The sequence below is a fragment of the Variovorax sp. efr-133-TYG-130 genome (assembly GCF_030208835.1).
Lineage (GTDB): Bacteria > Pseudomonadota > Gammaproteobacteria > Burkholderiales > Burkholderiaceae_C > Variovorax.
This window is the reverse complement of record NZ_JARVTD010000011.1, coordinates 168,899-214,268: the sequence shown is the minus strand read 5'-3', so window position 1 is coordinate 214,268 and position 45,370 is coordinate 168,899. Positions and strand designations below refer to the sequence as shown.

35 protein-coding genes and 3 pseudogenes (1 of these 38 only partly in view) are annotated in these 45,370 nt (G+C 65.6%); 18 read left to right on the top strand and 20 right to left on the bottom strand.

What is annotated here, in order from left to right; translation table 11 throughout:
- Nucleotides 1-109: 109 nt before the first annotated feature.
- Entirely contained in the window at nt 110-1,582 is a 1,473-nt protein-coding gene (locus tag QRN67_RS15445; RefSeq protein ID WP_285412464.1) for an amidase, read from the top strand.
- Nucleotides 1,583-1,591: 9 nt separating this feature from the next.
- Here the strand turns inward: QRN67_RS15445 and QRN67_RS15440 are convergent, their stop codons facing one another.
- The 4 genes from QRN67_RS15440 to QRN67_RS15425 form a co-directional block, all read right to left on the bottom strand.
- Entirely contained in the window at nt 1,592-2,392 is an 801-nt protein-coding gene (locus QRN67_RS15440) for an alpha/beta fold hydrolase (protein WP_285412469.1), read from the bottom strand.
- 20 nt (nt 2,393-2,412) lie between these two features.
- Complete coding sequence (locus QRN67_RS15435; RefSeq protein WP_106937498.1) at nt 2,413-3,252, bottom strand: proteasome-type protease; 840 nt, start codon at nt 3,250-3,252, stop codon at nt 2,413-2,415.
- Between the two features lie 28 nt (nt 3,253-3,280).
- The gene (gene mutS / locus QRN67_RS15430) at nt 3,281-5,911 is read right to left on the bottom strand and encodes a DNA mismatch repair protein MutS (protein WP_285412463.1); all 2,631 of its coding nucleotides are present in this window, start codon (nt 5,909-5,911) and stop codon (nt 3,281-3,283) included.
- Between the two features lie 204 nt (nt 5,912-6,115).
- Nucleotides 6,116-7,645: a diguanylate cyclase gene (locus QRN67_RS15425; protein ID WP_172839787.1), complete on the bottom strand. Its 1,530-nt coding sequence runs from the start codon at nt 7,643-7,645 to the stop codon at nt 6,116-6,118.
- Between the two features lie 193 nt (nt 7,646-7,838).
- Here QRN67_RS15425 and QRN67_RS15420 point away from each other — a divergent pair, with 193 nt between their 5' ends.
- The 3 genes from QRN67_RS15420 to QRN67_RS15410 are packed head-to-tail and all read left to right on the top strand — an operon-like array spanning nt 7,839 to nt 10,870.
- On the top strand, nt 7,839-8,816 hold the full coding sequence (locus QRN67_RS15420; protein ID WP_285412462.1) for a magnesium and cobalt transport protein CorA: 978 nt from the start codon (nt 7,839-7,841) through the stop codon (nt 8,814-8,816).
- Between the two features lie 57 nt (nt 8,817-8,873).
- Complete coding sequence (locus tag QRN67_RS15415; protein ID WP_106935040.1) at nt 8,874-9,341, top strand: MarR family winged helix-turn-helix transcriptional regulator; 468 nt, start codon at nt 8,874-8,876, stop codon at nt 9,339-9,341.
- The gene (locus QRN67_RS15410; protein ID WP_106935039.1) at nt 9,338-10,870 is read left to right on the top strand and encodes a DHA2 family efflux MFS transporter permease subunit; all 1,533 of its coding nucleotides are present in this window, start codon (nt 9,338-9,340) and stop codon (nt 10,868-10,870) included. Before QRN67_RS15415 ends, QRN67_RS15410 begins: the two co-directional genes overlap by 4 nt.
- Before the next feature lie 129 nt (nt 10,871-10,999).
- Here QRN67_RS15410 and QRN67_RS15405 read toward each other — a convergent pair whose 3' ends face one another.
- The 3 genes from QRN67_RS15405 to QRN67_RS15395 all read right to left on the bottom strand — a co-directional run bounded on the left by QRN67_RS15405 (nt 11,000) and on the right by QRN67_RS15395 (nt 13,710).
- Nucleotides 11,000-11,839: a siderophore-interacting protein gene (locus tag QRN67_RS15405; RefSeq protein ID WP_285412460.1), complete on the bottom strand. Its 840-nt coding sequence runs from the start codon at nt 11,837-11,839 to the stop codon at nt 11,000-11,002.
- A gap of 49 nt (nt 11,840-11,888) precedes the next feature.
- Nucleotides 11,889-12,467: a PadR family transcriptional regulator gene (locus QRN67_RS15400; protein WP_285412458.1), complete on the bottom strand. Its 579-nt coding sequence runs from the start codon at nt 12,465-12,467 to the stop codon at nt 11,889-11,891.
- A gap of 94 nt (nt 12,468-12,561) precedes the next feature.
- Complete coding sequence (locus tag QRN67_RS15395) at nt 12,562-13,710, bottom strand: FAD-dependent oxidoreductase (RefSeq protein ID WP_285412456.1); 1,149 nt, start codon at nt 13,708-13,710, stop codon at nt 12,562-12,564.
- 71 nt (nt 13,711-13,781) lie between these two features.
- On the opposite strand from QRN67_RS15395, the gene QRN67_RS15390 reads away from it, so the two are divergent.
- On the top strand, nt 13,782-14,225 hold the full coding sequence (locus QRN67_RS15390; protein WP_081266514.1) for a MarR family winged helix-turn-helix transcriptional regulator: 444 nt from the start codon (nt 13,782-13,784) through the stop codon (nt 14,223-14,225).
- Between the two features lie 128 nt (nt 14,226-14,353).
- Here the strand turns inward: QRN67_RS15390 and QRN67_RS15385 are convergent, their stop codons facing one another.
- The 3 genes from QRN67_RS15385 to QRN67_RS15375 all read right to left on the bottom strand — a co-directional run bounded on the left by QRN67_RS15385 (nt 14,354) and on the right by QRN67_RS15375 (nt 18,488).
- Nucleotides 14,354-16,891: a TonB-dependent siderophore receptor gene (locus tag QRN67_RS15385; RefSeq protein ID WP_285412455.1), complete on the bottom strand. Its 2,538-nt coding sequence runs from the start codon at nt 16,889-16,891 to the stop codon at nt 14,354-14,356.
- Nucleotides 16,892-16,975: 84 nt separating this feature from the next.
- Entirely contained in the window at nt 16,976-17,974 is a 999-nt protein-coding gene (locus tag QRN67_RS15380; RefSeq protein ID WP_285412454.1) for a FecR family protein, read from the bottom strand.
- Between the two features lies 1 nt (nt 17,975).
- Complete coding sequence (locus QRN67_RS15375) at nt 17,976-18,488, bottom strand: sigma-70 family RNA polymerase sigma factor (RefSeq protein ID WP_081266517.1); 513 nt, start codon at nt 18,486-18,488, stop codon at nt 17,976-17,978.
- Nucleotides 18,489-18,647: 159 nt separating this feature from the next.
- On the opposite strand from QRN67_RS15375, the gene QRN67_RS15370 reads away from it, so the two are divergent.
- The 8 genes from QRN67_RS15370 to QRN67_RS15335 all read left to right on the top strand — a co-directional run bounded on the left by QRN67_RS15370 (nt 18,648) and on the right by QRN67_RS15335 (nt 28,479).
- Nucleotides 18,648-19,442, top strand: coding sequence for a DUF1266 domain-containing protein (locus QRN67_RS15370; protein WP_172839788.1), 795 nt, complete (start codon nt 18,648-18,650; stop codon nt 19,440-19,442).
- A 97-nt stretch (nt 19,443-19,539) separates the two neighbouring features.
- Complete coding sequence (locus QRN67_RS15365) at nt 19,540-20,466, top strand: protein NO VEIN domain-containing protein (protein ID WP_285412453.1); 927 nt, start codon at nt 19,540-19,542, stop codon at nt 20,464-20,466.
- A gap of 609 nt (nt 20,467-21,075) precedes the next feature.
- Nucleotides 21,076-22,218, top strand: a complete 1,143-nt coding sequence (locus tag QRN67_RS15360) for a glycosyltransferase family 4 protein (protein ID WP_285412452.1) — start codon at nt 21,076-21,078, stop codon at nt 22,216-22,218.
- A gap of 16 nt (nt 22,219-22,234) precedes the next feature.
- The gene (locus QRN67_RS15355; RefSeq protein ID WP_285412468.1) at nt 22,235-23,458 is read left to right on the top strand and encodes a glycosyltransferase family 4 protein; all 1,224 of its coding nucleotides are present in this window, start codon (nt 22,235-22,237) and stop codon (nt 23,456-23,458) included.
- 23 nt (nt 23,459-23,481) lie between these two features.
- Nucleotides 23,482-24,744, top strand: coding sequence for an FkbM family methyltransferase (locus tag QRN67_RS15350; RefSeq protein ID WP_285412451.1), 1,263 nt, complete (start codon nt 23,482-23,484; stop codon nt 24,742-24,744).
- A gap of 6 nt (nt 24,745-24,750) precedes the next feature.
- Nucleotides 24,751-25,950, top strand: a complete 1,200-nt coding sequence (locus QRN67_RS15345) for a glycosyltransferase family 4 protein (RefSeq protein ID WP_285412450.1) — start codon at nt 24,751-24,753, stop codon at nt 25,948-25,950.
- 181 nt (nt 25,951-26,131) lie between these two features.
- Nucleotides 26,132-27,115 (top strand): UDP-glucuronic acid decarboxylase family protein, encoded by a 984-nt coding sequence (locus QRN67_RS15340; RefSeq protein ID WP_285412449.1) that lies wholly within the window; start codon nt 26,132-26,134, stop codon nt 27,113-27,115.
- Nucleotides 27,112-28,479, top strand: a complete 1,368-nt coding sequence (locus QRN67_RS15335) for a UDP-glucose dehydrogenase family protein (RefSeq protein WP_285412448.1) — start codon at nt 27,112-27,114, stop codon at nt 28,477-28,479. Before QRN67_RS15340 ends, QRN67_RS15335 begins: the two co-directional genes overlap by 4 nt.
- A gap of 79 nt (nt 28,480-28,558) precedes the next feature.
- Here the strand turns inward: QRN67_RS15335 and QRN67_RS15330 are convergent.
- From QRN67_RS15330 to QRN67_RS15305, 6 genes and pseudogenes are all read right to left on the bottom strand, one after another.
- Nucleotides 28,559-29,184, bottom strand: a pseudogene (locus QRN67_RS15330) (IS3 family transposase); the annotation flags it as partial.
- 33 nt (nt 29,185-29,217) lie between these two features.
- Nucleotides 29,218-30,320, bottom strand: a pseudogene (locus tag QRN67_RS15325) (IS3 family transposase).
- Between the two features lie 65 nt (nt 30,321-30,385).
- Nucleotides 30,386-30,884: pseudogene (locus QRN67_RS15320) on the bottom strand (transposase); the annotation flags it as partial.
- Nucleotides 30,885-31,016: 132 nt separating this feature from the next.
- Complete coding sequence (locus tag QRN67_RS15315; RefSeq protein WP_285412447.1) at nt 31,017-32,348, bottom strand: sulfatase family protein; 1,332 nt, start codon at nt 32,346-32,348, stop codon at nt 31,017-31,019.
- Between the two features lie 26 nt (nt 32,349-32,374).
- Nucleotides 32,375-33,373: a Bug family tripartite tricarboxylate transporter substrate binding protein gene (locus QRN67_RS15310; RefSeq protein ID WP_285412446.1), complete on the bottom strand. Its 999-nt coding sequence runs from the start codon at nt 33,371-33,373 to the stop codon at nt 32,375-32,377.
- A 152-nt stretch (nt 33,374-33,525) separates the two neighbouring features.
- Nucleotides 33,526-34,539, bottom strand: a complete 1,014-nt coding sequence (locus tag QRN67_RS15305) for a Bug family tripartite tricarboxylate transporter substrate binding protein (RefSeq protein ID WP_285412445.1) — start codon at nt 34,537-34,539, stop codon at nt 33,526-33,528.
- A 125-nt stretch (nt 34,540-34,664) separates the two neighbouring features.
- Between QRN67_RS15305 and pcaQ the strand changes: the two genes are divergently transcribed.
- A complete protein-coding gene (pcaQ, locus tag QRN67_RS15300; RefSeq protein ID WP_285412444.1) occupies nt 34,665-35,624 on the top strand; it encodes a pca operon transcription factor PcaQ in 960 nt (319 codons plus the stop codon).
- The gene (locus tag QRN67_RS15295) at nt 35,621-36,808 is read left to right on the top strand and encodes a DUF418 domain-containing protein (RefSeq protein ID WP_285412443.1); all 1,188 of its coding nucleotides are present in this window, start codon (nt 35,621-35,623) and stop codon (nt 36,806-36,808) included. Before pcaQ ends, QRN67_RS15295 begins: the two co-directional genes overlap by 4 nt.
- 82 nt (nt 36,809-36,890) lie before the next feature.
- Here the strand turns inward: QRN67_RS15295 and QRN67_RS15290 are convergent, their stop codons facing one another.
- Genes QRN67_RS15290 through QRN67_RS15280 form a run of 3 tightly spaced genes read right to left on the bottom strand, consistent with a single transcriptional unit; the run spans nt 36,891 to nt 41,274 of the window.
- Nucleotides 36,891-37,961 carry a mechanosensitive ion channel family protein gene (locus tag QRN67_RS15290; RefSeq protein ID WP_285412442.1) on the bottom strand — a complete coding sequence of 357 codons (1,071 nt, stop codon included), beginning with the start codon at nt 37,959-37,961 and terminating at the stop codon, nt 36,891-36,893.
- A complete protein-coding gene (locus QRN67_RS15285; RefSeq protein ID WP_081266528.1) occupies nt 37,961-40,213 on the bottom strand; it encodes an FUSC family protein in 2,253 nt (750 codons plus the stop codon). The genes QRN67_RS15290 and QRN67_RS15285 overlap by 1 nt, the downstream gene beginning before the upstream one ends.
- Before the next feature lie 2 nt (nt 40,214-40,215).
- The gene (locus tag QRN67_RS15280) at nt 40,216-41,274 is read right to left on the bottom strand and encodes an inositol monophosphatase family protein (protein ID WP_081266529.1); all 1,059 of its coding nucleotides are present in this window, start codon (nt 41,272-41,274) and stop codon (nt 40,216-40,218) included.
- A 110-nt stretch (nt 41,275-41,384) separates the two neighbouring features.
- Between QRN67_RS15280 and QRN67_RS15275 the strand changes: the two genes are divergently transcribed.
- Together QRN67_RS15275 and cysE are read left to right on the top strand one after the other, a co-directional pair.
- Nucleotides 41,385-42,125, top strand: coding sequence for an RNA methyltransferase (locus QRN67_RS15275; protein ID WP_081266530.1), 741 nt, complete (start codon nt 41,385-41,387; stop codon nt 42,123-42,125).
- 76 nt (nt 42,126-42,201) lie between these two features.
- Nucleotides 42,202-42,975: a serine O-acetyltransferase gene (gene cysE / locus QRN67_RS15270; protein ID WP_285412441.1), complete on the top strand. Its 774-nt coding sequence runs from the start codon at nt 42,202-42,204 to the stop codon at nt 42,973-42,975.
- Nucleotides 42,976-42,984: 9 nt separating this feature from the next.
- Here cysE and cadR read toward each other — a convergent pair whose 3' ends face one another.
- A complete protein-coding gene (gene cadR / locus QRN67_RS15265; protein WP_285412440.1) occupies nt 42,985-43,455 on the bottom strand; it encodes a Cd(II)/Pb(II)-responsive transcriptional regulator in 471 nt (156 codons plus the stop codon).
- A 70-nt stretch (nt 43,456-43,525) separates the two neighbouring features.
- On the opposite strand from cadR, the gene QRN67_RS15260 reads away from it, so the two are divergent.
- On the top strand, nt 43,526-45,370 hold the 5' portion of the coding sequence (locus tag QRN67_RS15260; protein WP_285412438.1) for a heavy metal translocating P-type ATPase. It continues 483 nt past the right edge of the window; the window shows 1,845 of its 2,328 coding nt (coding positions 1-1,845); the start codon lies at nt 43,526-43,528; the stop codon falls past the right edge of the window.

Sequence of the window (45,370 nt, the reverse complement as noted above, 5' to 3'; positions counted from 1 at the left end):
AAGGAGGAGGCCGCAGGCCGGGGGACATTCGCGGAGGGGAGTACCCGGTGGCCTGCGCACGCGCCCTGAACCAACAACCTCATCTTGAACACAAACGGAGAACGAAGAAATGACTTTGGCAATGAGCTGGGACGAATGGGCCTCGCATGACGGCATCGGCCTGGCCGAACGGGTACGCAAAGGCGAGGTGACCGCAGCGGAACTTGCAGCGCAGGCCGCCGCCGGCATCGCGAAGGTCAACCCGCAACTGGATGCCGTCGTCGAAGTGTTCGACGACGTGGTGGCCGATCCGCTCAAGGACGGCATGAACCCCGAAGGCGTGTTCGCGGGCCTGCCGTACCTCATGAAAGACCTGGGCCCCACCCTCAAGGGCCGGCTGCAGGAATTCGGCTCCATGATGATGCAGGGCCACCGCCCCGCGGCCGACAGCTTCCTCACCCAGCAACTGCGCAAGGCCGGCCTCAACATCGTCGGCCGCAGCACCACGCCCGAGTTCGGCGTGTGCAGCTCGGCAGAAAACTCCATCAGCGTCACCCGTAATCCGTGGGACCTCGAATACACCACCTGCGGCTCGTCCGCCGGCACCGCAGCGGTGGTCGCGGCGGGCGTGCTGCCTCTGTCGCACGCCACCGACGGCGGCGGCTCCATCCGCATTCCGGCGGGCGTGAACGGCAACATCGGCCTGAAGGTGTCGCGCGGCGTGTTCTCGCTGGCACCTGGGCTGTCGGACCTGTCGGGCCTGGTGTCGATCCAGGGCTGCCACAGCCGCACCGTGCGCGACACCGCCGCCTTCGTGGACAACGCGCGCGGCGGCGCACCGGGCGAGTTCATGCCCTTCTGGTCGCCGGCCGAGCCGTACAGCGAACTCATCAAGAAAGACCCGGGCCGCCTGCGCATCGCGCTGTCGCACGAGTGGGGCGACTTCCGCGCCACGCCGCATTTCGTGGCCGAGCTGGAGCGCGTGGGCAAGTTCCTCGAAGGGCTGGGCCACCATGTCGAATGGGCGCTGCCCGAGGTCGACTTCCAGACCGCCTTCGCGGCCCAGACCACCTGCTACATCAGCAACTTCGCGCAGGTCATCGACGGCCACCTGCACCGCCTGGGGCTGGAGCGCCCGCCGGCGGAGCTGCTGGAGCCGATCAACATCAAGATCTGGGAAGCGGGGCTGCACACCTCGTACACCGAGCGATCGAAGATGCAGGCGGTGTTCAACACCACCTCGCGCGCCTTCGGCAACTTCTTCCAGCAGTGGGACATCATCCTGACGCCCGTGACCGCGCTGCCCACGCCCAAGGTCGGCACCAGCGAGTACCTCACGACGAGCACCAACCCTTCCGTCTACGATTGGTTCGCCAACCTGTGGAAGAACTTCGCGTACACGCCGCTGGCCAATCTCTGCGGCATGCCGGGCATTTCGCTGCCGATGGCCTCGCAGGAAAACGGCCTGCCGCTGGGGATCCAGGCGCAGGCCGCGCAGGCGAATGACGGGCTGCTGCTTCAGCTGGCCGCGCAGATCGAGCGGGCGCTCGGCGGCAAGTGGAATGCGGGCCAGCGGCCCGGGGTGCACGTCACCAAGGGCTGACGACGCGGGTCACAGCAGGTTGCGCAGCGCGGCTTCCACGGCCGCGGCTGTGGCCAGCGGCTTTTCCATGGGGAACAGGTGGGAGCCGTCCAGCATGGTGATGCGGCCCTTGGTGACCTGCAGGGTCATCGCCATGCCCACGCGCTTCATCTCGGCCGACTGGCGACCGCCGATGAAGGCGGCCTTGCACTTGAGCGGGTGCGCGCGCAGCAGTGCGCCCAGGGTGTGGGGCAGGGTGTTGTAGATGGCGGTCTCGACGTCGCGGTCGAAGCTCAGGGCGCGGGTGTCGTCGCTGTCGAAGGTGCCGTGGTCGATGTAGTCGTGCAGCACCTGCTCGTCCCATTTCGCGAAGGCCTTCTTGCTGCGGAAGTGCTCGAACACCGCCTCGCGGTGCTCCCAGCTGTTGCGGCGCTTGCGGCTGACCGCGCCGGGCGAAATGCTCTTCATGAGCGGCGTGCGCTTGACCATGTTGAGCGTGTTCGCACGCCAGCCGCCGAGGATGGGCGAATCGATCAGCACCACGCCGCGCGCCAGCTCGGGATGCCGCGCCGCGCACATCAGGCTCAGGAAGCCGCCAAGCGAATGGCCGATGAGAAACACCGGGCCGCCCGCGCGGTCGGCGCGCGCCTTGGCGAAGTCGGCCAGCTGCTGCACCAGGTGCGGCCAGTTGTCGGTGACGGGGTACTTCGGGTCGTGCCCGAATTTCTCGATGGCGTCCACCTCGAAGCCGCGATTGCGCAGGCTGTCGAGGACGACGCGGTAGGTGCTGGCGGGAAAGCTGTTGCCGTGCGAGAACACGACGGGCGGCATGGCCATGGCCGAGGCTTCGTTCAGATGAGCTTTTCGTCGGGGGTCGAGATCTTGCGCAGCGGGCTGTGGCGTGTGGCCGGCATCTTCAGCGGATGCTCGGTATGGCCGTCGTCCCACACCGGGTCTTCGATGCTGTCGAACACCTCGCGCAGCTTCTGGCCCCAGCTGTTGTGCATCATGCGGTAGTAGGGGTTGTCGGCGTCGATGCAGATCACGCGGTCGGTCTCGAGCTTGTTGGCCTCGTACACCACCAGGTCGAGCGGCAGGCCGACCGACAGGTTCGACTTCATGGTCGAGTCCATCGACACCAGCGCGCACTTGGCGGCTTCGTCCAGCGGGGTCTCGGGGGTGAGCACGCGGTCGAGCACGGGCTTGCCGTACTTCGATTCGCCGATCTGGAAGTAGGGCGTCTCGGTGGTGGCTTCGATGAAGTTGCCGGCCGCATACACCAGGAACAGGCGCATGCCCTCGCCCTTGACCTGCCCGCCGAAGATGAAGGACACGTTGAAGTCCAGCCCCGCATGCTTGAGCGCCTCGGCGTCGCGGTCGTACACATGGCGCACCGCCGAGCCCAGCACTCGGGCGGCGTCGAACATGCTCTTGGCGTTCCAGATGGTGATGGGGTCGCCGGGCGTGCCGTCTTCGCGGGTCTCGCGCAGTTCTTCGATCTGCAGGATTTCGCGCACCGACTGCGAGATGCTCAGGTTGCCCGACGACAGCAGCACCATGACGCGGTCGCCCGGCTGCTCGTAGACGATCATCTTGCGGAAGGTGCTGATGTGGTCCACGCCCGCGTTGGTGCGCGAGTCGGACAGGAACACCAGGCCGGCGTTGAGTTTGATGCCTACGCAGTAAGTCATGAGTTCATCTTGCATGAACGGTGCCCGATCACGCGGCACCGAGTTCACGTTTGTTCAATTTTTGAAGGGCATACAGGGCATCGAGGGCTTCGCGCGGACTCATGGCGTCAGGGTCGAGCGCAGCCAGCGCGGATTCTACGGCGCTGACCAGCGGCGTCTCGGCCACCGGGGGCGGCGCGAACAGGTCGACCTGGGCGCGGGTCTGCGCATGCTGCGACTCCAGCGCTTCCAGCGCCTGCCGGGCATGGTTGACCACCGCCGCGGGCATGCCCGCGAGCCGCGCCACCTGGATGCCGTAGCTCTTGCTGGCCGGGCCGGGCTGCATTTCGTGCAGGAACACGATGTCGCGGCCCGCCTCGGTGGCGCTCACGTGCATGTTCACCGCGCCGTGGTGCGTGGCCGGAAACTCGGTCAGCTCGAAATAGTGGGTGGCGAACAGGGTGAAGGCCTTGCTGCGGTCGTGCAGCTGGGCCGCGATGCCCGCGGCCAGCGCCAGCCCGTCGAAGGTGCTGGTGCCGCGGCCGATCTCGTCCATCAGCACCAGCGACTGGGCGGTGGCGCTGTGCAGGATTTGCGCGGCCTCGGTCATCTCGAGCATGAAGGTCGACTGCGCATTGGCCAGGTCGTCCGCCGCGCCGATGCGGGTGTGGATGGCATCGATCGGCCCCAGCCGGCAGGCGGCCGCCGGCACGTGCGAGCCGATGGAAGCCAGCAGCACGATGATCGCCACCTGCCGCATGTAGGTCGACTTGCCGCCCATGTTGGGGCCGGTGATGACCTGCATGCGCTGCTGCGGCCCGAGCTGCGTGTCGTTGGCGATGAAGCCGCCCGAAGACTTTTCGGCCAGCCGGGCCTCCACCACCGGATGGCGGCCCTGCGAAATCTCGATGCACGGGTGCGACACGAAGCTCGGCGCGCGCCAGTGCAGCGTGTGCGAGCGCTCGGCCAGCGCGCACAGCGCGTCGAGCGTGGCGATGCCGCCGGCCAGCTGCGTGAGCGCGGGCACCGAGGGCTGCAGCGCGTCGAGCAGCTGTTCGTAGAGCCACTTCTCGCGGGCCAGTGCGCGGTCTTGCGCGCTCAGGGCCTTGTCCTCGAAGGCTTTCAGCTCCGGCGTGATGAAGCGCTCGGCGTTCTTCAGCGTCTGGCGGCGGCGGTAGTTGTCGGGCACCTTCGAGAGCGCGCTTTGCGTCACCTCGATGTAGAAGCCGTGCACCCGGTTGAACTGCACCCGCAGGTTGCTGATGCCGGTGCGCTCGCGTTCGCTGACTTCGAGCTTCAGCAAGAAGTCGTCGCAGTTCTCGCTGATGGCGCGCAGCTCGTCGAGTTCGGCGTCGTGCCCGGTGGCGATGACGCCGCCGTCGCGCACCAGCGCCGACGGGTCGGGCTTGATGGCGCTCGCCAGCAGATCGGCGCAGCCCGGCGGCGGCGCCAGGCGCTCGGTGATCCGGGCCAGCAGAGCGGCGCCGCCGGGCAGCAGCGGCGCCAGTTGCTCCGCCTTGGCCAGCGCCAGGCGCAGCGCCAGCAGCTCGCGGGGGCGCACCTGCCGCAGCGCGATGCGGGCGGCGATGCGCTCCACGTCGCTGGTGTTCTTGAGCTGCTCGCGCAGCGTGCGCCAGGGTGCGGCCGTGGCGCCGAGCACCGTGGCCTGCAGCGCTCCGATGGCTTCGAGCCGCTCCTGGGCCTCGGAGCGGTCGCGCCGGGGCGACAGCAGCCAGCGCTTCAGCAGCCGGCTGCCCATGCCCGTCATGCAGGTGTCGAGCAGCGAGAACATGGTGGGCGATTCTTCGCCGCGCAGCGTCTGCACCAGTTCGAGGTTGCGGCGCGTGGTGGGCGGCAGCTCGATCAGGTCGCCGTCGCGCTCGACCGACAGGCGCTGCACGTGCGACAGCGCGCGGCCCTGCGTGTGCTCGGCATAGCCCAGGAGCGCGGCGGCTGCGGCGTGCGCGTTGGTCAGCGATTCGGCGTTCCAGGCGGCCAGGCTGTTGCTGCCCATCTGCTCGCAGAGCTTGCGCTCGCCCAGGCCGCCGTCGAACTGCCACGCGGGGCGGATCGACAGCGTGAAGGGCGTGGCGCCGCGCGCGGCCTTCATGCGCTGCTCGAAGGCCGGCGTCACCTCGGCGCTGTAGAGCAATTCGCTGGGCGCGATGCGTGCGATCCAGGCTTCGAGCGCGTCGGCCGGGCATTCGGCCAGCCGCAGTTCGGCGCCGGTCACGCTGAGCCAGGCCAGCCCGCATGTATTGCGCGAGCCGGCATGCACGGCGAGCAGCAGCGATTCGCTCTTGTCGTTGAGCAGCTCGGCGTCGGTCAGCGTGCCGGGCGTGACCACGCGCACCACCTTGCGCTCGACCGGGCCCTTGCTGACGCCGACCTCGCCCACCTGCTCGCAGATGGCGACCGATTCGCCCAGCTTGATGAGCCGCGCGAGGTAGGTGTCGACCGCGTGGAAGGGCACGCCGCACATCACCACCGGCTGGCCGGCCGACTGGCCGCGCTGGGTGAGCGTGATGTCGAGCAGGCGCGCGGCCTTCTCGGCGTCGCCCCAGAAGAGCTCGTAGAAGTCGCCCATCCGGTAGAACAGCAGGGTGTCCGGATGGTCGGCTTTCAGGCCCAGGTACTGGGCCATCATGGGCGTGTGCGCAGAGACGTCTGACTTGTTCATTTCAATCAATAACTTGCGATCCGTGCCACCGGCGCGCGGGGGCGGCAGTGCCGGGCGCCATGGAGCGGCGGCCTGCCTCCGCGGAACTGGGGGGGCTTGCTGGGGGAGTGCATGGGGGAGCGCGGCGCCGGAGCCCGCATGTGCACGGGCGGAATGCCGGGGCATTTTACGTTCGGTGCGCGCCACGCCGGGCTGTTGCCGGCCTCAGCCGGGCGCCCGGCCATCCAATGGCTCTTCATGCCCCATCGCGCGGTTGCGCCCGATTTCCTTGGCCCTGTACAGCGCGCTGTCGGCGGCCTCGATGAGCCGCTGCTCGGGCCCGCTGGCCTGCGTGCCCCACAGGGTGGCCGCGCCGATGCTCACAGTGACACGTTCATGCGGGCTGGCGCGATGCGGAATGTCCAGCTCGCGCACATGTGCGAGCAGCTGGTCGGCGACGGCCAGGGCGCCCGGCAGCTCGGTGTTGGGCAGGATGACCGCCAGTTCCTCGCCGCCGTAGCGCGCCACCAGGTCGCCCGGGCGCCTGACGCATTGCCGCAAGGCGTCTGCGACCGCCCTCAGGCATTGGTCGCCGGCCACGTGGCCGTATTCGTCGTTGAAGCGCTTGAAGTAGTCCAGGTCGAGCAGCAGCAGCGCGAGGCTGGTTCCTTCGCGCACCGCGCGGCGGCATTCCTGAGACAGCACCTCGTCGAAGCTGCGGCGGTTGGCCAGCCCGGTGAGCTGGTCCTGCGTGGCCAGCACCGCCAGCCGGCGGTTGGCCTGCAGCAGGTCTTCGCGCGCGGCCCTCAGCGAGGCCTCGGCGCTGACACGCCGGCCGATGTTGATGATCAGCCGCCAGCCCACCGCCGCCATTGCCGCGAGCAGGGCCCCCACCACGCCGACCGTGAGCAGTGCCTGTTGCCGCCAGGCCTGCAGTGCCTCGTCGTGGCGCAGCGTGACCGTGGTCAGCACCGGGTAGCGGTCGCTCTTGCGGAAGGCGTAGAGCCGTTGCCGCCCGTCCATGCTGGAGCGGAACGAGGCCGTGCCCACCGTGCCGGCAAAGTGGCGCTGGAAGTTGGCCGACTTGGAGAAATCGAGCCCGATGTCCTGTTCGCGGTAGGGATAGAGCACCAGCATCTTTCCGGCGTTGGTCGTCAGGCTGATGGTGCCGCTGCTGCCCAGGGCGATGGTGCCGAAGGCGCGCAGGAAATTTGCCAGGCCCAGCCCGATGACCGCGACGCCGGCGAATCTGCCCTCGCGGTCTTCCAGACGCCGGCTGACCGTGATTCCCCATTCCCCCGAGAACGGGTTGCGCAGCGGCGGACTGATGAAGATCTCGTTCGAGCGGGTCTCGCGATGGTGCGTGAAGTAGGGCCGCTGCGCGCTGTTGGTGCCCGGCGGGACTTGCCCCTTGGAGTACAGCAGCCAGTTGCCCTGGGCGTCGAGGACGGCCACGCCATCGAGCTGGTCGAGCATGCGCTTCTGGTGCTCGATCAGCGACTGCACGCGCTGCAGGTGCCCGTGCGCGTCGTCTTCCGAAACCAGGGTGTCGGCCACGCCCTGCAGCAGCATGTCGCTCTGCGTGAAGACGCCTTCGGCATAGATGTTCAGCGCCTTCGCCAGGTTGAGATTGTTGGTGTCGGCCGCGGCCAGCGTCTGGTGGCGCACCACCCAGAGCTGCCAGGCCGTGGCAGTCGACACCGAAACCATGACGGCCAGAAGCAGGGCCTTTGCAAGGGCAACGTCCCGCTTCACTTGATCGATTCCCCGTACGAACTTGTTTCCATGATCCTCCCCCCTCATCTATTTATATGTCCGTTTGCCAGGCGGACGAGCGCGAACTCTAGCCGACCAACCTGAATCGGCTGTGACACGCGCGCCGCAAGCCACTGCCGCCGCCTCGTGGCACCATGCGCAGATTGCACCAACGTGAACTGCGGGAGTACCGATGCTCATCAATTGCGTCGCCTATGAAAACGGCTCCAAGCTCGCCGACATCTCGGTCGAGGACATCAGCGACTACATCTCCCGGCCGGGCTGCTTCGTATGGGTGGCGCTCAGCGACGCCTCGGACGCCGAGCTCGGCGAAATGCAGAAGGAATTCAACCTGCACCCGCTGGCGGTGGAAGACGCCCACCACGGCCACCAGCGCCCGAAGGTGGAGGAATACGGCGATTCGCTGTTCGTGGTCATGCACCTGGTGGAGCCATCGCCAGAGGGCGAGCACTGCACCAACGTGGGCGAGGTCGACGTGTTCGTCGGCAAGAACTACGTGCTGTCGGTGCGCAACCGCAGCCAGCAGGGCTTCCTGGGCGTGCGCGAGCGCTGCGAGCGCGAACCCGAGCTGCTGCGCAACGGCGCGGGCTTCGTGCTCTATGCGCTGATGGACGCGGTGGTCGACCGCTACTTTCCGGTGATCGACGCGCTGGAAGTGGAACTGGAGACCATCGAACAGCAGATCTTCGGGCAGGGCGGCGCGGCGCGCGACAAGATCAAGCAGCTGTACGACCTGAAGCGCCGCAGCATGACCCTGAAGCGCGCCGTGGCGCCGCTGCTGGAGGCGGCCGGCAAGATGCACGGCGGACGGGTGCCGCAGATCTGCATGAGTTCGCAGGAGTATTTCCGCGACGTGGGCGACCACCTGGGCCGCATCAACGGCTCCATCGACGCGGTGCGCGACACCATCGCCACCGCCATCCAGGTGAACCTGTCGATGGTGACCATCGAGGAGAGCGAAGTCACCAAGCGGCTCGCCGCCTGGGCCAGCATCTTCGCGGTGTGCACCGCGTTCGCCGGCATCTGGGGCATGAACTTCGAGCACATGCCGGAGCTGAAATTCCGCTACGGCTACCCGGTGGCGCTGGCGCTGATCGTCAGCACCTGCAGCTACCTGTATTACCGCTTCAGGCGGGCCGGCTGGCTCTGACGGGTGCCGGCGCTCGCTAATGCCAAACTAATAAACATGTAGATAATCTAGTCCCTTATGAAAAGGGACTTCACCCAGCGCTTCGGCTTCCTCGTCAAGAGCGTGGGCAAGCTCTACAGCGAAGAGTTCGACCGCCTCGCGCGCGAACGCATCGGACTCACCAGCGCCCAGTGCCGCCTGCTCGGCGCGCTGGCCATGCATGACGAAGACGAGCCGCTGTCGCAGGCCGAACTCGCGCAGCGCCTCGACCTCACGCCGATGGCCGTGGCCGGCCTGTGCGACCGCATGGCCGCGGCAGGCTGGATAAGGCGCGAACCCAGCCCGACCGACCGCCGCGTCAACAGGATCCACCTGGAGCCCAGCGCCGAAGAAGCGCTCGACGCCGCGCTGAGCATCAGCGACGGGCTCAACGCCCGCGTGATGTCGGTGCTGTCGCAGGCCGAGCGTGCCCAGTTGCTGGGCCTGCTCGGCAAGGTGCACGGCAGCCTGGTCGACATCACCTCTGGCGGAGGGCAGAAGCCATGAGCGTCGCGCCCGGAACCACGGTGCCGCACCGCGGCATGATCACCATCTCGATCATGCTGGCGACCATCATGCAGGCGCTGGACACCACAATCGCCAACGTGGCGCTGCCGCACATGCAGGGCAGCCTGCAGGCCTCGCAAGACCAGATCACCTGGGTGCTGACCTCGTACATCGTGGCCTCGGCCATCGCGCTGCCGCTGACCGGCTGGCTCTGCGGGCACTGGGGCAGGCGGCGGGTCTTCATCATCTCGGTGATCGGCTTCACCGTGGCTTCGGCGCTGTGCGGGCTCGCGACCTCGCTGGTCGGCATCGTGGCGGCGCGGCTGCTGCAGGGCATCTTCGGCGCGGCGCTGGTGCCGCTGTCGCAGGCGGTGCTGCTGGACATCAACCCGCGCGAGAAGGTCGGCCAGGCCATGGCGATCTGGGGCGCGGGCATCATGGTCGGGCCCATCCTGGGGCCGCTGCTGGGCGGCTGGCTCACCGAGAACTTCGACTGGCGCTGGGTGTTCTTCATCAACCTGCCGGTGGGCATCTTCGCCTTCTGGGGCATTGCGCGATATCTGCCGGAGAGCCGGCCCAAGGGCGAGAAGCTCGACATCTTCGGCTTCGTGACGCTGAGCCTGGCCATCGGCATGCTGCAGCTCTTTCTGGACCGGGGCGAGCAGTTGGACTGGTTCGACTCGTGGGAGATCAAGCTCGAAGCGGCCGCCGCGCTGGTGGCGTTCGGCTTCTTCGTGGTCCATACGTGGACGGTACAGGGCGTTTCCTTCTTCGACCGCGACCTGCTGAAGGACCGCAACTTCGTCACCGGCCTGCTGTTTGCCTTCATCGTCGGCATGATTTTGTTCGCGACGATGGCGCTGCTGCCCAACTTCCTGCAGGGCCTGATGGGCTACCCGGTGGTCTACACCGGCGAGGTGACGGCGCCGCGCGGCGTCGGCACCATGATCGCGATGATCATCGTCGGGCGGCTGGTGCAGAAGGTGGACGTGCGCGCCATCATGGCCGTGGGCTTCAGCCTCACCGCGTTTTCGCTCTACCAGATGACGCGGCTCACGCTGCAGATGGACAGCACGCTGATCGTCGTCTCGGGCTTCATCCAGGGGCTGGGCATCGGCTTCACCTTCGTGCCGCTGTCGACCGCCACCTTCGCCACGCTGGCCCCGCGGCTGCGCAACCAGGGCACGCCCATCTTCAGCCTGCTGCGCAACATCGGCAGCAGCGTGGGCATCTCGATCGTGCAGGCGCTGCTGACCGAAGGCTCCAGCAAGGCGCATGCGCAGATCGCCTCGACCGTGGCGCCCGGCAACCAGGCGCTTTCCACGCTGCCGCAGATGATGTCGCCGGACACGATGACCGGGCTGGCGCTGCTCAATGCCGAAGTGACGCGGCAGGGGGCGCTGGTCGGCTATTTGGATGACTTCGCGATCATGATGATCATCACGGTGCTCGCGATTCCGCTGCTGCTGCTGATTCGCAGCCCCAAGCGCAGTGCGGCGGCGTCGGGCCCGGCGGAAGTGCCGCATTGAATTTCTCCCTCCCCCGCTGGGGGAGGGCAGGGGTGGGGGCTCGGCGGCCTATGAATGGCCAGCGTGGCTTATCTAACGCCGCTTGCCCCCATCCCGGCCTTCCCCCAGCGGGGGAAGGAGCAAAGCAACTCACTCGTCGTGGGTGTCGTGCGTCGCCACCGCGCCCTTGCGCCAGTAGCCCGAGGCCCGCGTCCATTTCGGATTCGCGCCGCGCTCGCCCACCAGATGCGCGCGCAGCGCCTTGGCGATGGCCGATTCGCAGCCTACCCACGCATGGAAGTCGCCGGCAGGCAGCTTCGCGGCCTTCAGCGCGTCGAGCAGCACGGGGCTGGTGCCCGGCTCGGCGCCGCGCCTGTGCACCCAGTGCAGCGTGAGTTCGGCGCGGGTCTCGAAGGGCAGCTCGTCGGCTTCGCTGTCGACCTCCGCCAGCACCACCGCGCGTGCGCCGACCGGCAGCTCGGCCAGGCGGCGCGAGATGGCGGGCAGGGCGGTGTCGTCGCCGATCAGCAGGTGCCAGTCGAATTCGGTCGGCACGATGAACGAGCCGCGAGGGCCGCCCACGCCGAGGATGTCGCCGGGCTTGGCCTGTTCGGCCCATTGCGTGGCGGGGCCGGCGTCGTGCAGCGCGAAGTCGATTTCCAGCGTGCCGGCCTGGGCGTCGTGGCGGCGCGGCGTGTAGTCGCGCATGGTGGGGCGGCCGCTCGCGGGCCACACCGGGCCTTCGGGGCCGGCGGTCGGCAGCGTGAGCTTGCCGGTGGCGGCATCGGGAAAAAAGATCTTGGCGTGGTCGTCGAAGCCGGGGCTGTGGAAGCCCGCGAGGTCGTCGCCGGTGAGCGTCACGCGGATCAGGTGCGGCGTCACGCGCTCCACGGTCTTGACCGTGAGCTGGCGGAAGCGCAGTTCATGCCGCACCCGGCGCGGCGTGCGGTCGGGTGCGGAGGCGGTTGGCGAAGTACTGAAGTCAGTCATTGCATGAATCCTGTGGGAACAGGGCGGGTTGAGATTCGGTGGTGGTGACTCAGATCTTGTCGATCTGCTGTGCGGCGCTGTCGAGCACGGCGGCAAAGTCGTGCGCTTGCTGCTCCGTCAGCGGCGTGCCCGACAGGCGCATGCGCATGGCGAGCTTGAGGTTTTCTATGGCGCGCGTGACTTGCGGCGGGCGCCCGCCGCGCGGGCCGGCGCCGTCGACGCCGCCGCTCATGCGGGCCATCATGGCGTCGGCCGTCTCGCGGTTGGCCGCGAGAAATTCCTGCCCGCTGGCGGTGATGCTGTAGCGCTTGCGCCCGCCGTTGTCGGCGGTTTCCACGCTCAGGTAGCCCAGCTCCTCGAGCAGCGTGAGGGTGGGGTAGACCACGCCGGGGCTCGGCGCGTAGCTGCCGCCGAGGCGGTCTTCGATGGCCTTGATCAATTCGTAGCCGTGGGCGGGCTTGTCGGCGATGAGCTGCAGCAGCACGAAGCGCAGCCCGCCGTGGCCGAACACGCGGCCGCCGGCGCCGCCGCCGCGCCCGCCACGGTGTCCGCGGCCGCCGGAAAGGCCGTCTTCATGCTCGCCGCGCGCGGTGTGGCAGTGGTGGTGGCCGAAGTGGAAATGTCTCATGGTGGGCATCCTTTTCGATGTATGTCTTAAATTATTTTAGATATATCTAAAAGAAAGTCAAATCGATATATGCCGGGATGCCCGGGCGGAGGGCTCAGGCGGCTGCGGAGGCCCGGTGCTGACGCAAATGTTCGAGCGACAGTGCCTCGCCGATGTGCGACATCTGGATGGCCGCGCCTTCGGCCGAGCGCTCGGCCACTTCGGCGACGCGCTCGAACATCTGCGCTTCGCAGGCGGTCACCGCGCCGCCCCAGTCGGCTTGTTTCGTCAGCGCGGCCGCCAGTTCGACGGCATCGCGCATTGCGGCATTCACGCCTTCGCCGCCAAAGGGCGACATCAGGTGTGCAGCGTCGCCCAGCAGCGTGAGCCCGCGGCGGGGCGCCCAGCAATGGCCGACCGGCAGTGCGTAGATGGGGCGCGGCACGAACAGGTCGTTGCTGGCGCGGAAGAGGTCGGTCAGGGCGTCGGCGTAGCCTGCGAACTCGTCGATCAGCGCGCTGCGCACTGCGGCGGGCGATGCAAAGTCGAAGCGCTTCGCAGCCCAGTCGGGCGGCACGCGGAAGATCGCGTAGCCGCGGATCTGCGCATTGCCGTTGCGCTGCGCGATGATGAGCTTGCCGTCGCCTTCCACGTCGAGCTTGCCACGGCCCACCAGCCTGGAGAGCGCCGGATGGCTGTCGTCCACGTCATCGATACCGAACTCGATGAAGGTCAGCCCGCTGTACTGCGGCTTGTACGGCGAGAGCAGCGGCCGCACGCGCGACCATGCGCCGTCCGCGCCGACCACCAGGTCGAAGGGGCCGGCTTCGCCGTCGGCCAACAGCAGGTTCCAGCGCCCACCCTCCTGAAGCCGCAGGTCGCGCAGCGCACGGCCCCATTGCACGCAGTCGGCCGGCAGCGAGGCCAGCAGGATGTCGCGCAGCGCGGTGCGGTCGATCTCGGGGCGGTTGCCGGCCGAAGGATCGGGCTCCTCGAACAGCACGCGGGCTGACTTGTCGAGCAGGCGCGAGCCCTGGTCTTCATAGCGTGCGAAGCGGCGGAAGGCATCGCCGAGGCCGGCCTCCTCGATGGCGAGCAGGCCCGAGTCCTCATGAAGATCCAGCGTGCCGCCTTGCGGGCGCGAGAGCGGGCCTTCGTCGCGTTCGAACACGGTGGCGTGGACGCCGGACAGGTGAAGGAGGCGCGCCAGCGTGAGGCCGCCGGGACCGGCGCCGACGATGGCGATGCGGGGATGCTTGTTCATTCGATCGACTTCGAATAAAGATAGGTTCCTATTCATATTAGCATAGGCTCCTATGAAAGTAGAATGACGGCATGGCAGACACCCCCGAACCCAACCCCCTGAAGCTTCTGGGCCGCGTGGCCCGCGGATTCACGCGCATCGTCGATGGCGGCCTGCGTGAGCTGGGCCTTGCGGCCGGCCAGTTGCCGGTGCTGGTGTCGCTGAAAAAGAGCAAGGCGCTGTCGCAGGCAGAGCTCGCGCGGATCGCACAGGTCGAGCAGCCCAGCATGGCGCAACTGCTGGCGCGCATGGAGCGCGACGGGCTGGTCGAACGCGTGGACGACCCGGAAGACAAGCGCAGCCGCCTGATCTCGCTCACGCCGTTGGCCGCCAAGCGGCTGCCCAAGGCCAAGCTGCTGATGGATGCGCACGTGGAAAAGGCGCTGGCCGACTTTTCCCCCGAAGAGGTCGAGCAGCTGACGGCGCTGCTGCTGCGGGTCGACGCGAACGTCGAGCGCATGGGGGGTGGCGGCTGAATCGGCTTGGTACCCGCGGCCGCCAACCATTCCCAGCCTCATCACCCGCATGGACGACTTTCCCTTCAGCGCAGCCGCCGACCGCAATGCCGCGTGGTTTGCCGCCGCCCGAGCGGCTTGGTGCCCTATCAGAACTTGTAGCGCGCCGTCAGCTGCACGTTGCGCGGCGCGCCGTACGTGCCCGAGTACCACCAGCCCGAAACCGACGAGATGTACTTGCGGTCGAACAAGTTCTGCACGTTGAGCGTGAGAGAGAGCTGATCGTTGACTTCGTACCGAGCCATCAGGCTGGCCACGGCATAGGCGCCCTGGCGTGCGGTGACCGTGCGTTCGATCTGCCAGGCCTCTCCCGTGTAGTAGAAGCCGCTGCTCCAGTCCACGCCGCCGCCCAGCGTGAGCCGCCGCCAGTCGCCGGGCATGCGATAGGTGGTCCACAGGCGAGCCATCTGGCGCGGAAAGGTGGTGTTGATGCGCTGGCCGTTGGGGTCCTTCGAGGTGCTGAAGTTGTAGGACGCAGCCACGTTCCAGCCGCGCGCCAGCGTGCCGTTGAGCTCCAGGTCGATGCCCCGCGTCGTCGCGCCCTTGATGGCGCGCGAGGCCGTGGTCGTGGTGCCCGGAACGAAGTAACCCGAGTCCGCCTCCGCGACGTTGTCCTGCTTGATCTGGTAGACGGCGGCGCTGCTAGTCACCCGGCCGTCGAGGAAGCTGCTCTTGATGCCGGCCTCGTACGTGTCGCCCTTTTGCGGATCGAGCAGCGCGCCCTTGCGGTCGACCGAGCTTTGCGGGTTGTAGATCGTGGCAAAGCTTGTGTAGAGCGTGTGGTTCTCGTTCAGGTCGTACAGCAGACCGGCATAGGGCGTGAACACGCGCCGCTCGGACGAAGGCGAGTTCGTGTGGTAGCCGTCGGTGGTGTCGGTGATGTAGTCGCTGTCGTAGTCAAGCAGCTTGCCGCCCACCACCAGCTTGAACTGGTCGCTCAGCTGGAGGCGGCCCGCGCCGTAGATGCTCTTTTGCCGCCGCGTGCTGTCGAAGGTGACGTAACGGTCCCCGAACACCGGCGTGCCCGTGTTGTTCCAGCTGTAGATGTTGACTGGCGCATTGCGCAGCCCCGAGATGTCGAAGCTGCCGTTGGTGAGGCTGCGGAAGTCGGTGTAGTCGGCGCCGATCACGGCTTCGTGCTGGCGGCCGAACAAGGTGAACGGGCCCGTCAGCTTCAGGTCCACCGTCTTGTTGCGCAGGTTGTAGTCGCGGCGCTCGGCGTTCAGGTTCAGTCCGTCGCCGGTGAACTTGTCGAAAAGGCTGCTGTTGACCGCCAGGTAGACCGAGTCTTCGCGCTGCTTCGAGCGCAGGTAGTTGGCCGAGAGCTTGAGCTTCCAGTCGTTGGCGAGCGACTGCTCCAGCGTCACGAAGCCGCTGGTCGAATTGGTGTTGAAGCGGTTGTCACGGCTCGCGCCGTTGAAGGACACCGGAAAGTCGACCTGCTCGCCGCTGCTGTTGAACAGCGGATAGCCCAGGTAAGACAGCGATCCGCGCGACCGGTTTTCCTGATGGTCGATGCCCGCGGTGAGCTTCAGCGTGGAGGTCAGGTCGGCTTCCACCACGCCGTAGAACACTTCTTTCTTCTTGCGGTAGTAGTCGATGTAGCTGTTGCCTTCCTGGTGCACCGCCACCATCCGGCCGCGCACGCTGCCCGATTCGTTCAGCGGGGTCGAGATGTCCAGCATGCCGCGCCGGTCGCCCCACGAGCCGACGCTGGCCTCCGCCACGCCCTGGAACGCGGCCGTGGGCTTCTTGCGCACCATGTTGATGATGCCGGACGGATCACCCGCCCCCGTGGTCAGGCCCGAGGCGCCGCGCATCACCTCGATGCGGTCGTACAGCGCCATGTCCGCGATGCTCTGCGTGGGCAGCGCATCCAGGCCCAGGAATTCGCTGTGCGTGCTGATCCCGTCGAGCTGGTAGTTGGTGATCGGGTAGCCCCGCGCACTGGCGCTGGTGCGCTCCGTGCCCAGCGTCGAGGTCGAGAGGCCCGGCGTGCGCGCCAGCACCTGGCCGATGCTGGTGAGGTTCTGGTCTTCCAGGCGCTGCTGCGTGATCACGCTGATCGACTGTGGCGTGTCCTTCAGGCTCAGTCCAAGGCCGGTGGCCGAACTGCTCGGCCCCCTGGCGGTGTAGGCACCAGTGCCTTCGGTGGTGCCAGTGCGGTCGGCCTGCGCCGTCACGCGCACCTCGGCCAGCGTGGAGCCCGCTTCAGGCGTGGACTGCAGCGCCGTGCTGCTTTCGGACGCGACCACCGTCAGCGTGCCGCTCGGTGTCTGCGCCAACGCGAGTCCGCTGCCGGCCAGCGCCTGCTGCGCCGCTTGCGCCACGGTCAGGCGCCCTTGCACCGCAGGCGCCCGGCGTCCGGCCACGAGCGCGGGTGCCGCACTGATGGTGCGGCCGCTCTGGCGGGCGATGCGTGCCAGCACGATGCCCAGCTCATCGGCGGGCAGCTTCCATGCCAGGGCGCCGTCGGTTGCAGCGGGAGCGCCCGGGGATGCGGTTGGCGCTTGCGCGAACGATGCGCTGCCGCATGCGAACAGTGCGGCCAGCGCCAGTGTGGCCTTGCGCGTCGGCAGGGGTGGGCCGGCCTTCGGGCGGGCCGGTGAAATAGGGGAGAGCGTCACGTCGGACATTCCTCGTCGGTTCTGTCTGGGTTGATCGGAGTGTTCAACCCTGTATGTCCCGCGAGGGTGCGAAAACCCGTCAGCTCATGCGTCGCGCACGTCCACGTACACAACCAGATCGCTCCAGCGGCGCACGCGCAGCGGCAGCGTGTCCACCAAGTCCTGCAACACCTGCATCGGCCGGTCCAGCGGGTAGACGCCGAAGACACGCACGCGCGCGGCCGCGGCGCTCACGCGCAACACGGCAGGCGTGTACGGGCGCAGCGCGTCCAGCACGTCGGCCAGCGGCTGGTCATGCACTTCCAGCACGCCCGCCGACCAGGCGCTGGGGTCGACACGCGTGGCGAAGACCGCTTCGACGCGGTCCGACTGCATCCACGCGCTGCTGCCTTGCTCCAACGCGATGCCGGCGCCTTCGTCGCCCGGGGCCAGCCGCACGCTGTGTTCCAGCACCGACACCAGCGTGCGCCCCTGTTCCTGCTGCACCATGAAGCGCGTACCCAGCGCGCGCACCGTGCCCTGCGCGGTCTGCACGACGAAGGGCCGCAGCGCGTCGGCCGCGACCTGGGCGATCAACGCGCCCGCGCGCAAGCGCACGAGGCGCTGCGTCGAGCTGAAATAGAGATCGGCCGACGAGCGCGCGTTGAGCAGCAGGTCGCTGCCGTCTTCCAGCGCGAAGCGCCGGCGCTCGGCCGTGCCCGTGTGCAGGTCGGTGGACCAGGCCATGAGCGGCATGCGCCGGTTGAACCAGATTCCGCCGCCAGCGGCCGTGAGCAAAGCCACCGCGGCGCTGCCCAGCAGTGCGCGACGGCCTGGGCGATGGCCCGCAGCCGTGCTCAGGGCGCGGACGCTGGGGGATGCATGGCCGTCGGCCTGCAACTGGCTCAACGCGGGCGAGATCCGCTGGTTCAAGCGCTGCTGCAGGTCCATCCATGCGGCGGAATGGGCTGGGGCCATGGCAAGCCACTGCGCGAAGGCCTGTTGGTCGCCATCGTTGCTGTGGCCCGAGTCGAGCCGCACCAGCCAGTCGATGGCCTGCTCGGTGACCGCATCGAGCGGCAGTGCATGGGCGTGCGCAGCCATCTCAGGCCTCCGCCTGCACCGGGCAGGTGTAGAGATGCACGATGGCCTGTTTCACATAGCGCTCGACCGAGGTGATCGAGATGCCCATGCGCGCCGCGATGTCGGCATGCGCCAGGCCCTCTAGCCGGCGAAGCAGGAAAGCCTCGCGTACCTTGGGCGGCAGGCCGTCGAGCCAGCGGTCGATGGTTTCGACCGCTTCGCGCACCAGCGCGTAGGTTTCCGGGGAGGGCGCCAGTTCCTGCGGTTGCGCTGCAAGTGCGTCGAGCCATGCGCGCTCCAGCTCGCGGCGGCGCCAGAAGTTGTAGAGCACCCGCTGCGCCAGCGTCGTCAGGTAGGCGCGCGGCTCCTGGATCGCCTGCGCCTGGCCGCCGCTGATGACGCGAACGAAAGTGTCTTGCGTCAGGTCGGCGGCCGTGTGGCCGTCGCCCAGCCGGCGCCGCAGCCAGCCTTGAAGCCAGTCGCGGTGCTCCCGGTAAAGCGCATCGATCGGGGCTGTCGCAGCGGGGGAAGGCATGGAACGAGAGTGCGGCAAATGAGAATTGCTCTCATTTTACCCGTGGCCCTCGGTATCCTGCCGCCCGTGCTGGTTAACATGTGCCGTTCCGCGGGCTGCGGCGTGCCCGCCACGCCAACCCGGTCCGCTTGGCTTCGATCACAGGGAGTTTCAATGGGGATGATGGATACCCTCGGCCACGCGCTGATGGACAACGACAAGCTTCACTTCGACACCGCCGAGGTGCTCACGGGCCAAGAGCAATGGCTGGTCACGCTCAGTGCGCCGCTGTCTGCTTTCAATGGCGACTTCGTGAACGCGGTGGCTACCGGCAAGGACAACGACGTGCTGCGCGAAGGCATCGCCGACGTCTGGAGCGTGCACGACCGCGCCAGCTTCGAGCAGACCGCCCGCTGGCTGGTCGACGAGGGCCAGCGCTCGGCCTACCGCCCGCTGTGGAATGCCGTGGCTGCCATCGACACCGCCACGCGGGAAACGCCCATGCTGCTGCGGATGGCCATGGAGGCCTTCTTTCCCGCGTTCTTCCAGATCAAGGCGCGCAAGAGCCTCGACTATCGCCAGCTCGCCGCGCAGAGCGGCAAGTCGACGCAGGAGCTGTCGGCGTTGATGACGGGCAGCCCGAGCTGGGTCGAGGCCCTGCGCAAGCACTTCCAGGTCTCCGCGGCCGACGTGCCCGACCTGGTCGCGTGGGACGCCGTGCGCCTTGCCAGCCTCTCGCGCTGGGCGGTGCAGCTCGGCTACATCGAGCGCGCCGAGTTCGCGGGCTTTGCCGGCGGCCTGGCCACCAAGGTGCGCGAGGCCTATTCCAGCTGGTCGCAGGTGAGCGCCGCATACATCGCGGGCGGGCTCATCTGGAAGTACTCCGATGCGCGCGAAGAGCATCTGCTTCGCACCAACCGAATGCTGCTCGGCGATGCGCGCAGCCCCTACCGCAGCGTGCCGTTCGCCGGCTGAAGCGGCGCCTGATGCGCCCACGCCCGCATCCACCGGCTGCCCTGCCGGTCGATGCGGCATACTCCCCACCCCCTCAAACTCACCAGAATTCCACTGAATGGACAAGGAAGTCGACCCCCGCGTACTCACTGTGATCGACGAGATGCGGCTCTCGGGCCCACGGCTCACACCGGTCGAGATCGTTGCAAAAATGGGTGTGTTCGACGCTCGAGACAAGCCCTTCGAGCATGCCTGGCTGGCCACCGGCGACAACATCATCGCCACCATCTGGGCCGAATGGGTGAACGTGGCCGCTAACGGGCGCTGGTTCTACCTCGAGTCGCTCGACGTGCACCACCGCGCCGGCGGCGGCGAACGCAACGCACAACAGATACAGCGCGCCAAAGACCGGCTCGCGCTGCTCAAGCGCAGCTATGACAGCGGCAGCGGCTTCCGCGCCGTGGTGCAGACCAACCGCATCGCCATCCTCGAAGTCGAGAGCAACAAGGACGCCAAGGTGTCCACCCGCGTGCGCGACGACGACGAATGGCACGTCGCCAGCTGGGAGCCCGAGCACAAGCTGGCCGTGCTTGTGCGCGGCCCGCAGGGCTGGACGCCCACCGACGCCGAAGTGCAGGCCGCCAGGGCGCGCGGCAACGTGCCGCAACCCATCTCGACCACGGCCAATGCGGGCGCGGCAGGCGGCGGCGACAACAAGGCATCGCCCGAACAGGTGCAGGCCGCGGCTCTCGAATACGTCGTCAAGCACTTCACCGGCTACGGCTACAAGGCCGAGAACATGACCGGCAAGGGCTTCGACCTCGAAGTGTCCAACGCCAAGGGCCAGACCCTGCTGCGCGTGGTCGTCAAGGGCACCGCGCCCGGCGTGCCCAGCTTCAAGCTCAGCAAGGAAGAAAGCGACTGCTCCAAGCGCGAGGCGCTGTGGCGCCTGCTGGTGGTGACCGACGCCGGCAGCGGCGTGGCGCAGCACAAGATCTACAAGCCGACGGAGATCAATTCGGCGCCTGGGTTTGATCCGGCTTGAATGAACGGATGTCCAGTCTTCGGGTTGCGATATCTGGAATCCACCAGTTAATTCGAGCCCCACTTAACAACCGATGGCGTACATCTCGCGATCAGTTGTTGCGCTGCGCGTCGCTGGCGACAATCTGGACCCGAAGAAAACAGCGCATTGCTGGGACGCATCCACCGCGTTCATATCGCAAAGGGTACGCCGTTGCTCCCGGACGCGCCCTGCGCATCGCCACCTTTGGGCATTGGCAACTGCACGCGAATGACACAGAGCAGCTCTGCCTCCTGAATTGTCACGCATACGAGTTCTTGCAATCCGGTAGGTGCCTATGCAAGACGTTCCTTAGGTAGCTCGTGCCACATGCTTGTCCGCGTTCGATGGCCTGTTGTAGCAGCGCGGAGTCGCCGAGTTTCATGAAAGGCCAGGGACAGGCTTGCCGTGAAACGGGCCAAGCCTAGAGCCAGCGCCACCTGAGAGAACCGCTGCTATGAAAATTTATGTTATGTCGAGTGTAAAAAAATGGAATGCTGGTCTGGAATTGCAAAAACGACATTAAGGGTGCCGAGATTTTGGAAGGGCTAACCTTGGCGTGAAATGATGCCCCTATACTCTCTCGACAAGATGATGACAAAGCTTCGAGTGTTGCATGCAAGTCCCACCTGGTTTTCTCCGACCAGCGTGGTGGGTGGTGGTGAGCGCTGGGTTGACAACGTCAGGTTGGCACTGTCTGCGGGCGCACCAGAGATCGAGCAAGCCATGGTTGCAATCGGCGAGGAGCCAGAGGTATCCCTCCGAGGCCAGTCGCTTGTTCGGGTGCTGCCAAATCAGAGAGGTTTAAGAACCCCGATGGATGCGGTTTCGTCCTATCTGTGGCGCGAGTTTGAAAATTTTGACGTCGTCCACGTGCATCAGTCTTTGACTGACTTCGGCGCATACGCATGCTGCGTGGCCGCTTCTCTTGGTAAGACTGTCGTCTTGACGGATCTGGGTGGGGGCGCTAGCCCCATCATGCTGCAAGGTGGACTCGCCATGGCCGACGGTATCGTCTCCATCTCGCGCTACGCCCACGCCATGATTGCGTCCTCGGTGCGAAGCGACTCTCTGATCATCAGTGGTCCGATCGACACCGACAAGTTTGTCCCAGCTGCAACGAAGCCGGCCAACCCCAGCGCGATCTGCGTGAGCCGAATAATGCCTCACAAGGGGATCGACCGACTTATCAAAGCGCTTCCTGCCGGCCTAAAGCTCAAGGTTGTCGGCAGGGTGTACCACGACGCTTACCGGGCTTTTCTGGGTGAGCTTGCTCGTGGGAAAGATGTGGAATTTATCCACGACGCCCAAGATGACGACTTGCTCGGCTTGTATCAGAGTTCGTCTGTTTTTTTGCAGGCTTCGTGCATCACCGATGTCTACGGAAGTGTTCAGCTTAAAACGGAGCTGATGGGATTGACAACGCTAGAAGCGATGTCCTGCGGATTGCCGGTTGTCGTTTCGTCGGATGGTGGGTCATTGCCCGAGTTGGTGACAGATGCGCAGTTTGGCGCAGTGTTCACGAACCAAGACGAGCTGCAGTCATTGCTCACGAGGCACATGGCAGGCTTCTGGCCTGTGACGACCGCATCCAGCGCCGCGCGGGCACACGTCATACAGGCTGCTGGACTGGTCGGCTATGGTCAACGACTTGGCACCTTCTATGCAAAAGTGCACGCGCAAAAAATAAAAAGTCTACAGGGGAAGTCGGTTGCGCATTCTTATTCTCAGTAATCTCTTCCCTCCCTATGTGCTAGGAGGTTATGAAATAGCCTGCGAGGCTGTGGCGCGTGCGCTGAGGCAGCGTGGTCACGATGTGGTCGTACTCGCAGCCAGAGCTCCGTTTGCGACCCCGCAAGATCCCGATTGGCTTAAGCGTGTCTTCGTGCTGCGCGCCTATGGGCCTGTTGAGCCCCATACGGCCGAGTTAATCGAGGGCAAAGCCTATGAGATGGGGAGTTCCATCTACGCCAACTCGGCGACGCTACTGGACTTTTTGAAGAGCTTCGAGCCGGATGTGGTGTATGCGTGGCACATTTGGGGCATCGGCGGCATGGCATTGCTTGATCTGCTCCAGCAAGTTGACGCGCCATGGCTGATGCACTTGATGGATACGATCCCCACGTATCTCCTGGGGGGAGTCAAACCCGTCGCCTCTTCGCTTTTTGCCCGCCACGAGGTATCACTTCTTGATGATGCCCATACGATCGCGATGAGCGAGCATGTGCTAGCGGAAATCCGTGAAACAACCGGTGTACAGTTCAAGAAGAAGCCTAAGGTCATTCCAGGATGGGTGGACATGTCCCTCGTCCGTCGTAGGACGAACTACATGGAGGGCGGACAGCTTCGCATGGTCGCCGCAGGCTCGCTGGGGGCTCATAAAGGGATAGGAATCATCGTACTTGCCTGTGCGTTGCTCGTGAAGGCAGGCCACACGAATTTCAGAGTTGATATCTATGGTTTCGGGGCTGCCGAGCCGTGGTTGCTTTTGGCCGCGCAGCACAACATCAGTGAATATCTAAATTTCCTGGGCGCTCGCACACAAAAGGAAATCATGGCGCTTCTGCCCGAGTACGACGTATTCCTTTTTCCGACGCACAGCAGAGAGCCATTTGGCTTTGCGCCGATCGAGGCCGCAGCGTGCGGCGTAGTGCCCATCGTCACGCGGGACGCGGGCTGCAACGAGCGGCTGGTCGACGCAGTGCATGCCCTGAAAATCGATCGCACGCCCGAGTCTCTCGCGAAGGCGATCGAGCAGTTCCTTGAGAACCCGGGTAATCTCGAATGCATCGGCCAGCGCGCCGCGCGCATGGTCACAAGCGACTTAAGCTTTGAGCATTGCATGGACAGCATCGAATGCGCATTGAGTGACATTTGCCGTCCCTGGAATCGCCAAGCACTTCATCAAGCACGTTTGCCCAGTGCGCTGTTTGCCAAGCACATGCTTGGCGAGCACTTTACCGCCCGTCCCTGAACCACCCACCCTCAATTATTGAAATGACCGATCTCTACGCGTTGAAGCAGGCGGGACATAGTTCCACGGCGCGAGCATGGCTCACGAACCCTGTCAGATCAGCGCTTTTAATGGTCGCGCGACCGTTCTTCGCGCGGCTCCTGTCAGACATGCAAGCTTTGCGTGAGGAAAATGCTGTGCTTAACCAGCGGTTAACCACCGTGGCAAGCGCTGCTTCGCAGATCGCCGTCAGCGCCACTTCGCAAGTCGTCGTCAGTGCGACGGACGAAGAGTTGCGCCACCTCGCCCGTATGTTCGACTCCCTGCGCAAAGACCAGATGGCCTGCAATCACCGGCTCGGCAGCTTGGAGGACAGCGTGGAAGATGGCAAGGCTCAGTGGCGCGAGGCCTCGCAATTGGCTCAGGTTTGGCGTGAGCAAGACCAGCGGTCGCAGGCCTATCAGGATTTGCTGAGCACCCGTGTGGACGCCCTCGAACACGACGTTGCGAGCGAGCGCACCAAAGCGACGGGCATCTTGACGCTGGCGCGCAACACCCCCATGGCCGTGTTCGGCACGTCGCTCGTATTGCACGACGGACCCTATGGGCGCTTTGTCCTACGTCAGCCCGATCTGATAAGTGATTACATCCTTGGTGGGGCGTTCTGGGATTCGCATCTCAAGAAAATCATTGAGGACGCCACGGCGGCCGATCGCACCGCCATCGATGCCGGCTCCTATCTTGGTTTTCACAGCGTCTACATGTCTCGGTTCTTCCGAACCGTTTATGCGTTTGAGCCGCAGGTCGAGATCTACCGAATGCTATGCGCCAATCTTCTTTTGAATGGGTGTCACAACGTTGTGGCTAGCAACCACGCTTTGTACGATTCGCCCGGTCACATGCGTCTGGCAGACGGTGTTTCACAGGAGATCGCGGTTCCCGCGCGTGATGGAGAAGTCGACTACGACCACATCGGAAATGCGGCGGCCATGTCCTTCCAGCTTGCCCAGAAGTCTGAGCCGAGTGCGGTGGAGTCTCGCACGATTGATCAAATGGAGTTGCCGGATGTTGCACTCATCAAGGTCGACACTCAGGGCAGCGATCTTCGCGTTCTCCAAGGCGCGCGCCGCACGCTAATGCGTTGCAAGCCAGTCATTGCCGCGGAATATGAACGAGAGCTCGCGAGGAATCACGGGTCGTCGCTGGAGGACTTCTATTCTTTTTTCAGCGCTATTGGCTACGACGTGGCGACAGTGCGCGAGCAGAGCGATGGCAAACAGCTTGACCTGCTTGCTACCCCGCGCTAGTCCCATATGCGCATCTTGATTTTCGGCCCGTGGGCTATTACGCGCGCTCGTCACGGAGGCCAGATCCGCGCCGCCAATATCGTGAGTGCGTACCGGGCGGCAGGCCATGACGTAAAGTTTATCGGCATCTACGACCCCAACAACGTCCCGCCACTCGATACGACCCGCGACGATGTGCCCATTGACGCTACGGTCATGCAATTCGTGCACGCTTCCGGGGTGCCATGGCAGATCTCGCTGTGGCGCTCTTTTGCAGAGTGCAAGGTACTTTTTGAGCGTTTTGTGGCTATAGTGCGCGACTTCAAACCCGATGTCGTGCAGTTCGAGGAGCCCTACATGTGGCCGCTCGTTCGAACCTTGAGGGATTCAAGCCATCTGCGTGACGTTCGGATCATTCATTCTTCCTACAACTTCGAGACTGAATACAGGCGCGAACTGAGCCGCATCGCTGGTCACTTTGACGAAGCGGTACTGTTGGATGTTGCCCAGCAGGAAGAGCAGATCGCGCGGGAGTGCGATCTGGTTATCACAGTCTCAGATGACGACGCCCGCAGCTTTCGGGCGCTGGGAGCATCTCGTGTGATCGTTGCGCGAAACGGTAGCTCTCGTGTTTTGCCTTGTAAGACCGCGATCCGTGCGGTGAATGACTATCTGGGAGCGCAATCGTTTGCGCTGTTTGTCAGTTCGGCCCATCCTCCAAACGCACAAGGATTGCTTCAATTCGTGGAAGGCATCGAGCAGCCGTTGCCCGGCAAGCTCATCATCTGCGGCGCGGTCTTCAAATTGCTTGAGAGCCAACGGAGAAAGCATCGTCTTTTGCGCGATGCGGAAATCTGGGGCATGGTCGACCCGGAAGTGCTGCAGGCTCTGCTGGCTCGAGCCAGCGTCGTGATTTTGCCTAAGACAAGCGGCGGCGGCTCCAACCTGAAGACTTCCGAGGCGCTCTTGTCGGCGCGCCCGGTGGTTGCAACCCGTTTTGCATTCACTGGTTTCGAGGATTGGCAGGATCTGCAAGGCGTTTGGATCGAGGACGAACCGATCATGTTTTGGCGTCGCGTGGCCGAGCAACTTCGCAGCGAGAGAGATCCATCGTCAACTTGGCATGAGAGCGCTTTCGAGCGAAGAAACCATTTGCTGTGGGAGGCGTGTCTCGTTCCCATGGTCGACGCATTAGCGCAAGACTTGGTAACAGGCGCTGCGAGCTAATGCTTGGCGAATGGTCCTGCATTTCAGTCGCTTTCCGGCATTGTGCCGGGTCTGCACCTTTCTGATTTGAACGCGGCTGCATCATGCGCAATTAGGCGGTACGGAAATCGAGCCTGGCACTGTTTGATTGTTCACGAGGCGAGGCTGGCCTGTCGCCTCCATACTTTTATTGATATACACAATGCGTAATTACAACCCGACAAAACGCGTGCTTGTCACGGGTGGCGCCGGATTTCTCGGCAGTCATTTATGTGAACGTCTAGTTGCACAAGGGCATGATGTCTTGTGTGTAGACAATTTCTTTACGGGCACCAAAACCAATATTGCCCATCTGCTTGACAATCCGCAGTTCGAATTGCTTCGTCATGACGTGACCTTCGCGTTGCATGTTGAAGTCGACGAGATCTACAACTTGGCTTGTCCGGCCTCGCCGATTCATTACCAGCACGACCCAGTTCAAACAACCAAGACGAGCGTGCTCGGTGCAATCAACATGCTGGGGTTAGCCAAACGTCTCGGCGCGAAGATCTTGCAGGCATCCACGAGCGAAGTTTATGGCGACCCAGAGGTGCATCCCCAGGTGGAAGCATATTGGGGGCGGGTGAATCCGATCGGGATTCGAAGTTGCTACGATGAAGGCAAGCGCTGCGCAGAAACACTTTTCTTTGATTACCACCGCCAACACGATTTGCGCATAAAGGTAGCGCGAATCTTCAACACGTTTGGCCCGCGCATGCACATGAATGATGGAAGGGTGGTTTCTAATTTCATCGTGCAGGCACTTCGCGGAGAGGACATCACGATCTATGGTGACGGGCAACAAAGCCGTAGCTTCTGTTTCGTTGATGACTTGATCGAAGGAATTGTGCGCTTGATGGGAACCACAGATGAATTTACGGGGCCCTTAAATATCGGCAATCCGGGCGAATTCACTATGTTGGAGCTAGCCAAGCGGGTGCTTGCGCTGACAGCTTCCAAAAGTAAAATCGTGCAATTGCCCTTGCCCGCAGACGATCCCAAACAGCGTCGCCCGGACATCTCACTAGCAGCTCGCACGCTTTCAGGCTGGAAGCCGCAGACCCAATTGGACGAGGGCCTCATGAAAACCATCGCTTACTTCGATCAGCTCTTGTCTAGTATGAACTCAGCAGCCTTGCCGTCATGAATGTCACCATCATCGGAACAGGTTACGTCGGACTGGTTACTGGGGTTTGCCTTGCCGATCTTGGCAACCACGTGTTCTGCCTGGACTTGAACCCTGCAAAAGTCGCATTGCTGAGCTCGGGAGGTATGCCCATCTATGAGCCCGGGCTCGAACAGCTGTTGAAAAACAATATTCGGGCCGGACGCATTGAGTTTTCTACGGATGCGCGCGCTGCTGTCCAACATGCTAGTGTGCAATTCATCGCCGTTGGAACGCCCTCGGACGAAGATGGTTCAGCTGATTTGCAGCACGTACTGGCTGCGGCGCGCTCCATCGGACAGGAAATGCGCGACTTCAAGGTCGTTGTGAACAAGTCTACGGTTCCTGTAGGAACTGCGGACAAGGTTCGAGAGGTGCTGAAGCATGAGCTGCGCGTGCGCGGGATGTCGGAAGACTTCGCCGTTGTCAGCAACCCCGAATTCCTCAAAGAGGGGGCTGCTGTGGAAGATTTCATGCGTCCTGATCGAATCGTGTTGGGCGTGGATGACGATCTGCGGGGACAGGATGCATTGGCTCTAATGCGTAAGCTCTACGCGCCATTTAACCGCAACCATGAACGCATGCGAGTCATGGATGTGAAATCAGCAGAGTTCACCAAATACGCTGCCAACGCCATGCTCGCTACTCGCATCAGCTTTATGAACGAGCTTGCGAACCTGGCCGACGAGGTCGGCGCGGATATCGAGATGGTGCGGCAAGGCATAGGGTCAGATCCTCGCATCGGTTACAGTTTTCTATATGCTGGAGCAGGTTATGGCGGCAGCTGTTTTCCGAAAGACGTCAAAGCGCTTATAAAAACGGCAGTGGAGCATGGCAAGCGACTGCAAATACTGGAGTCAGTCGAGGAGGTGAATGCGGTCCAGAAAAATGTTGTGATCGACAAGGTTTTCTCGCGATTCGGTGCTGACTTGCGCGGACGCAAATTCGCAGTCTGGGGCCTCGCATTCAAGCCAAATACCGATGATATGAGAGAAGCGCCCAGTCGAGGCCTTATCGCCGCGCTGTTACGAGCTGGGGGTGCTGTTGCGGCGCATGATCCAGTAGCTCTGGATCAGGCGCGCGCGGCGTTGTCCGATGACTTGGTGGACTTCGATCTAAAGAATAATCAACTTCAATTTGTCAGCGACGAGATGGAGGCGCTTCATGCAGTCGATGCGTTGATTGTGATGACTGAATGGAAAGTATACAGAAGTCCTGACTTCGTCGCATTAAAGTCTCTGATGGCAAGTGCCATTATTTTCGATGGGCGCAATATTTATGAACCCAGTGTGATGAAAGAGGCGGGGTTCGAATACTTAGGCATCGGACGTAATTTTTGCAGTTAATTATTTACGTGCGCAGGCCACCTTGACCTACCCCCTTTAGACGTGCCAATGTTTAGTTAGCGAGTCCAAGGTGTGGAGACTACTTGATCTCCGGTGATTGCCTTGCATCGCCAGCGCGCTGGCGATGCAAGGCTGCGAAGCTGGCCGGCGAGATGCGCCCCAGTGAGCTGTGGGGCCGCACCTCGTTGTAGTCGCGCCGCCAGCGGGTTATTTCCTGACGGGCCTGCGCCAGCGTCTCGAACCATTGCTCGTTCAAGCACTCGTCCCTGAACTTGCCGTTGAAGCTCTCGACGTAGGCGTTCTGGGTCGGGCATCCGGCATCGTTGAGCAGATGCAGAACGCCGCGTGCCGCTGCCCACTCCATGAAGGCCCGACTGGTGAACTCTGGCCCCTGATCGGTGCGGATGGCCAGCGGGTAGCCGCGGAACTGGGCTGCCTGGTCCAGCAGGCACACGACGTACTCGCACCCATGCCGTGGTCCACCGCGATGTCCACGCACTCGCGGCTGAAGTCATCGACCACCGTCAGGCACTTGATGCGCCGACCGTTGGCCAGCGCGTCCATCACAAAGTCTGCGCTCCAGCTGTCATTGACGTGCTGGCCGGCTGTCAGAGGCTGGCGCTCGCCCGTGGCGCGTTTGACCTTGCGGCGCTTGCGCTCCGACAGGTTGGCCAGCTTGTACAGGCGCCACACACGTTTGTGGTTCTGACCTGCTCGGTCTAATCGAGACAGTTTTTCCTAGAAGACGGCGGGTTGCAGTTCTTTGCGGAGTTCCAGTTTGAACTCTGCCGGGGTCAAGTATTGCAGGCTGCTGTGGGGACGTACCTCGTTGTAGTGATTGCGCCAGGCTTCGATCAGGACAGCAGCTTCGCGGCGAGAGCGGAACCACTCGATGGACAAACACTCGTCGCGGAACTTGCCGTTGAAGCTCTCGTCGGTGCCGTTCTGCCAAGGCTTTCCGGGATCGTTGAGCACGGTGGCAATGCCCGCGCCCGAGATCCACTCCAGGATGGCCTGGCTGACAAACTCCGGCCCGTTGTCCGAACGCATGAACAGCGGCGCACCATGCAAGCTCACCAAGCGCGACAGCACCTCGATCACCCGCTTGGAGCGGATGGCCCCGGCCACATCGATGGCCAGGCACTCGCGGGTGTACTCGTCCACCACGGTCAGGCACTTGATCTGCTGACCGCTGGCCGTGGTGTCGAAGACGAAGTCGTACGCCCAGACCATGTTGGCCATCAACGGCGTGTGGATGCGCGGGCGCTGCGAGGCAATGCGCTTTCGCGGCCGTTTCCGGGGCACCAGCAGGCCCGCCTGACGCCACAGCCTGTGCGTGCGAGACCAACTCAGCTCGAAGCCCCTGCGGCGCAGAAATACGCGAATGCGGCGATAGCCTTAGCGCGGATACTGGGCTGAGAGTGCCTTCATCGCCGCGAGCACCAGTGCATCTTTGGCGGGCAGGCGCAGCTCATAGCTGGGCGTGGCGCGTGACATACCGATGAGCCCGCAGGCACGACGCAGACTCAGGCCCCGTGCGCGCACGAAGGCCAGTTGCTCGCGCCGAGCCAGTGGGCTGACCATTTTTTTGCGTTGATCTCCGTGAGGATCTCGAGGTCCAGATCTCTCTCGGCAAGGAGCTTCTTCAGCCGGCTGTTCTCAAGCTCTAGGGCCTTCAGACGCTTGACGTCGGCCGCTTCCATCTGGCCGAAGTGTTTGCGCCAGGCATAGATGGTGGCGTCGCTGACCTTGTGCTTTTTGGCGGCCTCGGCCACCGTCGTGCGATCTGCTTCGCGCAGGATCGTGACCATTTGCTCTTCTGAAAATTGACTCTTCTTCATGGGCTCCTCTTCGGGCGGGAGCCATCTTCCTAGAAATCAATGTCTCGGAGAAAGCGGGCAGGTCAGTTCACTTGGTGGCCTTCAAGACTCAACAGGTCGTGGATGCGCCGATAGCCAAAGCGCCGGCGCTCGTGCGCTAACTCGACGATGCGCGTGCTCGGGCTGGCCGTGGACTCGTTCATGCTGGGCGGCTCCCGGTAGCTGGTTCTGGACAACCCCGCATAGCGACAGGCGCGGCGCTCGCTAATGGACAGTTCCTGACCATCCTGGCAGCGGCCTCGCGCCTGGCCTGCGGGGTCAGCGCTTTACCCCGAAGCCCACCTTCAGCGCTTCGATGTGCACGTGGGCCTCTGCCAGCAGCTTCTTGAGCTTGGCGTTCTCGCTCTCGATCTCGCGCAGCCGCGTGGCTTCGCTGGCCTGCATGCCGCCGAACTTGGCTCGCCACTTGTAGAACGTCGCATCGCTGAAACTGCCCAGGCGACACAGCTCCTTGACCGGCATGCCGCCCTCGGCCTGCTTGAGAAAACTGATGATCTGTTCGTCGGTGAATCTGCTCTTCTTCATGTCCGTTCTTCCTCTGAAAACGGACTCTACTAACCTTCAACTGGTATGCCCTATGGGGAGCAGGTCAAACAAGGCCACGCGAGTATTTCGGTTCTCCCGATAGTCGCTATGTAGAGGGGCCTTGTCACAGGTCTATCGCTGCGGCATATCCTTCACAGAGTACCCAAGACTCACAGTCGCATCCTCCGGAATAGCCGGCATAGTCGCATTCCAAGCCGCCCAATCCGCCCGCATAGCAGCGAGTCGTTCAGGCTCCTTCTTCGCCAGATTGGCCCGCTCGCGTTCATCCCCGGGGATGTTGAACAGGTACTCGTTCCCGTCCACCTTCAGGTACTTCCAGTCGCCGTCGCGCAGCGCTTCCTGTCCGCGATGGTTCATGCGCCAGTGCAGCGGGCGGCGGAAGCTCTTCGACGCGTCCTTGAGCACGGGCATCAGCGAAACGCCGTCCAGCGGATAGTCCGGGTGCGCCGCCACGCCGGCTGCGTCGAGCATGGTGGCGGACCAGTCCATGGTCATGCACAGCTGCGGGCTTTCGCCGCCCTTGCCGATCACGGCGGGCCAGTGGGCGATCCATGGCACGCGGATGCCGCCTTCGGTCAGGTCCATCTTGCCGCCCACCAGCGGCCAGTTGTCGGAGAAGCGTTCGCCGCCGTTGTCGCTGGTGAACACCACCAGGGTGTTGTCGGCCATGCCGTGCTTTTCCAGCGCGGCCATGATCCAGCCGATGCCTTCGTCCATGTGATGGATCATGCGGCGGTACACATGAATGTTGCCGCCGGCCAGGTCGAAGAGGTTGTCCTTGATGTTCGGCGCCTTGGCCGCGTCGTCGCGGGTTTCCCACGGCCAGTGGGGCGCGGTGTAGTGCAGGCTCAGGAAGAAGGGCGCGTCGTCCTCTTTCTTCTGGAGTTCTGCCATGCGGTCGACGTAGTCGACTGCGCGCCTGGAGAGGATGTCGGTGAGGTAGCCCTCTTCAACCTTGTCTTCTTCGCCGAACCACAGGTCGTGGCGGCCGGTGGAGTCGCAATGCGTGAAGTAGTCGACGCCGCCCGACATGGGCCCGAAGAACTCGTCGTACCCCGAGCGCAGCGGCCCGAAGCTGGGCGGGTAGCCCAGGTGCCATTTGCCGATGAGGGCGGTCTGGTAGCCGCTGGCCTTCAGCAACGAGGGCAGGGTGGGGTGGTCGGTGGGCAGGCCCAGGGTGGTGCTGCCGCGGCTCTTGCTGTTGATGGGCTCTTCGGCCGCGCCGCGCAGGCGGTACTGGTAGCGGCCGGTGATCATGCCGAAGCGCGTGGGCGAGCACACGGGCGAATTGGCATAGCCCTGGGTGAGCTTCAGGCCGTTGGCGGCCAGGCCGTCGAGCACGGGCGACACGGGGCCGAACGCGGCGTCGCGCCCGCCGTAGCAGCCGAGGTCTGCATAGCCGAGGTCGTCGGCCACGATGAAGATGATGTTGGGTCTGGTCATATATCTCCTGGAGTTCTTTTTCTTCTTCAGGGCTGGTAGCCGGACTTCTGGACCACGGGCGCCCACTGCGTGCGGTAGGCCTTCAGCATGGCCACGGTCTGCGCCTGGGTGCTGACCACGGGCGTCATGCCGGAGTCCTTGAACTTGCGTTGGGTGTCCGGGTCTTGCATGACTTCGCGGATGGCGGTGGCCAGTTGCTCGACCTTGGCCTTGGGCATGGTGGTCGGGGCAAAGAATGTGTTCCAGCCGGTGGCGGCCAGGTCGAGGCCGGCTTCCTTGAAGGTGGGAATGTTCGGCGCGAACGGCGAGCGCTTGGCGCCCGACAGTGCCAGGATGCGCAGCTTGCCCGCCGTGTGCTGCGGCAGTACCACGTCTTCGGTGTCGACGGCAATGGGCACCTGCCCGCCGATCAGGTCGTTCAGCAGCGGCGCGGAGCCGCGGTAGCCGATCACCTGGGTCTGCACCTTGGCCTTCTCGCCCACCATGAGGCCGAAGAAGTGCGGCAGGCTGCCGGTGGCGGGCACGCCCACGTTGGCTTGGTCGGGGTTGGCGCGCATCCATGCGAGCAGGTGGCTCAGTTCGCGCACCGGCAGGGTGGGCGACACGGCGAGCGCGAAGTCGTAGTCGTTGACGTGCGACACGGGCACGAAGTCGCGGTCGGGGTCGTAGTTGTTGTCCTTGAAGACCAGCGGCGCCACCACCATGACGGCGGGGTTGGCGAGCATCAGCACGTTCTGGTTGGCCGGCGTGACCTTCACCTGCTGCGCCGCGAGGCGGCCACCCGCGCCGGGCTTGTTGTCGACGATGACCGCCACGCCCAGCTTGGTGCCGAGCTTGTCGGCCACCACGCGCGCCACGCGGTCGGTGGCGCCGCCGGGCGCATAGCCGACCACGATGTGCAGCGGGGTGTCCAGCTTGGCCTGGGCGGCGGCACCGGTGGCAAAAGCCGCCGTGAAGCCGGCTACGGCCAGCATGCCGACGAGGCGGTGGGTGGCGCGGCGGGTGAGGGAGTGGGTCGGCAGCATGATGTGCAGGTCCTTGTCTTCTTCGGTTCAGGCAATGGCCAATGAGTGTGACCGCGAGGTCCGCGGTTGCGGACGATTCTGAAGACGCTGCATTCGATTGTTCAAATCAACCATTGCCCTGGTTTACCCAGGTGTGGCGCTCATGCCCCTGTTCAGTCGACCTTCATGCCGGTGGCCTTGACGATGCGGCCGTAGCGCGCAAGGCTGGCGGCCAGGTGGTCGCTGGCGGCGGTACCGGTTTCTCCGAGCGCAACCATGTCGAGCGCGGCAAGGCGCGACTTGACCTCGGGCAGCGCCATCGCCTTCTGCAGCGACGTGCGCAGCGTCTGCATCACCGGCTCGGGCGTGGCGGCCGGCACCATCGCGAGGTAGAGCACCTCGAACTCCAGGTTCTTCAGCCCCAGTTCGCCCACGGTGGGCACCTGCGGCAGCAGTGGCGAGCGCTGGCGGCCGGTCACGGCCAGGGCGCGCAGCTTGCCCGACTGCACCTGCGGCAGCAGCCCCGGCGTGGCGAGGATGCCGGCCTGCACTTCGTCGCCCATCAGCGCCAGCACGGCGGGCGCGTTGCCCTTGTAGGGCACGTGCGTGATCTTGGCGCCGGTCTCGTTCGCGAAGATCTCGGCGGCGATGTGGCCCGGGCTGCCGTTGCCGGCCGAGCTGAAAGTGGCGGGCTCGGCCTTGGCCTGCGCGATGAACTCGGGCAACGTCTTCGCCTTCACGTTGCCCGCCACGCCAAAGCTCAGGCCCGACGAGCTGAAGATCATCAGCGGCTTCAGGTCCTTGGCCGCGAAGGGCATCGACGCATAGAGGTGCGGGTTGATGGTGAAGGTGGTGTCGATGCCCAGCAGCACCGTGTAGCCGTCGGCCGGGCTCTTGGCCACCAGGTCGGCGCCGATGTTGCCGCCCGCGCCGGGGCGGTTGTCGACGATGAAGGGCTGCTTCAGGTCTTTCTGCAGCGCGTCGGCCAGCGCGCGGGCGAGGATGTCGATGGGGCCGCCGGCCGGGAAGTTGGTGAGCAGCTTCACCGCCTTGGCGGGGTAGGGGGCGTCGGCCGCCTGCGCCGCCGTGGCGCAGAAGCCCAGCGGCAGCAGCGCCGCGCAGGCGGCGGCCACTGCTGCGAAACGGCGGCGCGCGCCGCCCAGGGCGTTCTTGAAAACGGTGGTCATGTCTTGGCTTGTCTCCTTGTCTGAGGCAACTCTAGGGCGGCGGCAAGGCCGGCACAACTGAAAGCTCTTCTGCCAGGTATTCCGGCTGGTTATATTTACAAGCCCGTTGCTCCAAGGGAAGATCCATGTCAGCCATGAACTTTGCGCGCCTGAAGCTGCGCCACCTGCAATGCCTGGTGATGGTGGCGCAGGAGCGCAACCTGGTGCGCGCCGCCAAGGCGCTGTCGCTCACGCAACCGGCGGTGTCCAAGACCGTGGCGGAGCTGGAAGAAATCATCGGCCGTCCGCTGCTGCTGCGGCGCCGCCGCGGCGTCGAGCTCACGCCGGCCGCCGAAGTGCTGGTGCGCCATGCGGTCTCGGCGCTGCGCGGGCTGAGCGAAGGCCTGGGCCTGGCCATGGACATGCCCGAGGCCGACCAGCTGCACGTGGCCGTCGGCGCGCTGCCCAACATGGTGGCCAACCTGCTGCCGGAGGCGGTGGCCTTGTTGCATGCCTCGCATCCGGCGCTGCGCGTGCGGGTGGTCAGCGGCATCAACGCGCAGCTGATGACGCAGCTGCGCCAGGGTGAAATCGACCTCGTGCTGGGCCGGCTCGCGCAGGCCTCGGCCATGGCCGATCTCGCCTTCGAGCATCTCTACAGCGAACCCTTGCTGCTGGTGGTGCGGCCGGGGCATCCGCTGGCCTCGCGGCGCAAGCCGGCGCTCGATGCGCTGGCCGGCTATCCGCTGGTGCTGCCGGTGTCGGGCTCGCTGATCCGCCACACGGCGGACGCCTTTCTCATTGCGCAGGGCGTGGCCCTGCCCAACCGGCTGGTGGAGGCGACCGACACCAGCTTCGCCATCGGGCTGCTGCAGCGCTCCGATGCGGTGTGGTTCGCGCCGCAGGGTGCGGTCGAAGGCTTTGTGGCGCGCGGCGAACTCGAGCGCGTGGCCATCGACACCAGCAGCACCGAAGGCCCGGTGGGGCTCACGGTGCGGCGCAGCGGCGAGCCGGGCGAGGGCGCGCGGCTCTTGATGGAGACCATCCACGGCATCGTGCAGAAGCGCAAGCCCGTCGTGAGCCTGCGCCCGGTGGAGGCGGCATGAGCACGGTGCCTTCGTCGCAGGAGCGGCAGCCGCTGGTCGACGCACTGCGCGGCTTCGCGCTGCTCGGCATCCTGGTGGTGAACATCGCGAGCTTCTCGTCGCCGTTCTACGGCCTGGGCCTGTCCGACCCGATGGCCCAGTCGGCGGTGGAGCGTGCGGCGCTGTTCGCGCGCTCCTTGCTGTTCGAGACCAAGTTCTACCTGCTGTTCTCGTTCCTGTTCGGCTACAGCTTCACGCTGCAGATGCAGTCGGCCGAACGAGACGGCAGGCCCTTCACGCCGCGCATGCTGCGTCGGCTGGCGGGGCTGTGGGTGCTGGGCCTGCTGCATGCGGTGGTGCTGTACCACGGCGACATCCTCACGACCTACGCGGTGATCGGCGGCGTGCTGCTGTTGCTGCGGCGGCGCGGCGACGGCGTCATGGCGTTCTGGGCGGTCAGCCTGGTGCTGCTCACATCGCTGCTGTGGGCCAGCCTTGGCTACCTGATGACGCGCACGGGCGTCGATGCCGACACGCTGAGTCTTCATGCCGAGGCCTTCGCGGCGCTGGAGGCTTACCGGGGCACCCCTGCCACGGTCATCGCCCAGCATGTGCGCGAGCTGGCGCAGGTGTGGGTGGTGCTCGCATTCGCGCAGGCACCCACGGCGCTGGCGATGTTCCTGGCGGGCTTCATCGCCGGGCGGCGCGGCCTGCTGGCGAATGCGGGCGCGCACCGCGCGTTGTTCAAGCGCCTGTTCTTCTGCGGGCTGCTCATCGGCGTGCCGGGCGCCATGTTCTATGCGCTCTCGACCACGCGCACAGGCGCCGGCGGCCGCGAGGTGGTCGGCCTCGCGCTCGGACTGCTCACCGCGCCTTTCCTCACCGCAGCCTATGCGTCGGGACTGGTGCTGCTGTTCCAGGCGCCGCGCGGGCGGGCGCTTGTCGCGTGGCTCGCGCCGGCGGGGCGCATGGCGCTGTCCAACTACCTGCTGCAGTCGCTGGTGTGCGCGTGGATCTTCCTGGCCTACGGGTTGCGGCTGATGGGCTCGGTCGGGCCGCTCGCCAGCTTCGGGTTTGCGTTCTCCATTTTCGCGGTGCAACTGCTGCTGAGCCGCTGGTGGATGCAGCGCTTTGCCTATGGCCCGGTCGAATGGCTGCTGCGGGCGTTCACGCTGCTTGAATGGCCGTCCTGCGCAGCGAAATAAAGGAGGAGGCCGCAGGCCCGGGGGCATTCGCAAAGCAAGGTACCCCGTCGGCGTGATCGCGCCCTGAACAACGGCAACAGGCTTACAGCATCGGCTGCTGCTGTTGCTCCTGCGCACCTTCGCTCTCGATGCGCATCTTGGGCAGGAACTGCGGGTACTCGCGCTGCATGAAGTCGATCAGCCCTTCGCGCACGTTGCAGCGCAGGTCGAAGGCCAGGCCCGAGGTAGCGGCGGTGCACAGCACGCGGATCTGCATGGTGCGCTCGGTGGCGTCGGTCACGCGCAGGTTGAAGAAGCGGCCGTCCCATTCGGGCGAAGACTTCACGATGCGCTCGACCTCTTCGCGCAGCGGCGCGAGCGGCATGCCGTAGTCGGCGTAGATGAACACCGCGCCCAGCAGCTGCGACGAGTGGCGCGTCCAGTTCTGGAACGGCTTCTCGATGAAGTAGGTCAGCGGCAGGATCAGCCGGCGCTCGTCCCAGATCTTGATGACCACGAAGGTGCCGGTGATCTCCTCGACACGGCCCCATTCGCCTTCGACCACCAGCACGTCGTCGATGCGGATCGGCTGCGCCAGCGCGATCTGCAGGCCGGCGATGAGGTTGCTGAACACCGGCTTGGCCGCAAGACCGGCCACGATGCCGATCACGCCGGCGGAGGCCAGCAGGCTGGCGCCGACCTGGCGCGCGCCGGGGAAGGTCATGAGCATCATCGCGCCGCCGGCCACCAGCACCACCGTCATGGCGGTGCGCGCGAGCACGCGGGTCTGCGTGAGCACGCGGCGCGCATGCAGGTTGTCGGCCACGTCCGAGGGGTTCTGCGCCAGCACGCCTTCGGCGAAGCCGCTGATGGCCCTGACCGCGAGCCAGGTGGTCGCGGCGATCAGCAGCAGCCCGGTGAGATGGCGCACGTTGCCGATGAACTGCAGGTTGTCGGGCGCGCCCTGCCACACCACGTTGAGCGCCAGCAGCGGCAGCACGAACCGCGCCGCGGAATTGCAGCTGACCACCATCGAATGGATCGTCGGGGCGGGGCGGGTGACCCGCCTCAACACAAGGCCGCCGATACGGTGCGCGAGAAGAGAAAGGGGAACTGCGATCAGGGCGGCAACCCATGTGCCGAACCAGGGGTGGGCGAGTATCTCTTTGATCATCAGGCGGTGGTCGTCTTTGCTTGTGCTGTGGTTTCGTTCAGTGGTTGAAGAATGCGGGCCGCGTCGTCGCGCAGCTGCGTGGCGAGGGCCGTGGCCAGATCGAGGCGGCGCAGCAGCCAGGGGCTGATGTCGTTGTCGAACGGGTCGGGCAGGGGAATCGGTCCGCCGACGGCGGTGGAACCGCTGCTCTCGGGGTGAGAGGGGCCGGTGGTCGGCATAGTTCCGATGGCGGCCTCGATTCGTTGCGAGGTGCGGCTGATGGGGCCTTCGACCTCGCCCGGCGTGAGGCGGTCGCGCCGCAGCACGAGCATCGACTTGACCGCGCTGAGTTGCGCGAGCAACTGGTAGCTGTGGGCCTGCAGGTGTTCGAGCGGCTCCAGCGGCGGCTGCACCGCGCGCGGTTCGGAGAGCGAACGCTGCGTGGCCTGCACCAGCGCCGAGAGGCTGTCGTAGGCCTCGCGGCGCGCAAGCCGCCATTCGAGCTCGGGACTGCTGTCGATGGCCTGCAACTGGCCCAGGCCGAGCGCCAGGCGCGCATGGCGGGCCTGCGCCGTGAGCACGCGCGCCACCAGCGCGGGAATCTGCGTGCGCTCCCATGACGGCAGCACGTAGCAGAAGCCCCAGGCCAGCGCGGCGCCGATGAGCGTGTCGGCGATGCGCTCGAACAGCGCGAAGATGGGCGCCACGCCCACGTTCAGCATGTGGGCCTGCACCAGGCCCAGCACGGTGGCGGCCACGGCGGTGATGAGGTAGCGCCGCACCGCGAAGCTGTGCGCGATGGCCTGCGCCACGGTCACGATGGCCAGCAGCGCCAGCGCCGACGGATGCGCCGACAGCAGCCCCACCGCGAGCACGCAGCCCAGCAGCGTGCCGGCCACGCGCGCGTTGCGCCGCTCCAGCGTCTGCGAGAGGCTGCCGCGCAGCACGACCACGATGGTCAGCAGAATCCAGTAGTCGTGCGAGCCCCACGGCATCGACACCGCGATGGCATAGCCGGCCGCGATGGCCAGCGACGCGCGGATGGCGTGGCGCAGCGGCGGCTGGTCCCAGCGCCACAGCGTGAAGAAGGGGCGCCACGACCAGTCGGTCGGGCTCACGAACATCTGCCAGTTGGCGCGCACCACGGCAAGGTTGGGCTCGACGTCGCCGCGGGCCATGGCCGACAGGCGCAGCACCTCGTCGTTGATGTGGCCGATGCGGCTGGCCAGCCCGCGCGCCAGCATGGCGGCGGTGGGGCCGATGTGGCCGCCGCCCCCGTGGGTGTTGGCGCTGTCGTCGGCCGACACATGGATGGCCGCGAGCCGAGGGCGCCGGTCCGCCACGGCGGCGGGATGGCGGCGCATCAGCAGCGCATCGGCCAGCGCGATGGTCTCGTCGGCGAGTTCTTCGAGCACCTCGCGCATTTCGATGAGCGCCGCGGCATGCGCGGGGTGGGCGCGCAGGGTGTCGAGGTCGAGCTCGCTCGCGAGCAGCTGGTCGCGCATTTCGAGCACGATCACCAGCATGGCGGCCAGCCGCTGGCGGCGCGGCGTGCGGGGCGATTCGAGCACGATGTCGCGCGTGGCCTGCAGCTGGTCGGCCAGCGCGGCCTGTTCGCGCAGCAGCTGGCCGAGCACGGGCGCGGGGGTGTCGCGCACGTCGCGGGTGTCGTCGTGCGGCAGGAACTGGCCGGCCTCGGTGCGCATGAGCGCAGCCAGCGAATACAGCACGTCGGCCATCGACTGGGTGCGAAAGCGCCCGTTGAGCAGCAGGTTGGCGAGCGTGGCCCAGATCACGTAGAGGCCCGCGCCCAGCCCGAAATGCCAGGTGCGCTCGATGGCGTCGGCCATGTCGCGCGGGGTCTGCGTGGCCATGGAGAAGATCATCGAGAACATCACCGCGATGGCGATCGGGATGCCCCGCTTGCCCCAGGCCATGGCCAGGAAGGCCATGAAGGTGGCCGGCACCAGAAGCAGCCCGAGGCGGATGGGCGCGGTGTGCAGCATCTGCACCGCAAAGAAGAGCGGCAGGCCGATGAGCGGCGCCGGCAGCATCTGGAAGAACTTGCCGCGGCGCGGGCCGGGCAGGTCGGGCGGCGCGGTGACGATCACGCCGGTGGCGGCCGTGGAGGCCGCCAGGGTGCCCAGCCACAGGTGGATGCCGCCCGAGATGAACAGCAGCCCCAGCGCCACGGTGAGCCCGCTCGCGACATAGTGGCTCAGCGCAATGCGCAGAGCGGCGCGGACCCGGTGGGCGGCGCGGGGCCCCAGCATCGTCACTTGGCGGAAGCGTCGCCCTCGGAGGGGGCTCCAGCGGCGGGAGCGGCGTCGCGGCGCACGCGCGTGAGCTTGCGCGGCGCCGCGGGGGCGGCCACGGCGGGCTTGTCGCCTTCAGCGGTTTCGTCGGCGAAATCGACCACCGTGCTGCGGGCGTACAGGTCGGCCGACGCGTCGTCGGGGTTCGACTTGGTCGAGGCCGACACGGCGCGCATGCGGTCGCTGGCGCGCAGCTTGTCGTCGACGTTGGCGAACTTGGAGTACTTGGCGAGCAGCGGCACCAGCTGGCCGTAGATGCGCGGCGCGGCAGCCAGGCATTCGCGCTGTTCGAGGAATTCGGGCTCGCCCGTGAAGTTGCCGATCAGGCCGCCGGCTTCGGTGACCAGCAGCGAACCTGCGGCCACGTCCCAGGGGTTCAGGCCGGTCTCGAAGAAGCCGTCGGTGAAGCCCGCGGCCACGTAGGCCAGGTCCAGGGCAGCCGCGCCGGGGCGGCGCAGGCCGGCCATGCGGGGCATCATGTCCGCCATGATGGCCAGGTACTGCTTGAAGTTGTCGCCCGTGCGGAACGGGAAGCCCGTGGAAATGAGGCACTCGGTGAGCTTGGTGCGCTTGGACACGCGGATGCGGCGCTCGTTCATGTAGGCGCCGCGGCCCTTGGTGGCCGTGAACAGGTCGTTGCGGCTCGGGTCGTACACCACGGCCTGCTCGATCTTGCCGCGCACGGACAGCGCGATGGACACGCAGTACACGGGGAAGCCGTGGATGAAGTTGGTGGTGCCGTCGAGCGGATCGATGATCCAGACGTAGTCGGAGTCCTTGGCGCCGTGTTCGGTGCCCGATTCTTCGGCCAGGATGCCGTGCCCCGGGTAGGCGCCGAGCAGCGTTTCGATGATCGCTTGCTCGCTCGCGTGATCGACTTCGGTGACGAAGTCGTTGACCTGCTTCTGCGAAATGCGCACGGCCTCGACGTCGAGGGCAGCGCGGTTGATGATCGCGCCGGCGGCGCGTGCGGCCTTGACGGCCACGTTGAGCATGGGATGCAGGTTGGGGGACGACATTGGATTGTGGGAAGAACGGTGGGGAGGACCCCGGAGGCGGCCCGGCGATGCGGGCAGCGAGAATCGGGGCATTTTACCGGCTCCGCCGTTCCGTGTCTCCCGAACCCGCCATGCGCACCCGTTTCATCCTGATCCAGACCAGCCACGCCGGCAATGTGGGCGCCGCCGCCCGCGCCATGAAGACCATGGGCTTCTCCGACCTCGTGCTGGTGGCTCCCCGCTGGGCCAACGTGCTGCGGCGCGAGGAAACCATCCAGCGCGCGAGCGGCGCGCTCGACGTGCTAACCAACGCCCGCATCGTCGAGACGCTGGACGAAGCCCTCGACGGCGTGACCCACCTTTGCGCCACGGCCATGATCCCGCGCGACTTCGGCCCGCCCACCCGCACGCCCCGGGAGCACCTGGAGCCGCTGGCGAAGCAGGGTGACCAGCACGTCGCCTTCCTGTTCGGCTCCGAGCGTTTCGGCATGCGGAACGAAGACGTCTACCGCTGCAACGTGGCGCTGACCATCCCCACCGACCCGAAATTCGGCTCGCTCAACCTGGGCGCGGCCATCCAGGTGATCGCCTACGAATGGCGGCTGGCGCTGGGCGGCTACGAAGTGCGCGAGGCCGTCAACCCGGTGCAGGCCGCCGATGCGCAGGCCGTGGCCGGCATGCTCGACCACTGGGAGCGCTCGCTGGTGGACATCGGCTTTCTCGACCCGGAGGCGCCCAAGAAGCTCATGCCGCGCCTGCAGCAGCTGTTCAACCGGGCCCAGCCCACGCCGGAAGAAATCCACATCCTGCGCGGCATCGCCAAGGCCATGAGCGACGCGACCAAGCCGCCCCGGGGCTCGCTGCCCGAATAAAACCTTATCGCCCGTAAGCGATGGCGGCGGGCTATAGACTGCCCGCCCCATATAGATATAACGACAAAAGGCAGCGATGTTCTCTCGACTGCGCGCCGACATCCGGTGCATCCTCGAACGCGACCCGGCCGCCCGCAGCGCCTGGGAAGTGATCACGGTCTACCCCGGCTTCCATGCCGTGGTGCTGCACCGTTGGGCGCACGCCTGTTGGACCCACGGCTTCAAGTGGCCGGCGCGCTTCATCGCGCACTGGGCGCGCTGGATCACGGGCATCGAGATCCACCCGGCCGCCAAGATCGGCGAACGTGTGTTCTTCGACCACGCGATGGGCGTGGTGGTCGGCGAGACCGCCGAGATCGGCGACGGCTGCACCATCTACCAGGGCGTGACGCTGGGAGGCACCTCGCTCTACAAGGGCACCAAGCGGCACCCCACGCTGGGCCGCAACGTGGTGGTGAGCGCAGGGGCCAAGGTGCTGGGCGGCTTCGAGGTGGGCGACGGCGCCAAGATCGGCAGCAACGCGGTGGTCATCAAGCCGGTGCCCGCGGGCGCGACGGCGGTGGGTATTCCGGCGCGCATCATCCCGTCGAAGGCGGGTGAAAGCGCCGACGTGGCCGCGCCGCAGAAGTTCTCGGCCTACGGCATCACGCAGGAAGACGATCCGCTGAGCCAGGCCATGCGCGGCCTGGTCGAGAACGCGTCGAGCCAGGAGCACCAGATCGCGCTGCTGTGGCAGGCCATCGAGAAGCTGTCGGACCGCTCCGGCACCACCAAGGACTGCGTGCCGGGCGATGCGGCCCGCGACGAGTGCTTCGAGGCCGAGAAGCTCACGCAGCTCATCGGCAAGTAGAAAGACCGGTCAGGCCGCGCGCTTGGCCGGCGCGTGCAGCGCGCCGTGCACATGCCCCGCGTGCTGCCCGAAGGTCTCGGGCGCGAGCGTGGCGGTGTCCAACTCCTGCAGGATGCCGCAGTTGCTTGCCGACTCCGGCCCGCCGCATTGCTGGCGCAGCGCCTTCAACTGCTTTTCCAGCGTCTTCAGCTCGGCGATGCGCGCGGCCACGTGGCCGATGTGGTCGTCGAGCAGCTGGTTGACCTGGCCGCAGTCTTCCTGCGGGGCGTCGCGGAATTTGAGCAGGCTGCGGATCTCGTCGAGCGTCATGTCCAGCGAGCGGCAGCGGCGGATGAAGCCCAGGCGCTGGGCATGGTCTTCGTCGTAGATGCGGTAGTTGCCGTCGGTGCGCGCGGGCTCGGGCAGAAGTTGCTCGCGCTCGTAGTACCGGATGGTTTCGACGGGGGTGTTCGCGACCTTGGCCAGCTCACCGATTTTCATGATGCGGCAAATGAACGAGTGGAAATGAGCGTTTGACTCTACACCTGCTTCAGGGTTTCCAATCGATTCCATGACGAACGAAAACGCTCTGACCCGGCCTGTGCCGCACGCCCATTCGCACCCTCATCCGCATGGCGACGACCACGACCACGGCCATGAACATGAGCACGCCAAGCCCCATGCCCAATCGCACGCCGAGCATTCATGCTGCGGCAGCGCCAGCCCCTGCGGCCCGATTCCGCTCGCTCCGGCCGGGGCAGACAACGCCGATGTGCCCAAGGGCGCCCTGCTGTTCCGCATTCCCACCATGGACTGCGCGGTGGAAGAGTCGGAAATCCGCCGCGCGCTGGAGCCGGTGGCGGGCGTCAAGGCCCTGCGCTTTCGCCTCGGCGAGCGCACCATGGCCATCACCACCGAAGACGGCGCGCTGCCCGAGGCACTGGCCGCCATCCGCAAGGCCGGCTTCAAGCCGGAACCGCTGAACGCTCCCGGCGAGCAGGCCGCCGCGGCGCCCGCGCAGATCGCCGGCATGAACATGGGCCTCGTGCGCCTCGTCGCGGCGCTGGTGCTGGCCATCGCCGCCGAGTCGATTTCGTTCATGGCGCCGGACGGCATGGGCTTCAAGGCCGCGGAAGTCGTGCTCGCGCTCGGCGCCATCGGCCTGGCGGGCCTGGACACCTACAAGAAAGGCTTTGCCGCGCTGGTGCGCGGGCGCCTGAACATCAACGCCCTGATGGCGGTGGCCGTGACCGGCGCCTTCATCATCGGCCAGTGGCCCGAAGCCGCGATGGTGATGGCGCTCTACGCCATTGCCGAGCTGATCGAGGCGCGTGCCGTGGACCGCGCGCGCAACGCCATCCAGAGCCTGCTGGCTCTCGCGCCCGAGCAGGCGGAGGTCAAGCAGGCCGACGGCAGCTGGCAGACCGTGATGGCCAACACCGTGGCGCTGGGCGCCGTGGCGCGCATCCGCCCCGGCGAGCGCGTGCCGCTCGACGGCGTGGTCACCGAAGGCACCAGCGCCATCGACCAGGCGCCCGTCACCGGCGAGAGCATTCCCGTCGACAAGACCGTGGGCGACCCGGTGTTCGCGGGCACCATCAACCAGACCGCCGCGCTGGAGTTCCGCGTGACGGCGGTGGCGTCGAACACCACGCTCGCGCGCATCATCCACGCCGTCGAGGAGGCACAGGGCTCGCGCGCGCCCACGCAGCGCTTCGTCGACAGGTTCGCGGCCGTCTACACGCCCACTGTCTTCGTGCTGGCGCTGGCCGTGGCGGTGCTCACGCCGCTGTTCATGGACTGGACGCGGATGCAGTCGGTCTATAAGGCGCTGGTGCTGCTGGTCATTGCGTGCCCGTGCGCGCTGGTCATCTCCACGCCGGTCACCGTGGTGAGCGCGCTGGCCTCGGCCGCGCGGCGCGGCATTCTCATCAAGGGCGGCACGTACCTCGAAGAGGCGCGCAAGCTCAAGGCGATTGCGCTCGACAAGACGGGCACCATCACCGAAGGCAAGCCGAAGCTGGTCGAGTCGGTGCTGTTGGATGCATCGGGCAATGAAGCCGTCGCTTTCGCGGTGGCCGCCAGCATCGCGGGCCGCTCCGACCACCCGGTGTCGAAAGCCATTGCAGAGGGCCTGAAGAGCCAAAGGCAAGAGGTCGCCGACTTCACCGCGCTGCCCGGCCGCGGCGTGGGAGCCACGCTGTCGGGCCAGGCCTACGTGCTCGGCAACCACCGGCTGATCGAGGAACGCGGGCTGTGCTCGCCGGCGCTCGAAGCCGAGCTCAAGCGGCATGAAGAAGCGGGCCGCACCGTCACGCTGCTGGCGTCGGACACGGCGGTGCTGGCGCTGTTCGCGGTGGCCGACACCATCAAGGAATCGTCGCAGGCGGCGGTGGCCGAGCTGCGCGCGCTGGGC

Excerpts from the sequence above, each read along its gene's own strand:
- QRN67_RS15445 (WP_285412464.1), top strand. The coding sequence starts at position 110 with ATGACTTTGGCAATGAGCTGGGACGAATGGGCCTCGCATGACGGCATC.
- QRN67_RS15440 (WP_285412469.1), bottom strand. The coding sequence starts at position 2,392 with ATGCCGCCCGTCGTGTTCTCGCACGGCAACAGCTTTCCCGCCAGCACC.
- QRN67_RS15435 (WP_106937498.1), bottom strand. The coding sequence starts at position 3,252 with ATGACTTACTGCGTAGGCATCAAACTCAACGCCGGCCTGGTGTTCCTG.
- mutS (WP_285412463.1), bottom strand. The coding sequence starts at position 5,911 with ATGAACAAGTCAGACGTCTCTGCGCACACGCCCATGATGGCCCAGTAC.
- QRN67_RS15420 (WP_285412462.1), top strand. The coding sequence starts at position 7,839 with ATGCTCATCAATTGCGTCGCCTATGAAAACGGCTCCAAGCTCGCCGAC.
- QRN67_RS15415 (WP_106935040.1), top strand. The coding sequence starts at position 8,874 with ATGAAAAGGGACTTCACCCAGCGCTTCGGCTTCCTCGTCAAGAGCGTG.
- QRN67_RS15410 (WP_106935039.1), top strand. The coding sequence starts at position 9,338 with ATGAGCGTCGCGCCCGGAACCACGGTGCCGCACCGCGGCATGATCACC.
- QRN67_RS15405 (WP_285412460.1), bottom strand. The coding sequence starts at position 11,839 with ATGACTGACTTCAGTACTTCGCCAACCGCCTCCGCACCCGACCGCACG.
- QRN67_RS15400 (WP_285412458.1), bottom strand. The coding sequence starts at position 12,467 with ATGAGACATTTCCACTTCGGCCACCACCACTGCCACACCGCGCGCGGC.
- QRN67_RS15395 (WP_285412456.1), bottom strand. The coding sequence starts at position 13,710 with ATGAACAAGCATCCCCGCATCGCCATCGTCGGCGCCGGTCCCGGCGGC.
- QRN67_RS15390 (WP_081266514.1), top strand. The coding sequence starts at position 13,782 with ATGGCAGACACCCCCGAACCCAACCCCCTGAAGCTTCTGGGCCGCGTG.
- QRN67_RS15380 (WP_285412454.1), bottom strand. The coding sequence starts at position 17,974 with ATGGCTGCGCACGCCCATGCACTGCCGCTCGATGCGGTCACCGAGCAG.
- QRN67_RS15375 (WP_081266517.1), bottom strand. The coding sequence starts at position 18,488 with ATGCCTTCCCCCGCTGCGACAGCCCCGATCGATGCGCTTTACCGGGAG.
- QRN67_RS15370 (WP_172839788.1), top strand. The coding sequence starts at position 18,648 with ATGATGGATACCCTCGGCCACGCGCTGATGGACAACGACAAGCTTCAC.
- QRN67_RS15365 (WP_285412453.1), top strand. The coding sequence starts at position 19,540 with ATGGACAAGGAAGTCGACCCCCGCGTACTCACTGTGATCGACGAGATG.
- QRN67_RS15360 (WP_285412452.1), top strand. The coding sequence starts at position 21,076 with ATGATGACAAAGCTTCGAGTGTTGCATGCAAGTCCCACCTGGTTTTCT.
- QRN67_RS15350 (WP_285412451.1), top strand. The coding sequence starts at position 23,482 with ATGACCGATCTCTACGCGTTGAAGCAGGCGGGACATAGTTCCACGGCG.
- QRN67_RS15345 (WP_285412450.1), top strand. The coding sequence starts at position 24,751 with ATGCGCATCTTGATTTTCGGCCCGTGGGCTATTACGCGCGCTCGTCAC.
- QRN67_RS15340 (WP_285412449.1), top strand. The coding sequence starts at position 26,132 with ATGCGTAATTACAACCCGACAAAACGCGTGCTTGTCACGGGTGGCGCC.
- QRN67_RS15335 (WP_285412448.1), top strand. The coding sequence starts at position 27,112 with ATGAATGTCACCATCATCGGAACAGGTTACGTCGGACTGGTTACTGGG.
- QRN67_RS15315 (WP_285412447.1), bottom strand. The coding sequence starts at position 32,348 with ATGACCAGACCCAACATCATCTTCATCGTGGCCGACGACCTCGGCTAT.
- QRN67_RS15310 (WP_285412446.1), bottom strand. The coding sequence starts at position 33,373 with ATGCTGCCGACCCACTCCCTCACCCGCCGCGCCACCCACCGCCTCGTC.
- QRN67_RS15305 (WP_285412445.1), bottom strand. The coding sequence starts at position 34,539 with ATGACCACCGTTTTCAAGAACGCCCTGGGCGGCGCGCGCCGCCGTTTC.
- pcaQ (WP_285412444.1), top strand. The coding sequence starts at position 34,665 with ATGTCAGCCATGAACTTTGCGCGCCTGAAGCTGCGCCACCTGCAATGC.
- QRN67_RS15295 (WP_285412443.1), top strand. The coding sequence starts at position 35,621 with ATGAGCACGGTGCCTTCGTCGCAGGAGCGGCAGCCGCTGGTCGACGCA.
- QRN67_RS15290 (WP_285412442.1), bottom strand. The coding sequence starts at position 37,961 with ATGATCAAAGAGATACTCGCCCACCCCTGGTTCGGCACATGGGTTGCC.
- QRN67_RS15285 (WP_081266528.1), bottom strand. The coding sequence starts at position 40,213 with ATGCTGGGGCCCCGCGCCGCCCACCGGGTCCGCGCCGCTCTGCGCATT.
- QRN67_RS15280 (WP_081266529.1), bottom strand. The coding sequence starts at position 41,274 with ATGTCGTCCCCCAACCTGCATCCCATGCTCAACGTGGCCGTCAAGGCC.
- QRN67_RS15275 (WP_081266530.1), top strand. The coding sequence starts at position 41,385 with ATGCGCACCCGTTTCATCCTGATCCAGACCAGCCACGCCGGCAATGTG.
- cysE (WP_285412441.1), top strand. The coding sequence starts at position 42,202 with ATGTTCTCTCGACTGCGCGCCGACATCCGGTGCATCCTCGAACGCGAC.
- cadR (WP_285412440.1), bottom strand. The coding sequence starts at position 43,455 with ATGAAAATCGGTGAGCTGGCCAAGGTCGCGAACACCCCCGTCGAAACC.